Annotated in this window: 43 protein-coding genes (1 of these 43 running past the window's edge); 3 read left to right on the forward strand and 40 right to left on the reverse strand. The window is 64.6% G+C overall.

From position 1 onward, the window contains the following. Positions 1-616 precede the first annotated feature (616 nt). Both ileS and JS541_RS06505 read right to left on the reverse strand, forming a co-directional pair. A complete protein-coding gene (gene ileS, locus JS541_RS06500) occupies positions 617-3946 on the reverse strand; it encodes a mupirocin-resistant isoleucine--tRNA ligase (RefSeq protein ID WP_346428297.1) in 3330 nt (1109 codons plus the stop codon). Between the two features lie 375 nt (positions 3947-4321). Continuing rightward, positions 4322-5614 (reverse strand): citrate synthase, encoded by a 1293-nt coding sequence (locus tag JS541_RS06505; RefSeq protein ID WP_214373653.1) that lies wholly within the window; start codon positions 5612-5614, stop codon positions 4322-4324. 295 nt (positions 5615-5909) lie between these two features. Between JS541_RS06505 and JS541_RS06510 the strand changes: the two genes are divergently transcribed. After that, positions 5910-6317, forward strand: coding sequence for a GNAT family N-acetyltransferase (locus tag JS541_RS06510; protein ID WP_214373654.1), 408 nt, complete (start codon positions 5910-5912; stop codon positions 6315-6317). Positions 6318-6444: 127 nt separating this feature from the next. Here JS541_RS06510 and JS541_RS06515 read toward each other — a convergent pair whose 3' ends face one another. Both JS541_RS06515 and JS541_RS06520 read right to left on the reverse strand, forming a co-directional pair. Continuing rightward, positions 6445-6897, reverse strand: a complete 453-nt coding sequence (locus JS541_RS06515; protein WP_214373655.1) for a hypothetical protein — start codon at positions 6895-6897, stop codon at positions 6445-6447. A gap of 31 nt (positions 6898-6928) precedes the next feature. Beyond that, complete coding sequence (locus tag JS541_RS06520) at positions 6929-7150, reverse strand: helix-turn-helix transcriptional regulator (protein WP_214373656.1); 222 nt, start codon at positions 7148-7150, stop codon at positions 6929-6931. Between the two features lie 289 nt (positions 7151-7439). Here JS541_RS06520 and JS541_RS06525 point away from each other — a divergent pair, with 289 nt between their 5' ends. Then, a complete protein-coding gene (locus JS541_RS06525; protein WP_240539271.1) occupies positions 7440-8492 on the forward strand; it encodes a D-2-hydroxyacid dehydrogenase family protein in 1053 nt (350 codons plus the stop codon). Between the two features lie 214 nt (positions 8493-8706). Here JS541_RS06525 and JS541_RS06530 read toward each other — a convergent pair whose 3' ends face one another. The 15 genes from JS541_RS06530 to JS541_RS06600 all read right to left on the reverse strand — a co-directional run bounded on the left by JS541_RS06530 (position 8707) and on the right by JS541_RS06600 (position 27770). After that, positions 8707-9654 (reverse strand): hypothetical protein, encoded by a 948-nt coding sequence (locus JS541_RS06530; RefSeq protein ID WP_214373657.1) that lies wholly within the window; start codon positions 9652-9654, stop codon positions 8707-8709. Positions 9655-9657: 3 nt separating this feature from the next. Continuing rightward, on the reverse strand, positions 9658-10581 hold the full coding sequence (locus JS541_RS06535) for an ABC transporter ATP-binding protein (protein ID WP_214373658.1): 924 nt from the start codon (positions 10579-10581) through the stop codon (positions 9658-9660). Further along, positions 10578-10946: a GntR family transcriptional regulator gene (locus JS541_RS06540; protein WP_214373659.1), complete on the reverse strand. Its 369-nt coding sequence runs from the start codon at positions 10944-10946 to the stop codon at positions 10578-10580. The genes JS541_RS06535 and JS541_RS06540 overlap by 4 nt, the downstream gene beginning before the upstream one ends. A gap of 141 nt (positions 10947-11087) precedes the next feature. Beyond that, on the reverse strand, positions 11088-11837 hold the full coding sequence (locus JS541_RS06545) for a dipeptide/oligopeptide/nickel ABC transporter ATP-binding protein (protein WP_214373660.1): 750 nt from the start codon (positions 11835-11837) through the stop codon (positions 11088-11090). A 2-nt stretch (positions 11838-11839) separates the two neighbouring features. Next, complete coding sequence (locus tag JS541_RS06550; protein WP_214373661.1) at positions 11840-12613, reverse strand: ABC transporter ATP-binding protein; 774 nt, start codon at positions 12611-12613, stop codon at positions 11840-11842. After that, complete coding sequence (locus JS541_RS06555; RefSeq protein WP_240539272.1) at positions 12610-13470, reverse strand: ABC transporter permease; 861 nt, start codon at positions 13468-13470, stop codon at positions 12610-12612. Before JS541_RS06555 ends, JS541_RS06550 begins: the two co-directional genes overlap by 4 nt. A gap of 106 nt (positions 13471-13576) precedes the next feature. Further along, on the reverse strand, positions 13577-14554 hold the full coding sequence (locus JS541_RS06560; RefSeq protein ID WP_214373662.1) for an ABC transporter permease: 978 nt from the start codon (positions 14552-14554) through the stop codon (positions 13577-13579). Between the two features lie 294 nt (positions 14555-14848). Next, entirely contained in the window at positions 14849-16480 is a 1632-nt protein-coding gene (locus JS541_RS06565; RefSeq protein ID WP_214373663.1) for an ABC transporter substrate-binding protein, read from the reverse strand. A 160-nt stretch (positions 16481-16640) separates the two neighbouring features. Beyond that, positions 16641-17282: an HAD family phosphatase gene (locus tag JS541_RS06570; RefSeq protein WP_214373664.1), complete on the reverse strand. Its 642-nt coding sequence runs from the start codon at positions 17280-17282 to the stop codon at positions 16641-16643. 108 nt (positions 17283-17390) lie between these two features. Then, positions 17391-18293, reverse strand: a complete 903-nt coding sequence (locus tag JS541_RS06575; RefSeq protein WP_214373665.1) for an AraC family transcriptional regulator — start codon at positions 18291-18293, stop codon at positions 17391-17393. A 108-nt stretch (positions 18294-18401) separates the two neighbouring features. After that, positions 18402-20714: a beta-galactosidase gene (locus JS541_RS06580; protein WP_214373666.1), complete on the reverse strand. Its 2313-nt coding sequence runs from the start codon at positions 20712-20714 to the stop codon at positions 18402-18404. 177 nt (positions 20715-20891) lie between these two features. Beyond that, on the reverse strand, positions 20892-21719 hold the full coding sequence (locus JS541_RS06585; protein WP_214373749.1) for a carbohydrate ABC transporter permease: 828 nt from the start codon (positions 21717-21719) through the stop codon (positions 20892-20894). Between the two features lie 50 nt (positions 21720-21769). Further along, positions 21770-22756, reverse strand: a complete 987-nt coding sequence (locus tag JS541_RS06590) for a sugar ABC transporter permease (protein WP_240539273.1) — start codon at positions 22754-22756, stop codon at positions 21770-21772. A gap of 11 nt (positions 22757-22767) precedes the next feature. Beyond that, a complete protein-coding gene (locus JS541_RS06595; protein ID WP_214373667.1) occupies positions 22768-24021 on the reverse strand; it encodes an extracellular solute-binding protein in 1254 nt (417 codons plus the stop codon). A gap of 401 nt (positions 24022-24422) precedes the next feature. After that, complete coding sequence (locus JS541_RS06600; protein WP_240539274.1) at positions 24423-27770, reverse strand: DUF5107 domain-containing protein; 3348 nt, start codon at positions 27768-27770, stop codon at positions 24423-24425. Positions 27771-27988: 218 nt separating this feature from the next. On the opposite strand from JS541_RS06600, the gene JS541_RS06605 reads away from it, so the two are divergent. Beyond that, positions 27989-28852, forward strand: a complete 864-nt coding sequence (locus JS541_RS06605; RefSeq protein ID WP_214373669.1) for an AraC family transcriptional regulator — start codon at positions 27989-27991, stop codon at positions 28850-28852. 140 nt (positions 28853-28992) lie between these two features. Here the strand turns inward: JS541_RS06605 and JS541_RS06610 are convergent, their stop codons facing one another. The 21 genes from JS541_RS06610 to JS541_RS06710 form a co-directional block, all read right to left on the reverse strand. Continuing rightward, on the reverse strand, positions 28993-29646 hold the full coding sequence (locus JS541_RS06610; protein WP_214373670.1) for a peptide deformylase: 654 nt from the start codon (positions 29644-29646) through the stop codon (positions 28993-28995). Between the two features lie 59 nt (positions 29647-29705). Continuing rightward, positions 29706-31091: a phosphoglucosamine mutase gene (gene glmM / locus JS541_RS06615; RefSeq protein WP_214373671.1), complete on the reverse strand. Its 1386-nt coding sequence runs from the start codon at positions 31089-31091 to the stop codon at positions 29706-29708. Between the two features lie 141 nt (positions 31092-31232). Then, entirely contained in the window at positions 31233-32609 is a 1377-nt protein-coding gene (locus JS541_RS06620) for an aminotransferase class III-fold pyridoxal phosphate-dependent enzyme (protein ID WP_214373672.1), read from the reverse strand. A 73-nt stretch (positions 32610-32682) separates the two neighbouring features. Further along, positions 32683-33738: a phosphotransferase gene (locus tag JS541_RS06625; RefSeq protein ID WP_214373673.1), complete on the reverse strand. Its 1056-nt coding sequence runs from the start codon at positions 33736-33738 to the stop codon at positions 32683-32685. 65 nt (positions 33739-33803) lie between these two features. Further along, on the reverse strand, positions 33804-34847 hold the full coding sequence (locus tag JS541_RS06630) for an alcohol dehydrogenase catalytic domain-containing protein (RefSeq protein ID WP_214373674.1): 1044 nt from the start codon (positions 34845-34847) through the stop codon (positions 33804-33806). 102 nt (positions 34848-34949) lie between these two features. Next, the gene (locus JS541_RS06635; protein WP_214373675.1) at positions 34950-36341 is read right to left on the reverse strand and encodes an MFS transporter; all 1392 of its coding nucleotides are present in this window, start codon (positions 36339-36341) and stop codon (positions 34950-34952) included. After that, complete coding sequence (locus JS541_RS06640; RefSeq protein ID WP_214373676.1) at positions 36322-37971, reverse strand: amidohydrolase; 1650 nt, start codon at positions 37969-37971, stop codon at positions 36322-36324. Before JS541_RS06640 ends, JS541_RS06635 begins: the two co-directional genes overlap by 20 nt. Positions 37972-37983: 12 nt before the next feature. After that, positions 37984-40038, reverse strand: coding sequence for an amidase (locus JS541_RS06645; RefSeq protein WP_214373677.1), 2055 nt, complete (start codon positions 40036-40038; stop codon positions 37984-37986). 73 nt (positions 40039-40111) lie between these two features. Continuing rightward, a complete protein-coding gene (locus JS541_RS06650; RefSeq protein WP_214373678.1) occupies positions 40112-41674 on the reverse strand; it encodes an ABC transporter substrate-binding protein in 1563 nt (520 codons plus the stop codon). A 79-nt stretch (positions 41675-41753) separates the two neighbouring features. After that, a complete protein-coding gene (locus tag JS541_RS06655) occupies positions 41754-42581 on the reverse strand; it encodes an ATP-binding cassette domain-containing protein (RefSeq protein ID WP_214373679.1) in 828 nt (275 codons plus the stop codon). Position 42582: 1 nt separating this feature from the next. Continuing rightward, a complete protein-coding gene (locus JS541_RS06660; protein WP_214373680.1) occupies positions 42583-43521 on the reverse strand; it encodes an ABC transporter ATP-binding protein in 939 nt (312 codons plus the stop codon). 2 nt (positions 43522-43523) lie between these two features. Further along, positions 43524-44423, reverse strand: a complete 900-nt coding sequence (locus tag JS541_RS06665; RefSeq protein ID WP_214373681.1) for an ABC transporter permease — start codon at positions 44421-44423, stop codon at positions 43524-43526. A 2-nt stretch (positions 44424-44425) separates the two neighbouring features. Then, positions 44426-45376 carry an ABC transporter permease gene (locus tag JS541_RS06670; protein ID WP_214373682.1) on the reverse strand — a complete coding sequence of 317 codons (951 nt, stop codon included), beginning with the start codon at positions 45374-45376 and terminating at the stop codon, positions 44426-44428. 70 nt (positions 45377-45446) lie between these two features. Beyond that, positions 45447-46745 carry an aspartate aminotransferase family protein gene (locus JS541_RS06675; RefSeq protein ID WP_214373683.1) on the reverse strand — a complete coding sequence of 433 codons (1299 nt, stop codon included), beginning with the start codon at positions 46743-46745 and terminating at the stop codon, positions 45447-45449. 324 nt (positions 46746-47069) lie between these two features. Then, positions 47070-48689 carry a PucR family transcriptional regulator gene (locus JS541_RS06680; RefSeq protein ID WP_214373684.1) on the reverse strand — a complete coding sequence of 540 codons (1620 nt, stop codon included), beginning with the start codon at positions 48687-48689 and terminating at the stop codon, positions 47070-47072. Between the two features lie 215 nt (positions 48690-48904). Continuing rightward, on the reverse strand, positions 48905-51514 hold the full coding sequence (gene pepN, locus JS541_RS06685) for an aminopeptidase N (protein WP_214373685.1): 2610 nt from the start codon (positions 51512-51514) through the stop codon (positions 48905-48907). Positions 51515-51601: 87 nt separating this feature from the next. Further along, on the reverse strand, positions 51602-53563 hold the full coding sequence (locus JS541_RS06690; RefSeq protein ID WP_214373751.1) for a ribonuclease J: 1962 nt from the start codon (positions 53561-53563) through the stop codon (positions 51602-51604). Between the two features lie 208 nt (positions 53564-53771). Beyond that, positions 53772-54674 (reverse strand): 4-hydroxy-tetrahydrodipicolinate synthase, encoded by a 903-nt coding sequence (gene dapA, locus JS541_RS06695; RefSeq protein WP_214373686.1) that lies wholly within the window; start codon positions 54672-54674, stop codon positions 53772-53774. 131 nt (positions 54675-54805) lie between these two features. Next, positions 54806-55558, reverse strand: coding sequence for a 4-hydroxy-tetrahydrodipicolinate reductase (dapB, locus tag JS541_RS06700; RefSeq protein ID WP_214373687.1), 753 nt, complete (start codon positions 55556-55558; stop codon positions 54806-54808). Between the two features lie 166 nt (positions 55559-55724). Then, a complete protein-coding gene (locus JS541_RS06705) occupies positions 55725-56714 on the reverse strand; it encodes a ribokinase (protein WP_214373688.1) in 990 nt (329 codons plus the stop codon). Between the two features lie 52 nt (positions 56715-56766). After that, positions 56767-57671 carry the 3' portion of an MFS transporter gene (locus JS541_RS06710; protein ID WP_338023609.1) on the reverse strand. Its footprint extends 391 nt past the window's final position, so 905 of the gene's 1296 nt are visible here — the last part of the coding sequence; its start codon lies beyond the right edge, outside the window — the gene reads right to left on this strand; the stop codon is at positions 56767-56769.

A 57671-nucleotide genomic window follows, 5' to 3' on the forward strand; every position in this document is an offset into this window, starting at 1 on the left:
ATCCTGAGCCAGAATCGAACCCTCCACAAAAAAACCTCGTGAAGAGAACCATTGAATGACTCTCAAAACATCAATTGACGGAACATCCTATAAGGAAGGACGTCCACACAAAAACCTCACCCCTCATTAACCACTCTCATGGACTCCCCAAACAGGAAGCGAGGAATGAACTGGCAATCATTGACTATAAAGAAGTAGTACAAACACGCTCTTGAGTTCTCAAACCACCACCACGTCAGCGGGCCGAACCTTCAGGAGAAGAACCCGCCGCGCTGAGCGGCAACAGGTGATTAATTTACACACACCTCGGCACATACGCAAATCGAGAATCGAGAGAGTCGCAAAAACCGTTGCGGCATAACGAATCCTTCGGCGTGTCGCAACAGTCATAAAACGGCCGATACACTCAGCATAATCCCCGAAAGCAACCCAAAGATGAACGCCGATCGACCAGTGCACGGCGTGTCTCGTACCAACAGGTAACTCATGCGGACGGCTCATGCGTGCGAGACAATCTCCCGAATACGACAAAGGGTGAACCGAACGCAATCATTCGGTTCACCCTTGAGTGAGACGGATCTCTTTTATGAGATTCGACGCTGACCGGAATCCGGCATCACGCCTTGGCGACCTCGACGGCCAGTTCCTTGGCGTCCGCGTCGGCCACGATCTCGAGGCCGGCTTCGGCGAGCGTCTCATGCGCGATGAGGTCGCGGAACTGCTCGGCCTTCGGCGCATCGGCGGCCGGCACGGTCAGCTTCAGGCTGATGCGGTCGGCGATGTCGAGGCCGGCGTCCTTACGGGCGTCCTGCACGGCGCGGATTGCGTCGCGGGCGTAGCCCTCGGCGATCAGGTCGTCGTTCAGCGCGGTGTCGAGAATCACGAAACCGCCGGTCGGCAGTGCGGCGGAAACGGACGACGCGGCTTCCGCGGCATTCTCCTCCTCCACACGGTTGATCAGCTCGTACTCGCCGTTCTCCAGTGCGACCTCGCCGTTCGGAGTCTCGACCACCGGGGCGCCGGTGGCGGCATCGACGTGCCAGGCACCCGTCTTGGACGCCTTGATCGCGAACTGAACCTGCTTGCCGAGGCGCGGGCCGGCCGCACGGGCGTTCACCTTGAGCTGGTGGACGATCTTCAGGCCCTTCGTGCCGGCGTCCTCCATCGTGCAGAACTCGATGTCCTTCACGTTCAGCTCGGACTTGAGGATCTCGGCGTACGCCTCGACGTCGGCCACGTCCTCGACCACGACGGTGAGCTTGGCGAGCGGCTGGCGCACGCGGATCTGCTCCGCCTTGCGCAGCGACAGCGTGCCCGAAACGACCTCGCGCACCTTCTCCATCGCGTTGACCAGCTTCGGATCGTCGGCCAGCACGCGGCCGAGCTCGGTCGCCTCGCCGGTCTTCTCGTCCGCGAGGAACGGCCAGTCGGCCAGATGCACCGATTCGCCGCCGGTCAGTCCACGCCACACGGATTCGGCTTCCATCGGGGCGAGCGGGGCGAGCACGCGCATGAACACCTCGAGCACGGTGTACAGCGTGTTGAACGCGTTCGCGTCCTCGTTCCAGAAGCGGTCGCGGGTGTTGCGGATGTACCAGTTGGTGAGCACGTCGATGAAGTCGACGGCCGCGTCGCAGGCGTCGGAGATCGCGAACTCGTCAAGCGACTTCTGGACCTTCTCGACCAGTCGGCGGGTGCGGGCCAGCAGGTAGCGGTCCATCTCCGGCAGGTTCGCAACCTCATCGGCGGTGAGCTGACGGGCGTCGAAACCGGCGCCCTTGTTGGCCGCGTTGGCATACAGCGTGAAGAAGTAGTAGGAGCTCCACACCGGCAGCATGACCTGACGAACCGTGTCGCGGATGCCTTCGGCGGTGACGATCAGGTTGCCGCCGCGCAGGATCGGCGAGGACATGAGGAACCAGCGCATCGCGTCGGAACCGTACTTGTCGAACACGCCGTTGACGTCCGGGTAGTTACGCAGGTGCTTCGACATCTTCTGGCCGTCGGAGCCGAGCACGATGCCGTGGCAGATCACGTTCTTGAACGCCGGACGGTCGAACAGGGCAGTCGCCATGACGTGCAGCAGGTAGAACCAGCCACGGGTCTGACCGATGTATTCGACGATGTAGTCAGCCGGGAAGTGCTGTTCGAACTTCTCCTTGTTCTCGAACGGGTAGTGGAACTGCGCGAACGACATCGAACCGGACTCGAACCAGCAGTCGAGCACGTCGGTGATGCGATGCATGTGGCTCTTGCCGGTCGGATCGTCCGGGTTCGGTCGGGTCAGGTTGTCGATCCACGGACGGTGCATGTTGATGTTGCCGTCCTTGTCGCGCGGGTAGTCGCCGAAGTCGTTCTTCAGCTCTTCGAGCGAACCGTACACGTCGACGCGCGGGTACTTCGGGTCGTCGGACACCCACACCGGGATCGGGGAACCCCAGAAGCGGTTGCGGGAGATCGACCAATCGCGCGCGTTGGCGAGCCACTTGCCGAACTGGCCGTCCTTGACGTTCTCCGGGATCCAGTTGATCTGCTGGTTGAGTTCGAGCAGACGCGGCTTGATCTTGGTGACGGAGACGAACCAGGAGCTGACCGGCTTGTAGATCAGCGGCGTGGCACAGCGCCAGCAGTGCGGGTAGGAATGCACGTAGCTCTTCTCCTGGAAGAGGATCGCGCGCTTGTCCTCGTCGATCTGGGCGAGCGGGCCGTCGCCGGCGCGCAGGTTGCGCAGGATCGGCAGGTTCGCGTCGAACACGAACAGGCCCTCGTAGTCCGGGCACTGCGACGTGAAGTTGCAGCCGTTGTCGAGCACGTCGGTGCTCTTGATGCCCTTGGCGTTGAGCGTGTTCATATCGTCTTCGCCGTAAGGGGCCTGATGCACGAGGCCGGTGCCCTCGACGGTGTCGACGTAGTCGGCGGTGAAGATCGTGTAGCCGTTCGGACCGGGAACGTTGCCTTCCATCTCGGCCTTCTCGCCCGCGAAGTATGGGAAGACGGGCCAGTAACGGCGGCCGGCCAGCTCGGAGCCCTTGAGCTCGCGCACGACCGTGTAGTTCTCGCCGAGTTCCTTGGTGTAGTGCGGCAGGAGCGCCTTGCCGAGGTAGAACTTCTTGCCGGCGAACTTGCCTTCAGTCGGCTCGACCTCGACGTAGTCGATGTCCGCGCCGACGACGATCGCGAAGTTGGTCGGGACGGTCCACGGCGTGGTGGTCCAGAACACGGCGTAGGCGTCCTCGTCGCGCATCTTGACGGCGACGGAGACGGTGGTGTCCTGACGGTCCTGGTACACGTCGGCGTCCATGCGCAGCTCGTGCGCGCTCAGCGGCGTCTGGTCCTTCGGGCAGTACGGCAGCACGCGGTAGCCCTGATAGGCAAGACCCTTCTCGTAGAGCTGCTTGAACGCCCACATCACGGACTCCATGTACGGGATGTTCAGCGTCTTGTAGCCGTGCTCGAAGTCGACCCAGCGGGCCTGACGGTGCACGTAGTCCTGCCATTCGCGCGTGTACTTCAAGACGGAGGCGCGGCAGGCGTCGTTGAACTTGTCGATGCCCATTTCCTCGATCTGGGCGACCGAGTCGATGCCGAGTTCCTTCTGCGCCTCAAGTTCGGCGGGCAGGCCGTGCGTGTCCCAGCCGAACACGCGGTTGACCTTGTGACCCTTCATGGTCTGGTAGCGCGGGATGACGTCCTTCGCGTAGCCGGTCAGCAGGTGGCCGTAGTGCGGCAGGCCGTTCGCGAACGGCGGGCCGTCGAAGAACACGAACTCGTTCTGGCTGTGGTCGCCGGAGGGGCGGCGTTCGACCGACTTCTGGAAGGTGTCGTCCTTGTCCCAGTAGTCGAGGACGGTCTCCTCCATGTGCGGGAAGCTCGGGTTCGGCGCGACGGATGCGGTTTCGCCGCCTTCGTTCGCCTTGGGATACACATGATTGGTGGTTTCGCTCACCATGGTTCTCCTCGTCAATGTTTTGCTCTGTCCTACAGGAGCGATTGACGATCACCATGCGCGGGGCCTCGCGGCCGGGCATGACGATCGACTGTCATTCCTGCCTACGAGGACGATGATCGGTTCGGTTTCGGCTCTGTGCCGACCGCCGGTCACCGCGGTACCACCTCGCTTGTCGCGTTCCGTTCGAGGCTATTGCCCTCGCGGAGTGCGACCGCTTGAGTTCGGCTGTGTCGGGCCGATCCCGTCGGGTCTACTGGGCGGCCGGCCGATTAGCCGAACGCCGTTCTTCCGAAGGCTCCCCGCTGATAACGGATCACTGCCTTGACAACGCCGCCATCGTAGCACGGCACGGGGTCAAACCTGCCCGCGATGTCAGCGCTGGTCCAGCGGCACGTAGTCGCGCAGCGTCTCGCCGGTGTAGACCTGACGCGGACGGCCGATCTTCGTGTTCGGGTCGGCGAGCATCTCACGGTACTGCGCAATCCAGCCGGGGATGCGGCCGAGCGCGAACAGCGTGGTGAACATGGCCGGGTCGAAGCCGATGGCACGGTAGATCAGTCCGGTGTAGAAGTCGACGTTCGGGTAGAGGTGGCGGGAGACGAAATACTCGTCAGTCAGCGCGATGTCCTCCAGTTCGGTGGCGACGTCGAACAGCGCACGTTCGTCGGCCGGCAGCTTCGACGTGTCCTCGCGTTCCATGATCTTTTCCAGATACGTCTTGGCGATCGCGGCGCGCGGATCGTACGACTTGTAGACGCGATGGCCGAGGCCGGAGATGCGCTGGCCATTCGCCTTCGCGTCCTCGACGAACTCGCGCACCGACTTGCCGGAGTCGCGGATGGCCTTGAGCTGGCGCAGCACGGCCTCGTTCGCGCCGCCGTGCAACGGGCCGGACAGGGCGTTGACGCCGGCGGCGACCGCGGAATACAGGTTCGCGTGGGCGGACCCGGCGATGCGCACGACCGAGGTGGAGCAGTTCTGCTCATGGTCGGCGTGGATGATGAGCAGTCGGCCGAGCGCGTGCACGTACAGCGGGTCGGATTCGAACGGCTCGTACGGCACGGCGAAGCACATGCGCAGGAAGTCGTCGACATAGCCGCGGGCGTAGTCCGGGTAGAGCATCGGCTCGTCACGGCGGCGGCGGAAGATGTACGACACGATCGTGCGCACCTTGGCCATGATGATGACCGCGGCCTCGTCCAGCTGGTCGGAGTCGGTGATGTCGGTGGTGTCCGGGTAGAAGGTGGCGAGCGCGTTGATGGCGGAAGCGAGCACGCTCATCGGGTGCGCGGTGCGCGGGAACGAGCCCATGAACGTGCGGAAGTCCTCGCCGACCATCGTGCGATGGTTGATGTCGGAAACGAACTTCTCATACTGCTCCTTGCTGGGCAGTTCGCCGTGGCGCAGCAGCCAGGCGACTTCGAGGAAGTCGGACTGGTCGCATAGCTGCTCGATCGGGTAGCCCCGGTAGCGCAGGATCGAGTGCTGGCCGTCGATGTACGTGATCTTCGATTCGCATTGCGCGGTGGTGAGGAATCCGGGGTCGAGCGTGACCCAACCGTCGTTGCGCAGCTTGGAGACCACGATGCCGTCCGGCCCCGCGGTGGCCTTGACGACGGGCAGCGTGTATTTGCTGTCATCCACATTCAGCTGGGCGGTTGCCATGCTTGTACTCCCCTCGATATACGGGCCGTATGGCTCAAAAGTATGGCTCACTATATGGCACGCGTGTTTCGTCGCAAATCGCCGTCTCATTTTTCGCTTCGCCGGTCCTGAAGACATCGCCGGCACGCGTTTCATACCGATTCAATGCGCCATCACGCCAATGCGCCGATTGCCGGAATGCATATCACCTCCTCGCAATAGATCACCACATTGCGGACGCACCCATGGACACGCGAGGCCATCCTTTTAGTATTGGCCGAACACGCCACATGAGTTAACGATAAGGGGATCAACCATGACCATTGCATACACCGAGGAACGCAAGTTCACCAAGGATCAGGTCCAGCAGCTGTTTCGTTCCGTCGGCTGGATGTCCGGCGAATACCCGGATCAGCCGTACAAGGCGCTGATGGGCTCCTCGACCGTGATCTCGGCTTGGGACGGCGACTGTCTGGTCGGTCTGGTGCGCGCATTGGACGACGGCGCGATGCTGGCCTACATGCACTATGTGCTGGTCGACCCCGAATACCAGGGCCACGGCATCGCCGGGCACATGGTGCGCATGATCCAGGAGAAGTACCGCGACTTCTTCTATGTGGAGGTCATGCCGGAGGAAAGCAAGAACGCGTCGTTCTACGAACGGTTCGGGTTCAAGGTCATGACCGACGGCGTGGCCATGCAGACCGTCAATCCGAACTGGTGACGCAAGCCCCGGAGCTGCTGGTTGTGGCCAACCGCAACCACCGCAACCGATCAGAATCAGCGGCAGTCAATCTCCGGCCACCCGGCGCCCTGCGCAAATCGGCGGTATCGGTGGTATCTCGCGGCGGTCAATGCCGGAAATACCACCATGCCAGTCCGATTTGCAACGTCAATGCCGCCCATCCGCACACGATCACCGTCAATCCGATGACGGCAAGAATCATATTGTCCAGCGCGATGCCGACGAACAGCACGACGATCGCGACCGACAGCATCGTTGCCTCCAGCACCTGAAGCGCCTTCGCATTGGCTTTGGTCAGCACCGACCGGTCACGCTCGTCCTCCGGCGGCTTTTCCCCGATGGCAAGGGCCGCCGTCTCGGAATACGCCGCGCACAGCCACATGACGGCACTGGCAAGGAATATGACGAGCGTGATCACCTCCAACGCCCATGACCATGTATACCGTTGCGACGAGGCACGGCCAAACGCTCCCAGCACCATGCCAAGTTGCAGCAGCGAAGCCACAGCCATGCAGATCGCGCCGCGCAACGCCTTGCGGCTTCGTATTCTCGGTTTCATTCCAATCCTCCGATCTTTCCCATCCACGTTCTTATTCGTTATCGCCTTCGATGCGCTCGTTCTCGGCCAGCATGCACAGGTCCTCGATGCTGGTGCCGAACACCTGCGCCAGCCGGTAGGCCAGCATGAGCGAGGGGCTGTATTGTTCCTTTTCGATCGAGATGATCGTACGGGACGACACATGCACCGCATCGGCCAGCTCCTGCTGCGTCATGCCGGCAGCCTTCCGGTATTCACGGACCTTGGTCTTCATCGACCCGCATCACCTCCTTGTCATATCGCCGGCGGCACTGCCTGCAACGCCGCCGGCGATCATCGTTCGACCAAAACTGAAGCACGCTTCATATGAAGTTGACTTCATATTATCCCTAGGCAGAGACTATCCTTCTCCGGCTGTTGATCGTTGGAACTCTTTCACCCCCTCAGTCGGCTACGCCGACAGCTCCCCCTTCAGGGGGAGCAAAGTGCTTGAGGTCCTGCACGCAGCGATCGCCGGTTGACAGCGCTCCAAAGGGAGCAGAGGTGAAACAAGGCCGTTCGATATGTCGCATTACAGTGAAGGCATGAGCGAACAGCAATCCACGCCGCGCATCATCGAGACGCAACCCGACCGCATCGACCTGCCGCTGGCGGTGATGCCGACGGTGTTCGAGGCGATGATCGAACCGTTCACCAAGAACCTTCCCCTGCTGCACGACATCGCACGCGTGCGCATGTACACGGATCGCACTACGGACAAGGAGACGCTGCTTGAGAGGTCCGCCGACGCGGATGCGGTGATGGTGATCGGATTCCACATTCCCGATGCGGCGCTCGACCGCTTCTGCGGCTTCGACGGCGGCTCCGGCCACGTGCGCTGCTTCGCGTTCGGCGGCACGGGCGTGGCGAGCTACATCAATATGGCGAAGACCCGCGAGCGCAATGTGCGCGTGTGCAACATCGTGCATTACGGCGATCATGCGGTGGCGGAGCATACGTTCGCGCTGATATTGGAGCTGGCCCGCGAGACCGGACGGCTGAACGCCGAGGTGCGCTCCGGCGACTGGACCGGTGCGGAAGGCTACGCGCTGCACGGCAAAACGCTGGGATTGGTGGGATTCGGAGGCATCGGTCAGACCGTGGCCCGTATCGCCAACGGGTTTGGGATGCATGTGGCCGTATGGAATTCGCACGTCGACCCGTCCGCGGCAACCGAACTCGGCGTGGAATTGATCGACGATATGGGCGATCTGATGGAACGCGCGGACATCGTGAGTCTTCACCTGCCGTTGCTGGAATCCACGGCCGGCATCATCACGGCCCGTCAGCTCGACCGTATGCGTCCGGGCACGTTGTTCGTCAATACCGCACGCGCCGAGATCATCGAGCCGGGCGCGCTGACCGCACGACTGCTGCGAGGCGACGTCCAAGCCGCGTTGGACGTGTTCGACCATGAGCCGCTGCCGATGGACGATCCGTTGCGCACCTTGCCGGGCATCGTGTTGACCCCGCATGTGGCGTGGCGCAACGACGAGGCATACGTGAGCCTCACCAGGCAGGTCGTGCAGTCGGTCGCCTCGTTCTTCACCGGCGGCGACTTCAACGGGGCGAACTGACCGCCACCGGCGTCCGCCCCTCCTGTCCCACAGGCACGCATATCCAAAGGCCGTAACTCAACATAACCACCATCCCCTTGTTGAGTTACGGCCTCCGCCGGACCGCAAGACGACCTTAGCTCAACATCGTCGTCGTTTTCTTGTTGAGGTACGGTCGTTGTTCGCCTTGGAAACGACCGTACCTCAACAAGAACGAGTCATACGGCAACGCCGGTCAGCCGATCAGATGCCGACGGGACGGCCGGATCTCGCGTCGTGCCGTCATCCGGTCGACGGCGAACGCGCATACCGCGAACAACAGCAGCGAGAACACGAACGGAATCCACGCGACGTACGAGATGACCTGCCAAGTCCCCACGTCACGGATCACACTGCCGGACAGCAGGTTCTTCACCCAGTACAGCGCCCGCGGCAACGCCCCATCATATTGGTCGCCCGCATACCACCACGGATTAAGCACCGTATATACGGCGACCACCGCGATCAGCAGCAGCGAGCCGCCCGCCCAGCGCATCACGCCGCCGTTGAACGCCCATGCAATCAACGCGCCTGCCAGCATGCCCAGCGAGGCGACGATCAGCATCATCGAGAACATCTTCATCGACATATACAGCCAGTCAAACGGCACGGCAACCGGCTCACTGCACACCGCACGGTTCGCCAACGTTCCGACCAGACAATCGGTTCCCGCGAACTGGAACCGCCCGGATCGCTCCCCTTGCAGATACAGCAGTACGCCCAACGGCGAGCGCAACAGATCGTCCTGTTGGGATTCCGTCGCGGATCGCACCGTTCGCGTCAGTAACGCCCCGGCGTACTGCACCGGCATGAGGATGAGCGTCGTCGCGGCGGCGATCGTCACGTTCGCGATCATGCCGACGTTCGCGAACGACCGGCGGGACACGCCGTGGCACAGTTCAACGTCGAAGAATCCGACGAACCAGATCACACCGACCAGGAACAGGTACGGGAACATGCGGGCTTCGGCGTCCACGGGAAATGCGGCAGATTCGGAACCCGACTCCGTGAGCCACACATACACGCGGTAGGCGGAGATGCCGAGCGTCGCCAGAGGAATGGCGAGCATCACCGCATAGAGAATCGCGCAACGTTTCGCCATCGCGACAAACTGGCGGCTGAGATGCGATTGTGGTCTGATCATGGTTCACCGCTCCCCTGCGTTCGTTGTCATTGGTGTCGGGTCGGCCGCGGCATCGCCCGCAACATTGCCCGATTGCCCGGTCGCTGCGATGACGTAATCCTGCAAGCTCAGTCCGCTGGCGATGATGCCTTCGGGCAGGCCGTTCGCGTCGATCTCGCCACGAACGGTCACGCTGGCCAGTCGGCCCATCCGTTCCTTCGCGACGACGCCCAGTCCGGCGTCCGCGATGAAATCGTCCACCGTATTCTCGTCGCCGACCAGCACCGCGGCGCGCGAGCCGACCGCTTCGGCGGCAAATTCGTCCACGACATGGCCTTGGTCGAGGATGGCCGCACGTTCGACGACGTGCGCGATCTCGTCGATGACATGCGTCGAAACGACGATGGTCCGCGGCCGTTCCGCATACGATTCGAGCAGGAACCGGTAGAACAGCTGCCGGTTGGCCGCGTCGAGCCCGAGCACCGGCTCGTCGAGCAGCAGCACGTCGACCGGCACGCACAGCGCGGCGACCAATTGCACGATCTGCCGCTGGCCAAGCGACAAGTTGCCGTACATCACGCCCGGCGCGACACCGAATTCGGCAAGCATGCGCGAACAGAATCCCCAGTCAAAGCCGCCGTAGTAGCGTTCCTCACGACGGAAGATCGCGCTCAGACGCACCGGCCACAGGAACGGGCGGGTTTCGTTGACGAGGTAGATGCGCCCTTGCGCGATTTCGTTGTCGCGAACGTTGGCACCGTCGAGCATGACCATGCCGCCGCTGGGCAGAAGCCGGTTGGCGATGAGGGACAACAGGGTGGATTTGCCGGCGCCGTTGCGTCCGAACAGGCCGTAGATGACCGGCTGCAAGGTGAGATTGACGTGGTCGAGCGCCGGTTTGGCACTGTTGCCATAGGTTTTGACGAGGTTGGTGACGGTGAGGCTCATGACCGGTAGCCTTTCTCGATAATGGCGGCGAGGTCGTCGGCGGTGATGCCGAGCCGTTTGGCTTCAGCGACGAACCGCGGGACCTGCTCGTCGAGGAATTCCTCGCGTTTGGCGGTTTTCGCCCGTCCGGCCGCGCCGGATGCGACGAACATGCCCAGTCCGCGGCGTTTCTCGAGCAGCCCCTGTTCGACGAGCAGGTTCATGCCCTTGAGCACGGTCGCCGGGTTGATGCGGTAGGCCGAGGAGATTTCCGTGGTGCTGGGCACCTGGTCGCCGTCGCGGTAAGTGCCGGCGATGATCGCCTCGTTGAGTTGGTCGGCGACCTGCCGAAACAGCGGGACGCCGTTGGAATCGTCGAAATGCACGGGTTACGGCCACCTCCTTCGGTCAGGACGTGATGATCGTTGTCGTCCCAGCGTCGCATGAACCTCATTGGTTCATTACTTATGTAACTAACCATATAACCAATGGGACGGAACGTCAATAACACACATGATCGTGTCGCGCTACAGCGACGCGGCTTCGATGAGCTGGCGCGTGTAGTCGGATTGCGGATCACCGAGCACTGCAGCGGACGGCCCACATTCCTCGACGCGCCCGCCGTGGAGCACGAGGATGCGGTCGGCGATGTGCTGGACGACGCCGAGATCGTGCGACACCATGATGATCGCTGTTTCACGATGTGTTTCACGGATGACGGCGAAGGCGTCAAGGATCTGGATGCGCGCGGTCACGTCGATCGCGCTCATCGGTTCGTCGGCAAGGATGATCTTCGGCTCGTTGACAATCGCGCGAGCGATGGCGACGCGTTGCGCCTGGCCGCCGGACAGATCGATCGGATAGCGGCGCGCGAACACGGCCGGGTCGAGGCCGACGGTGCGCAACGCCGCGTTGGCACGCGCTTCAATGTCGCCGCGAGACAGATCGCGATGTTGGATCAGCAACGGCTCCGAGACGGACCGCGCGACGCGCCAGCGCGGATCGAGCGAGGAGAACGGGTCCTGGAATACGAGTCCGGATTCGCGACGGATGCCGCCGCCCGCATAGTCGACGGTGCCGGAATCGGCGGATTCAAGGCCAAGCATGATGCGGGTCAGCGTCGATTTGCCTGAACCCGAGCCGCCGATGACGGCGAGGCACTCGCCCGGATACACGTCGGCGGATACGTCGAAGAGCACCTGACGACGGGCGTTGCGACGGCCGAAGGATTTATTGATGTGGCGGGCGGAGAGGAGTGGCTTGTTCATGATGGTCATCCTCATTTGATGCTCAGGGAGAGGGCGCGGGCGGCGGAGACGAGGCGGGCGGATTCGGGAGTGGATGGATGCGCGAGCAGGTCGGCGGTGTCGCCGAAGTCGGCGATCGCACCGCCGGCGAGCACGTAGCAGCGCGTGGTGGCGTGGGCGAGCACGGCGAAATCATGGGTGATGAACAGCATGGATGCGCCGGCGTCGTCGACCAGCGAGACGAGCAGGTCGACGATCTGGCGTTGGACGATCGAATCGAGTGCGGTGGTCGGCTCGTCGGCGATGATGAATCGCGGCGAGGTGATCAGCGCGGTCGCGATGCCGACGCGCTGCTGCTGCCCGCCGGACAGTTCGTGCGGATACTTGCCCATCACGTCAGACGGCAATCCGACCTTACCGAGCATCGCGCGCACGCGATCCTGCCGTTCACTGCGAGTCAGGTCGTAGTGCAGTCGTAGCGGCAACGCGATCTGCTGCTCGACGGTCATCACCGGATTGAGTGAGACGGCCGGATTCTGGAACACCATGCCCATATATCGACCGCGCAGGTCGGCCAACGTCGCATCATCCGTGCCGACGATCTGCTGATCGCCGACCAAAATCGAACCGGACACCGTCGCGTTCGCCGGCAACAGCCCCATGATCGCACGCGAGATCATCGACTTGCCTGACCCTGACGAGCCGACCAATCCGACCCGCTCTCCGTCGGCGATGTCCATGTCCACGTCCCGAACAATGGACTTCCCTCCGATCGCCACGTTCAATCCTCGAACCTCAACGCTCATCGTGCTTCCCTCCCCTCGCCTTCCCGCAATACAAGATTGGTCAACGGGTCGATGGCGTCGCGCAGCACGTCGCCGAAGACGTTGAGCGCGACGACGACCACCGTGACGATCAGGCCGGGCCACAGCACCGTCAGCGGATACACGTTGATGAACTTGACCGACGTGGCGAGCGAATGCCCCCAGCTCGGCACGCCGCTCGGCACGCCGATGCCCAGATATGTGAGCCCGCTTTCGGCCAATACCGCCGTTCCGGCCGACAGGGAGAGCTGCACGAGCAACACTGGCAGCGTGTTCGGCACGATATGCCGCATGAACGTCCACCAGCCGGACGCGCCGTTGGACAACGCGGATTCGACGTACGACGACCGTGCGGCGAGCAGTGCGGCGGGACGGGCGACTCGCGCGAGATTCAGTCCGTACCCGAATCCGCAGGCGACAACGATCACGACGATCGACGCGCCGAGCGGCACGGCGAGGATGAGCGCGAGCAGCACGGTCGGTATGGAAATCAGCGCATCGACCACGACCACGGATGCGGAGGCGAGCGCGGAGACCCTCGCGACCATTGCCGCGACGAGCAGCAGTCCGAGCGCGGCCGCGAACAGCACCGTCAGGATCACGATGAGCAGGTTCGTGCGCGAACCGGCCATCAGCCAGCTCAACACGTCGGCCCCGGTGCCGTCGGTGCCGAGCCAGTGCGCGGCGGACGGCTTCGCCCACACGTGGTAGCCGTCGGTCGCAAGCAACGGCTGCGGCGTCCAGAACAGGGAGACAACGGCGACGAGCAGCCACAGGCCCAGCACGGTCAGCGCGAATTTACCTTCGACGCGTCGCCACATGGAACGGATGACGGTCATGCGATCACCTCACTGCGGAGTGTGGAGATCTCTCCGCTCGCTGCGCTCGGTCGAGATGACAGGAAAGACGAAACGCCAGATCGAGATGACCGAACAAAGATTGCGATCATGCGATCACCTCCGAAATGGTGCCGGCGGCAGCGAGCCGCGGGTCGAGCGCACGATGCAGGAGGTCGACCACGAGGCCGACGGCCAGGAAGAACGCGGCGAGCATGAACAGTTCGCTTTGCACGGCGATCAGATCGCGGTTGCCGACGTCGGTGACGAGTCCGGAACCGATGCCGGGTAGCGCGAACAGGTTCTCGATGACCATGACGCCGGTGATCATCTCCGCGAACGTCAGGCCGATCACCGAGACGAGCTGCGGCGTGGCAAGCCGCAGTCCGACGCGGATCACGGCCTGGCGGCGCGTCATACCGCACGCCATCGCCATGTCGACATGCCCGGAGGCCGCGATATCGCCCAATGCGGAACGCGTGTACCGCATGAGTCCGGCCCCGACGATGATGCCGACCGACAACGCCGGCAGCACGAGCGACCACAGGGCATCCCCCGGCGCACCCCAGCCGTTCATCGGAAACCCCTGCGAAGGAAACAGCCCGATCAGACCGGTGCCGCGCGAGAACAGCAGGATGAGCAGCAGTCCGCCCCACAGGGCCGGAATCGCGCCGCCGATCAGACCGACGACATGGAACATGGTCCGCGCCCACGACGAGCGGGCCAGCGTCGCCGCCACGCCGAGCGGAATGCCGATCAGCATCGCGATCAGCAGACCGAGCACGATCAGCGGAAACGTGATCGCGGCCCGTGCGCCGATCAGCGAGGTCACCGATTGTCCGGTCAGGATCGACGTGCCGAAATCACCGCGCAGCAACCCGCCCATCCAGTCGGCATACTGCACGGTCAGCGGCCGGTTCAGTCCGAACTGTTCACGCAGCGCCTCCACACGCGACGCCGGCGAGTTGAGTCCGGCCATCACCGACGCGACGTCGCCCGGCAGAATCCGCAGCGCCGCAAACACAACGACGGACACGCCGAACAGCGCCGCGACGAACAGCAGCAGTCGTCTGAGAAGAAATCGCATGCGCGGCTCCTTGGTTTTCGATGTGGTCGGATGTACGCTCCCTCAGTCACGACTTCGTCGTGCCAGCTCCCTCAACCGAGGGAGCCGAGGCTCCGCCAGCTTTTAACGGATACGCAACGGAAACAGCTCAACGAGCGTGGGAGCGGGAATGTTCTGTTCACGACCGTAAGACTCGGCCGAGCGGCCCGGAGCGTGTCGAGAATAGAACATTCCCGATCCCGCGCGGTCACCATGCAATCAGGAACGGTTCAATCGATGCGCGGTCACTGCACCGAACTTCCGCGGTGTCAGCTCCTACTTCGTGTAGGTGACGTTGTAGAGGGGCAGGAAGGTCTGGTTGAGGTTGACCGGGAAGCCGGAAACGCCGTTGACCCAAACGGTGGTGACGCGGTAGTTGAACAGCCAGTCGGCCGGCGCATCCTCGGACACGATCTTCGCGGCCTTGGCGAGCAGCTCATCGCGTTCGTCGTCGGAAGTCGCGGCGATCGCCTGCTCGTACAGATCCTGCACGTCCTTGTTGTCGTAGTTGTAGTAGTACGTCGGGTCGGCCCACTGGTAGAAATCGTGGCTTTCGTTGTGGTCGACGAGCGAGATGTCGTAGTCCTTGTTCGTGTACACGTCCTGCAGCCACGTGGAGAACTCGACCACGTTGACCTTCAGATCGATGCCGATCTTGGCGAGCTGCGAGCGCAGCTGGTCGCCGAGTTCGGTGCCGTAGATGTTCGCGTAGGTGAGGGTCAGCGCAAGCGGCTTGGATTCGGTATAGCCGGCTTCGGCCATGAGCGACTTGGCCTTGTCGAGATCGTACGGGTACAGGCCGGTGAGGTCCTCGTAGCCGGGGTCGAGCGACGGAATCGGGCCGCCGAGCGCCTTGTCGGCGCCGCCGCGCGAGGCGATGAGCTCCTCGTGGTTGATGGCGTAGCGGATGGCCTGGCGCACGCGCTTGTCGGACGTGTTCTTGCCCTTCGAGTTGAACGCCATCACGTACTTGTCGGTGTCGTCGCCGGCCTTGACCGTGTAATGTTCGCTGTCGGAGGTGAACGGCGAGGCGAGGTTTTCGGTGATCGGCGCGAGAACCTGCACGGTGCCGGATTTGAGCGCGTTCACGGCCGCATTGTCGTCGGCGAGGTACTTGATGATGACGTTCTCGGTCTTGGCCTTGTGCGCACCCCAGTACTTCGGGTTGGCTGTGAGCGTAATCGAATCGTTGGTGACGAACTTGGCGACGGTATACGGGCCGGAGCCGATCGCCTCGGTTTTCGCGTCGTATTGGGCGTCCTTGTCGAAGACGAGACCGGGGCGGCCGGTGAGCGTCCACAGCAGGTTCGAGTTGGCGGTCTTAAGCGTGATGGTCACGGTGTTTTCGTTGTCGTCGGAGGCGACGGACTTGACCATGCTCAGGCTGTCGACGTCGTGGTACTGGTTCTTGATGAGCTCGTTGATCGACCATGCGACGTCTTCGGCGGTGAGTTTGTCGCCGTTGGAGAACGTCATGTTCTCGTTGAGATGGAACGTGTAGGTCAGGCCGTCCTTGCTTTCATCCCAGCTTTTCGCGATGGACGGCACGACCTGGTTGTTCTCGTCGCGGGCCACGAGTCCTTCGTACACGTTGCCGATGAGGATCTGGTCGAGCGTGGAGCCGGACGTGTTGCGGATGTCGAGGTTGGTGGGGGCGAGTTTGAGGCCGATCGTGACGGTGTCGGCGGCGGAGACGGACGCTGCGTTGCCGGTGCCGATGACGCTCGGATTGGTTGATGACTTCGGTTTGGCGAGATTGACGCCGATAATGATCGCGACCGCGACGATCACGCCGATGATGGCTCCCAGCCACCAGCGGCCGTTCTGCTTGCGCGCTTTGACGCGGCCTTCGAGACTGCTGTCCGTGGTTGCGCCGGTCTGCCCGTGCGCACCGTTGTTGTCTGACATGGTTCTTCCTCTTGAATTATCACAATATATGGCAAAACGGCTGGCCGCCCGTATGGGTCGACCGCCGTTCGTCATTGTATCGCCGGGTCCGGCCGGATATGCGCCGCCGCTTAGGACGTGGCCGGCCCCGGCCTGTCGCCCCCAATCCGGCCGGCCGGCGTCATCGATGCCAGTCCCGCAGCGAATCAAGCACGGGATAGTCGGCGTCGTCCGGCAACGGCACGCGTGCGCATGCGTTGACGCCGATGGCGTGCGCCCCGGCCGCGAGCGCCGAGGCGATGCCGCTGACCGAATCCTCGAACACGAGGCATTCCCGGGGCGGCACTCCGGCGAGCCGCGCGCCGCGCAGGTACGGCGCCGGGTCCGGTTTATGCGCGATGTCGTCGTCGCCGCTGACGATGCCGACGAACGAACCGTGCGGCGCGGCGTCGACGACATGTTCGGCCAATGATCGCGGCGAACCGGTGACCAGCACCGAGGGTATGCCGCATGATCGCAGATCGAGCAACATGTCCCAGGCTCCCGGCGTCCACGGCACATCACTGCCGTACATGGCCGTGACATCGGCCACCAATTCGCCGATGATCGTCGTCTCATCAAGCGATACTCCGGCATCCTGCAACACCGCCGCGCACACCGGCAGTGGCGCGGCCGTCATCTTCAGACTCAATTCCTCGTTCCACGGTACGCCGCACCGTTCGGCGCAATGCCGCTCGGCGGCCACCCACAGCGGGTCCGAATCGACGAGCGTGCCGTCCAGATCCCAGAGCACGGCCTTCGGAGTGAACGAATCATCAATCATGCGCATGGTTTCACTGTATCGGCCGCCGGCACGGCCGTATCGTACGCATCTGCCGAATCATGGGGAAAAATTGCCGTTCCGTTGGACGCACCGCCAACCATCCGCCGGTCATCGCACGTTCCTCGCCCGTCTGCGATATTCGAGCGGCGAGACGCCCATGCGCTTCCTGAACGCCGAGCAGAACACGGACGTGGTGGAGAACCCGCACGCCTCGCAGATCTCCTTGAGACTCGTCTGCGCATTGGCCAGCATGTACGTCGCCGCGTCGAACCGGGCCTGCATCACGTAGGCGTGCGGCGTGTATCCGGTCTGCGCCTTGAACGCCCGGATGAACGTGTACTCGCCCATATACGCGATGGCCGCAAGCTCGCCCACCGACAACGTCTCGTCCAGATGCTGCGGGATATAGGCCATGACACGACGCACCCCGTCACGGTCGACGCCCTCGCCGTCACGATCGGCGGCGCCGAAGTCAGCGTCGTTCTCCGGCGCGAGGATCTCGCACAGCACGTCGGTGATGTATTTGCCGAGCACCGGCTCGCAGAGGCGTTCGCCGTTCTTGAAGATCTCATAGATGCGGGCCAGCTGGTTGAGCGCATACACGGGGTTGCGCAGCGCGAACGCGACGCCGCGGCGTTCGCGGATCGCCTCGTAATACGGCCGTGCCGCCTTGCCGTCGAAATGCATCCAGAGCACGTCGCTGGGCTCCAGCGCCTGATAGTAGTGGTATTCGTAGCAGTCAAGCAGTACGAAGTCACCACCGGACGCGACGGTTTCATGGTCCTTGGTACGGATCAGCATCGATCCGTTGCGCAGCACCATGATCAGAAAGCTGTCGAACCGCGTGCGTTCGGCGAGCAGCCCCTCCTCGTAGTGGAACAGGCCGGTTTGCAGCGGGTAGAGGAACGTGTTGCGGGCGACGAGGCTGGGCGTGTGCACGTAATAGTGGTAGTCGCCTCCCCACACCAGATGGGAGGCGACGTCCGAATGTTCGATCTCGTTGATGTCCATCGACTTCGGCCTCCTCACCATGCGCGTTCACGTCATGCGACACGTTCAGTGTATCGCGGATGACATGATCGCGACGGCGGGGAGACCGGGGTCGTGGGTCAGGATGGGTCAGGACTTGCGCAGCGTGATCTCGTAGACTGGCTGGGCGGCCACGGAGCCGAGTTCGGCGATCTGCTCGTCGGCATGCTCCATGCGGGCGGCCATCGGCGAGTCGACGTTCACGTTCACGCCCTTCTTGAGCGGCGTGATCACGAACACCAGCCGGTTGCCGGCGGCGGCGACCCGGGCCGCGTTCTCCTTCATGCCGATCTCCCAGACGTCGCCGTTGCAGAAGTTGTCGTTGATGAGCTCCGCGTTGGCGAACATCCAGCCGATGTCGCCGGTGTAGCGCACCTGCAGCAGCACGTCCTTGAGGTTCGTCCCGTCCATGAAGCCGTCCGGCAGGGTGATGGCGAACCGCTGCGCGCTGAGCCGTTCGACGGCGGGTTCGATGGTCTTGCGGGCCAGCGTGATCGTCGTCGTGCCGAGTCCGCCGGCCGCCGTCGCACCGCCCTGCGCAACATCCGACCGTGAACCGTCCGCAACCGCAAGATAGCCGGCCGGATAGGTCGACACCGTGATCTCGCTGTCGCGCGATTCGACCTTGAACGTGTCGCCGTCGCGGAACAGCGCGCCCGGGGCGAATGCGAGCGCCTCGCCGTCGATCACGGTCATCTCGTCGGCCTTGGCGCGGCAGACCACCACGATGTCGATCGTCGTGCCGTGCTTGGTCACGGTGAAGGTCTGGAAGTCGGCCGCGTCGCCCACGTCGAGCACGTCGCCATCCGCGAAACGCAGCCATGCCTTGCCCATGCCGTCGGGGCGCATGAATACGAACGTGCGATGGTCGGCGCCGGGCAGTGTGATCGCGGTGACGGGCTGCACGGTGGCCGCTTCGAGCATGACGCCGTCAAGATCCATGTTGAACGGCAGCACGCAGTTCTCTTCGGGAGCGAGGCCGATGCCCTCGAACGTGACGGTCCGGCCGTCCGCCAGCGTGATCGTCAGCGTCTCGTCCCGCTTGGCTTCGGTCGTGTCGTGGTCCTGGAAGTTGTTGAGGAACACGAAGCCGCTCGTGCCGTCGGTACGGATCGCGTAGCGCAGATCGGTGCGGTTGTCCGGCGTGATGCCCTGTTGGTCGGCCGGGATCACCACGTCCATCGGCACGAACCGGTCGGCGAACGTGGAACCGAAGTAGTGCAGCGTCTTCATGCGGCCGTACGATTCGCGCACCTGACCGAACTCGCCGAGACCAGCCTGGTAGTCGTACGACTTCTTCGGCACCTGGCCTTCGTTGAGATAGATGCCGTCGCCGGTCGGGTTGGTGCCGCCGTGGTACATGTAGTAGCCGAGGAAGTTACAGCCGGATCCCATCTTGATATTGGTCATCGCGTCAACGGACTTCATTGGCAGCACGAACCGGTAGTTGTACGAGTTGGTCATGCCGCCGCCCATCTCGCAGCAGGCGTACGGCTTGTCTTCCGGCTGGTAGCTCGGGTCGAACTCGTCGTTGCGCGGGCAGTCGTTGGCGTGGAAGTCGCGGTACAGGTATTCGTCGGTCTTCGGATGGTCGCCGCCGTGCGCGTAGAACAGCCACGGCCGGTAGGCGTAGCCGCCCCACAGCGGCAGCACGTCGTCGGGAACCGGCGCGCCGCCCCAGCCGGTGGCCGTGTAGAACGGCACGTTGATGCCGACCTCGTGGGCGATGCCGCGCAGCGCCTCCAGATAGGCGATGCCGTCGGAGCCGCCGGGCACCCATTCGTCGGAGATGCCGGTGGTCATCTCCCACGGGGCGGACGAATGCATGTACTCGTTGTCGAGCTGCGCGCCGATGATCGGGCCGCCCTGATCGAACAGCAATCCGTCGACCTGCTCGAAGATCTTCGTGTACAGTTCGCGCACTTCGGCGAGCCAGCCGGCGTCGAGCGAACGGGCCTCGTAGTCCTTGCCGTACACCCAGTCGGGCACGCCGCCGTTGCGTACCTCGCCGTGGTCGAACGGGCCCATGCGCAGGATCATGTACATGCCGTGCTTGGCGCACAGTTCGGTGAAGCGGCGCAGGTTCTTCGAGCCGGTGAAGTCCCAATGGCCCTCGCGCTCCTCGTGATGGTTCCAGAACACGTAGTTGGCGATGACGTTCACGCCGCCGGCCGCGCATTTGGCCAGTTCGTCGTCCCAGCGGGACTCGTCCATACGCGAGAAGTGGAATTCGCCGCTGACGCCGAAGAACGGCTTGCCGCCCACGGTCATGTAGTAGTTGGTGAAGTCGATCGCGGTGCCGTCGGGGGCGACGTTGCGCGTGCGGTCGACGATGTCGAACGGACGGATGTCGCGTTTGCGGAACGTGGTCAGGTCGACGACATGCTGGTTGGTGTGGGACATGGGATTGGTACCTTTCGAATGATTGACGTGGACGGCGGGGCGGACTGTTCGCTTAACGGCTCGCCTCCGGCCCTGCAATTACGGACCTCGCTACGCTCGGACTCAATGCTGCCTTCTCTCGCCCGGCTCGCTCAGGCTGATGCTACGGGAAGCCCACCGGGCTTCCCGCTTAACGCGTCAGCCCTTGACCGACCCGGCGACCAGGCCGGCGACGATCCACTTCTGGCAGAAGATGAAGAACAGGAACACGGGGATGAGCGCGATGGTGGTGATGGTCATGAACAGCGGCCAATTGGTGCTGAACTGGCCCATGGCGTTGAACACCTGCAGCACGAGCGTCTGCTTTTCGGTGGAGGAGATGTAGATGTTCGGCGTCATGAAGTCGTTCCAGGTCCACATGGTCTCGAACACCACCACAGTGACGAGGATCGGGCGGATGAGCGGCAGCACGATCTGCCAGAAGATGCGCAACGGTCCCGCGCCGTCCAATCGCGCCGCCTCGAACAGTTCGCCGGGCAGTCCGCGCATGTACTGCACGATCAGGAAGTAGCAGAACGTGGCGCCGCCCAGGTAGAGCACGATCAGGCCGAGCAGCGTGTCCACCAGGCCGAACTGCGCCTCCATCTTGTACTGCGGGATGAGCAGCGTCTGGCCGGGGATGACGAACGAGAGCATGAGGAACGCGCCGATGCCGGCGGTGAGCCTGCTGCGTTTGAGCACCATGCCGTAGGCGGCGAGCGCGACGATGATGACCATGAAGAACACGCCCACGACGGTCACGATCAGCGTGTTGACGGTGGCCCGCACGACCGGCAGGTTCTCCAGAGCGTACGTGTAGTTCTCGAGAGTGGGGTGCACGGGCAGTCCGAACGGGTCGGCGGCCATGTCGCCCGAATTCTTGAAGGTGTTGACCACCACGACGTACAGCGGCACGGCGCAGATCAGAGCGAGGGCGATGACCACGACGGAGCGGACGGCGGAGCGGATGCGTTCGCGCTGGCTCATAGTCAGTCCGCGGGAGGTTCCGTTATGCGATGCGGATGATGTTGCGGCGCTCATGACAGCCTCTTTTCGATACCGTTGGTGACGACCTGCTGCAGGGCCACGAGGATCACGCAGCACAGGAAGAACATGACGCCGAGCGCCGAGCCGACGCCGTATCGGCCGGAGCCGATGCCGGTGACGATGATGGATTGGGTGACGGTGTAGGTCGCGTGGCCGGGGCCGCCCGTGGTGAGGGTGAACGGCAGGTCGTAGACCTTCAGGCCGCCGGTCAGCAGCATGAAGATGGAGACGCCCATCGCGGGCACCATCTGCGGCAGGGTGATGTACGCGAACTGCTGGCCGCGGGATGCGCCGTCCACGGACGCCTGCTCGTACAGGTCGGCGGGGATGGCCTGCAGGTAGGCGAGGTACAGGGTGGCGTGCCAGCCGATCTGTGCCCACACGGCGATGAAGATCACGCAGCCTTTGGCGAGCGTAGGATCGGACAGCCACGGCACCGGCGCGATGCCGAGCTTGCCGAGCAGCGTGTTGACCGCGCCCGTGCCGAGCGGGGAGAAGATGTACTGCCAGACCAGGCCGAGGACGGCCATCGACGGCACGGAGAAGAAGAAGAACAGGGAGCGGGCGAAGTTGCGTCCGAAGAACTTGCGGTTGAGGGTCACGGCAAGCGGCAGGGCGATGGCTGTGATGAGCACGGTGGTGGCGATGGTGTACAGCATCGTGAATCCAAGGCCGGCGAGCAGCGTCTGATCGGCGAAGATCGTCCGGTAGTTGGCCAGTCCGACGAACGAGGCGTTGGCGAAATCGTATCCGTCGTAGTCGGTGAGGCTGAAGACGATGCTCTGCGCGAACGGGATGAGCACGATGATGATGTACACGGCCAGCAGCGGCAGGAGGAACTGCACGGAGGTCAGGTTCTCCATGAGGTTGCGGTGCCGGCGGTCCTTGGCATGCGCGGCTTCGAGGTCCGAGTCCAGGGCCCGGACCGGGGCCGCCGCGCGGTTGGATGCGGCGGCCAGTACGGTTGCGGTTGTCATGCGGATCACCTTCAGGAGAGCGTCTTGAGCTTGGCGTCGAGGTTGACGGCGGCCTGCGCCGGGCTGATGGAGCCGAGCGCCACCTGCTGCAGCTGGGCGAAGGTTTCGGCGCGCAGGGCGCTGCGTCCGGTGGACGGCCAGCCGAGCGTGTTGAGGTAGATGTTGCCGGTCTTCAGGTACAGGTCGTACGGTTCGGAGAACGTCTCGTCGATGTCCGGCGTGTAGTTCTTGGTGGCGGGGATCAGGCCGAGGCTGCTTTGCAGGATCTTGAGGCCGTCCTCGGAGGAGATGAAGTCGAGGAAGGCTTCGGCCGCCTCGAGCTTCTTGCCGTCGATCTTGGCGTTGATGGCGTAGCCCGAGTCGGCCGCGCCGGGCGCGAACGGGGTGTCGCCCTTGTGCAGCATCGGCATCCTGCCGAACGCGAAGTTGAGGCCGGCGTCCTTGAACGTCTTCACATCCCAGTATCCGGACGGCATGACGGCCAGTCGGCCGGCGGCGAATTCGGAGCGCACCTGGTCGTCGGCGAGTCCGGTGACTTCGGAGCCCATCACGCCGGCGTCGAACAGTTTGGCCCATTCCTTGTAGTACTTGGTGTAGCTTTTGGCGAACGTGGAGTCGCCGTCGCCGATCTGCTGGTCGATGCTCTTGGACTGCTTGGAGGAATCGTAGCCGATCCAGCCTTCCACGAGCGCGCCGAGGCCGGCCTTAGGTTCGAGGTACGGCTTGTCGACTCCGGCGTCCTTGAGCTTCTTGAGCATCTCGATGAACTCGTCCCACGTTTCGGGAATCGTGTCGTAGCCGGCCTTGGCCAACAGATCCTTGTTGTAGGCGTAGGCGTTGGACCATGCGGTCACGGACATGCTGTAGACCTTGCCGTCCACGGTGGCCTGGGCCTTGTTCGTGTCTCCGATGCGGTCCATGAACGGCTCGTCGGTCAGGTCCTTGGCGACGTGGTTCTTCACCAGATCGGCGAGCTGCTCGGGCGGGGCCACGTAGACGTCGGCGAGCTTGCCGCCGGAGATGCGCGTCTGCAGCGTCTGCTGGTAGCCGGCCTGCGCGCCGTTGGTGGTGCTGAACTTGATCTTGACGTCCGGATTGGCTTTCTCGAACGCGTCGATCAGCGGCTGGTACAGGTCCTGCGTGTTGTTGGCGAAGAACGACAGTTCCGTCTTGCCGGATGCCGTGCCCGATCCGCAGGCTGCGAGGGATGCGACCATTGCGATTGCGGCACCGGCGCCGATCGCGGTTGTCCATGTGTGCTTCATGATGGCTCCTTTCATCAGAGCATGTGCGCACGGATACCTTGTGCGACCATGCCGAAGGTGTTGGTACAAGCACTGCGACCGTCGAACTGCTTCGTTCGGTTCGTCGCTGTGTTTTGTTGATACCATCCTATGACTGGTTTGGCTTGATATATCACCATAAATTGCCGAGAGATAGAGATTTATTGCTCTCGCTGTGATGTTGATCGATAACGTTCGCCGCACCGGCGGAGACCAGGACGGTCGCAATATCCGTCATCGGCGCGCACAACGGCATGCGGCACCCGCACAACGCAAGTGGCGGTTTTCTCTCTGTCTTACGACAGTGAGAAAACCGCCACGATATCGCGTCCCGCGCAATCAACATAGGTTCGGCGCAGGATCAGCGTGAGCCCACAGCAAGATCAGAGCACGTGCCGGCTGCCGATCTCGTCGGCGAACAGGTTCGCCTGGATGTGGCTCGGATCGAGCGCGAGCGCGTCGCCGAGGAACCGTGCGGCCGCCTCGCGATCGCCGGTGCCGATGTTGGCCAGGCCCATCAGGTACAGGCAGTGGATGCGGTTCATCTTCGTGTAGTCGTTCTCGAAGATGAGGAAGTCGGGCAGCGAGACGGCGAAGTAGTCGATCTTGACCTGGTCGTCGAGGTGCTGCTCGCCGTAGTCGAGCAGCCGGTAGAACCGCGCGTTGGCCGGACCTTCCTCGCCGAGCGCCGCATGGGCGAGCCCTTGGAACAGGATCATCTCGGCCGGCTGGTCGTTGTAGTACATCGCTCCCTTCACCTCGTCGGGGCCGATCGTCGCCTGTCGGAATTCGGCGAGCGCGGCCGTCTCGTCACCAAGGTGACGTTCCGTCACGCCGAGCCAGTAGTGGATGTCGTTGTCCTTCTGCCCTTCGAGCTTGCCTTCGCCGAGATTCTGCGGGTAGGCGAGCGTTTTCACGAGCAGCTCCTTGGCCTTCGCCCAGTCGCCGGCCGCCATCGCGTCCTTGGCGAGCAGGGTGAGCGCGATGCGGTACTGCGCGGTGATCTTGCCTTCGCCGCCTTCCCACGGGTGGAAGCGGCGCCGGCCCATCAGCTCGTACGCCTTCGCGTAGTTGCCGGTGAGGTTGAGCACGGTCAGGTATTCGATGTACAGGTCGTCGCGTTCGGCCACCACGTCGAGATGCTTCTCGAATTCGGCAAGCCGCTGCGCATAGGTCCAGCCGATCTTGCGATGCAGCTGATCGGTTTCGAGGAACACGCGGGCGTCCGACTCGTCAAGCGCGTAGGCCTGTTCGATCTCACGCTGCGCGGCCGTCGCGTCGCCGCGCTTGTTGTAGTAGGCGAGCGCAAGGTTGCGGTGCACGGTCGGGAAGCCCGGATCGAGGTCGCGGCTGGATTCCCACAGGGCGATCGCACGGTCGGCGAGCGTCTTGTCATAGTACAGGCAGCCGAGATAGTACGGTGCCTTGGCGCCGTTCACGGACTTGATCGCGGCTTCCAGCGGCGCGATGTCCTCCAGCTTGTTCGGGAAGCAGTAGTCGCTCGGCGCGGCCTCGGCGGCCTCGAACGCGGCGCGGGATTCCTCGTCGCGGCCGAGCTGCGCGAGATAGTAGCCCTCGTAGTACTTGACCATCGGCTTCGACTGGTCGGCCTCGCCGAGCAGCGCGAGCGCCTCGCCGTAGGCGCCGAACAGCGCGTAGTCGCGGGCGGCCTGCAGGTAGTTCTCGTGGAAGCCACGCATGAGTCCCGCAAGCTCGGCCGGGTCCGCGCCGGCGATCACGCGTTCGTTGCCGGATACGAAGTCGAATTCGTCGATCTTCAGGTTCTCGGCGAGTGCCGCAGCGGCGTCGTCCGCGCGTCCCAGCTTGCGCAGCACGTAGGCGTGCAGGCCGCGTGCCTTGATGTTCATCGTGTTGCGGGTGAGGGCCTGTTCGACGTATTCGAGCGCGTCCGCGAAGTCGCCGCGGCGGGCGGCGATGGCGGCCATGTAGAAGAACGCGCGTTCCTTCTGCGCGTCGTCCCAGGTGGCCTTGAAGAACGCGTCGAACGCCTTGTCGAAGTCGCCCTGGTAGAACAGGTCGAGGCCGAGGTTGTAGTGCGGCTCGCTGTCGTACGGCTGCGTGTTGTGCTTGGTCAGCCGCTTGATGGCGGCGCGGAAGTACCGTTCGGCGCCTGCGAAGTCGCCGCGGCGCAGCAGCAGTCGGCCGTATGCGTTGTTGATGCGCGCGTCGCCCGGGTCGCGCTTCAGGCCTTCGAGATAGTACGGGTCGGGCAGGTAGGTGGCGTGACGGTACTGTTCGAGGTGCGTGCCGGCGAGGAACAGTTCCTCGTTCGTGGCGATCCTGGCCGGTTCGTCGGCGGCCTTGGCCGGTTCGGGCAGCTTGTCGATCTTCTTCGGTTGCGGCGTGTAGTCGATGAGCACGGTGCCGTCGGCGGAGGCGACGGTCGCGGTGATGTCGGTGGGCTTCGCGTCGCCGGTTTCGAATTCGGCGCGCACGATGTCGTTCGGGCTGATCGTGCCGATGTACTCGTACAGCGTCGCGCCGCTGCGGTCGTCGGTGACGGTGACGCGCGCGTGCTCGTACACGCCCGTCGCGTACACGGTGACGCGGCCCTGACCGGCGGCCAGTCCCTGCGCTTCGATGCCTTCGGTCTCGCCGGCCGCGCCGAACGTGTCCTCGGGGCCGATCTCAAGGTTCACGGCCGCGTTGATCGACGCGTTCTTGACCTGTCCCACGCCCTTGTACGGCATGAAATACTGGGTGAACGTCTTGCCTTCGTACGGCTTGAGCCACGTGAAGTCGGGCTGGTTGTCGGTGAACACGCCGGTCATGAGCTCGACGTACGGGCCGTTCTCATCGGTGAGGTTCCTGTCCCATGCGCGGCCGAAATCGCCGTTGCCCCACGTCCACTGCTTCTTGCCGGGGCTGACGTGGTGGTCGGCCACATGCAGAATGCCCGCGCCGACGCCGAAGTCGTAGCCGCCGACGAAGTTGTAGTCGGAGTGTGCGGCCATGTAGCTGGTCGGGACAGGCACGTTCTTGTAGCGGCCGATGTCGACGCCTTCGGAGTAGTCGTGCTTGTAGTAGGTGCCGGTGGCGATCGGGTAGCGCGAGACGTCGCGCTTGCCGTGGTCCATGACGGCGGTCACGTCCGGCGGCATCACGGTTTTGGTGTGCTCGTTGACCGGGACGGCCGGGTTGGCCCACCACAGGAAGGTCTGCGGCAGCGCGGTGCCGTTGTACAGCTGCGCGGTGATCTCGATGTATGCCTTGCCGGGGTGCAGCGCGATCTTGGTGATCACCTGCGTGCCGTACATCTGGTCGGTGTCGTGGCACAGCACGGCCTTGCCGCCGTCGGGCAGGCCCTCGGTCTTGTAGTCGACCGGCAGGTAGGTGGTCGGACGGTGGTGCTGCGGCCAGTTGAATTCGATGCCGCCGGAGATCCACGGGCCGGTCAGGCCCACGAGTGCCGGCTTGATGACGTCGTTGCGGTAGACGAAGTCGTAGCCGTTGGTCTTGTCCTTCGCGTACTGGATGCGGCCGCCGAGTTCGGGCAGCACGGTCACTTCGAGGTATTCGTTCTCGATGATGACGGCCTTGTAGTCCTTGTCGTGCTTGACGTCGCTGATGGTCTCGATGACCGGGTACGGGTAGACGCGGCCCGAGCTGCCCTGGTAGACGCGCTTCTCGATGAACTCCGGGTTCTTGTCCGCCGCGCCGATCTCGTAGGTGGGGATCGTGATGACGGTGTCCTTGACGCTCACTGCCATAGTGTGCTCCTTCATTGGAACTTCGTGGGGAACTGTGCGGCCTTGCGACCATCACATTCGTAATTTATTGATTACTTGCTTACAGACTACGGCTGATTCTTCGGTATATTTAGAGTTTTCTTGCTTGCGGATATGAAAAAATTGCGGTTACTGGAATGGCTGTGAACTGCTATGATGAAACCGTTGCACCGCATCATCGACGACGAAAACGAGCCATCATGAAACCAGCCGAACACGGAATCCGCAACCAGGGATCGGAGTTCTATATCTACACGCCCAGCAAAACGGCGTTGCAGACGTTTCTCTATCCGCTGCGCGTCGGCCTGTTCCGTTACGAGGCCGGCTACCGTCAGGAACGCAGCTCGTTCGACAGTTTCCTGTTGATGGCCATCCGTTCCGGCTCGTTCGACATCACCACAGAGCAGGGCACGCACTACGCGGGCAAGGGCGATTTCGTGCTGCTGGACTGCTACCGGCATCACTCCTATGGCACCGACGAGGACAGCGACGTGCTGTGGCTGCATTTCGACGGCACGATGGCCCGCGCGTATTTCGATCTGATCGACGGCAAGCTCGGCACCGTGTTCTCGCTCAAAGAGCCGACTTATGCGCTGAACCGCCTGACCGCCATCTACGACGTGTTCCATGCCGCGTCGCGCATCAGCGAGCCGAGCATGTCGAAATACATCACCGACATCCTCACCGAATTCGCGGTGGCGGCGGCCGACAGCGCCACGTCCCAGCAGCGTCAGCCGTATGCGATCGAGGATGTGCTCACCTATATCGCCGGCCATCTGAGCGAGCCGCTGCCGATCGACGAACTGGCCGCACGCGCGTACATGAGCGAATACCATTTCATCCGCGTATTCAAAAAGGAGACCGGCTACACGCCGCACGCCTACATCGTGGACGCGCGCATGCACGCCGCGAAATACCTGCTGATCAATTCCGACATGCCGCTCAAACAGCTGTGCGACGAGTGCGGGTTCACCGACACGAGCACGTTCTGCGCGGCGTTCAAACGCAGGAACGGCATGTCGCCCATCGAATTCCGCCGGCAGGGCGAGCTGCGGCAGCTCTGAGACGGCGGCCCTCTCTCTCCTCCATTTCCGGCACTGCTCCCCATTCGGCACCCGGCACGGCTGGCGTGCAAATACGGAAAGGCCGGCGCGGGGGTTGCCCGACGCCGGCCTATCGTACAGCAGTACGGCTTATGGTCGTCTTACAGCTCGAAGCCGAGTTCCTCGGCGGCCTCGGTGGGCACCGGGTCGTCGGCCCACAGGTCCTCGAGGTTTTCGGTGGTGGCCAGCGAGCGGATCTCGGCCTTGTCGATGTACAGCTCGCCGCTCAGGTGGTCGGTCTCATGCTGGAAGATGCGGGCCGGCCAGCCGTGCAGATGCTCCTCATGCTGCTTGCCGTCCTCGTCCTGCCAGCGGGCGGTGATGTCGAGCCAGCGCCTGCGCACGGCCTGGTAACCGTCGAAGCTCAGGCAGCCTTCGTAGAAGCTGCGCGTCTCCTCGCCGATCGGCTCGTAGCTGGGGTTGATGATGACGTGGAACGGGAATTCGCCGATCTCACGCGGGTCGTCCTCGTCGTCGCGGATGTGGTCCTCGACGACGGCGAGCGCGAGGCCGAGGCCGATCTGCGTGGCGGCCAGGCCCACGCCGGGCGCTTCGAGCATGGTCGTGTGCATCGTATCGATGAGCTTGTCGAGCGTCTTGCGGCTCAACTGACCGGCGTAGGCGACGGTCTGCTGGCGCAGGACGGGTTCGCCGGCCTGCACGATCGGCAGGATGCGCTCCTTGCCGCCGGTTTTGATGAGTTGTTCGACGTCGCGGTTGAGGGCGATGTCGACCTTGGCGTTCTTTCCAAACATGTTCGGCTGTTCCTTTGCGCAGGGCTGTACTGGATTGTGCGGGGCGTGGTTTACAGGGTTTACAGTGCGAGTTCCTCGGCGACGACCGCGGCGAGACGGTTGCAGACCTCGTCGGCCTGCTCCTGAGTGGCGGCCTCGGCCATGACGCGCACGAGCGGCTCGGTGCCGGAGGGGCGCAGCAGCACGCGTCCGGTGTCGCCGAGCAGCTTCTCCTCGCGTTCGACGGCGGCCTGCACCTTGGCGTTCGTGGTGGCGGCCATCTTGTCGACGTTCGGCACGTTGACGAGCGTCTGCGGCAGCTGCGGGAAGTCGGCGGCGAGCTGCTTGAGGCTCTTGCCGGAGCGGACGACCTCGTTGCACAGGGTGAGCGCGGTGAGCGTGCCGTCGCCGGTGGTGGCGAATTCGCGGTTGATGACGTGACCGGACTGTTCGCCGCCCAGCGTGTAGCCGCCGCGCAGCATCTCCTCGAGCACGTAGCGGTCGCCGACGGCGGTCTGCACGGTCTTGATGCCCATGTCCTTCAGGGCGAGCTTCAGGCCGAGGTTGCTCATGACGGTCACGACGAGCGTGTTGTCGGCCAGCTTGCCGGCCTCCTTCTTGGCGCGAGCGAGGATGCCCATGATCTGATCGCCGTTGACCATGTTGCCGTCCTCGTCCACCGCGAGGCAGCGGTCGGCGTCGCCGTCGAACGCGACGCCCATCACCGCGTCGGTGGCCTTGACCATCGCCTGCAGCTGCTCGGGGTGCGTGGAGCCGGCGTGCTTGTTGATGTTGTAGCCGTCCGGCGAGGCGTTGATGACCATGACCTCGGCGCCGGCGCGGCGCAGCGCCTCGGGGGCGACCACGGAGGTGGCGCCGTTGGCGCAGTCGGCCACGATCTTCAGGCCCTTGAGCGGCTTGGGCTGGGTCTTGTCGGGGTTGAGCGGCGCGATCGTGGAGACGAGGTGGTCGATGTACAGGTTGGTCGCGGTGACCGGATCATGGCTGATGCGGCCCACGCCGGCGCCGGTCGGACGCTCCCAGTCCTTGCCGAGCACGGCTTCGATCTCGTCCTCCTTGCCGTCGGGCAGCTTGAAGCCGCCGCGGGCGAAGAACTTGATGCCGTTGTCGGGCATCGGGTTGTGGGAGGCGGAGATCACCGCGCCCATCTCGACGTTGAGCACGGAGGTGAGGAACGCGATGCCCGGAGTGGGGATGATGCCCGCGTCGATCACGTCGAATCCGCCGGCGGCCATGCCCGCGGACAGCGCGGCGGCGAGGAAGTCGCCGGAGACGCGCGTGTCGCGGCCGACGAGCGCGCGGCGGCGGCCTTCCGGCTGGTCGTCCTTCGTGCCGGAGTCACCCAGCACACGCACGGCGGCGTCGCCCAGATCGAGCGCCAGCCGTGCCGTCAGGTCCTTGTTCGCCAATCCGCGAACGCCATCGGTTCCGAACATACGTGGCATATCGTTACTTCCTCGCTGTTTCGTTGTCAGTCGTGATACCGTGCACCATCGTACTCAACACGCCCGGCAACGTCACTCCCCCACGCGCAATGCTGCCCGGTTTCCCCGCATTTGCATGTGCGAGGAGCGTGGCAGCACGGCTTAGTCGAAGAATCCGAGGTCGCGCAGTTCCCCGACGGCGTCGAGCAGACGGTCGGCGTCGGCGGTCGTGAAGACCAGCGGCGGGCGCACCTTGAGCGCGCTGCCGTCGGCGCCGGATGCCGAGATCAGGATATTGCGGTCGCGCAGCGCGTCGACAATGGTCTGCGTGCCGGCCGGATCGGGCCGAGAACCGTCATCGGAGCGGATGTCGATGCCAATGAACATGCCGGCGTGGCGGATCTCGCCCAGTTTCGGCCGTCCCGCGAGCAGCGACGCGAACCCGTCGCAGATGTAGTCGCCGACCGTCTTGGCCTGTGCGAGCAGTCCGCGCGATTCGATCTCGTCGAGCACCGCCTCGGCCGCCCGCATGGAGACCGGGTTGCCGCCGAACGTGTTGAAATATCTGGTGCAGGCCGCGAACGCGTCGCCGATCGCCGCCTTGTAGACGACCGCGCCGGTGGGGATGCCGTTGCCCATCGGCTTGCCGATCGTGACCAGGTCCGCGTCCGCATGATGACGCTGGAATCCCCAGAACGCGTCCCCGGTGCGCGCGAATCCCGACTGCACCTCGTCGGCGATGAGCAGACCGCCGGCCCGGTGTGCCATGTCGGCGATGTCCGCGACCCATCCTTGCGCCCCCGGCAACACGCCGTCCGAGGAGAAGATCTGGTCGAGCAGCACGGCGGACACGCCATAGCCGGCGTCGTGCAGCGACCGGAACGCGGCGGCGAACCGTTCGCGCAGCACGGCGCGCGCCTTATCGGCCGGCATGCCGCCGGTCAGTACGTCATGCACCTCGACCGTGGCGAGGAACGGGGCCAGCGGTATGGCCGTGCCGAAGCTCGGCGACACCGACGACACCAGCGCGGTGATGCCATGGTAGGCGTTGGCGGTCACCACCACGCCCTGATGGCCGGTGTAGACGCGGGCCATGCGCAGGGCGAGGTCGTTGGATTCCGAACCGGAGTTGGTAAAGCTCACCCGGTCAAGCCCTTCCGGAAACAGGCTGAGCAGGCGTTCGGCATAGTCGAGCACCTCGTCCTGCAGGTAGCGCGAATGCGTGTCCTGCTTGGCGAGCTGATCACTCACCGCCTCACGCACGTGCGGGTTGGCATGCCCGACGCAGGCCACGTTGTTGTAGCAGTCCAGATAGTCCACGCCATCGGCGTCGAACAGGTGCGCACCGTTGCCGCGCACCACGTGGATGGGACGGTTGTAGAACAGCGGGCCCAATGTGCCGAGCGTGCGTTTGCGCCGTTCGATCAGCGCCACCGTGTCCGGGGAGAGCCCGGCCGTGCCCTTGGAAAAATCGAATCCGTTCGCGAGTCCCTTGCGTCCCGCCACCGGGGCGGGGACGCTCGCGTCGATGTTGCTCATGATATGGTCCTCTCTCTTGATATGACTGATTGGTAGCTGGGGATGCTGCGTTCGCATGCCGGCGGCGGTCCGTTCACACGCCGGTGAACAGATCCCGGGATCCGGCCGACAGCGATTGCAGCAACCGGAGCCGGGCGATTCTGGACTCCGGTCGGAACAGGTAATGTTCCGGCGAGACCCCGGAACGGCGTTCGGCCAGCAGCGGCAGCAGCACGATGAGCGCGGCGCGCGCCTGCATGACGGGCATGAGCAACGGCAGCTGGCCGCGGTCGAAGTCCGGGTTCGCGCGCAGGTATGCGGCCAGCGCGATGCGGCACGGTTCGAGCGGATCGGCGAGCGCGCCGTCAGCCAGATAGCACAATGCGGTGCCCAGATCGCACACGGCCGGCATCAGGTGCATGTCGCCGAAGTCGATGATGCCGGCGATCTCGCCCGGCCGGTCGTCTCGCACCGTGATGTTGCCGGGGTGGAAGTCGCCATGGCACAGCTGCTGCGGCAGCGCGTCGATGCGCCCGGATGCGGATTCGTACGTCGCCACGGCCTGCTCGATCAGCTCGCGGGCTGCCGCGTCGTCGACCATCGGCAGCACGTCCTGCGCGATCGCCGGCAGCAGCCGCACATCCCACAGGATGCGCCCGAGCCGGTCCTCGTATCCGCGCTCGTCAGCCAGTACCTGCTGGATGCGGGCCAGCCGATCGCCGATGTCGGCAAGCAGCGCATGCGACGGACGGCCCGGCGACGACGACACGATATGTCCCGTAACGAACGTGGTCAGCGTGGCCCATCGGGTGGGCCCGCCGGTATCGGACCTCGCGATCATGCCGCCGTCGAGGCAGGGCACCAGTCTGGTCACGGGCACGTTGGCCGCCCGCCGTTCCAGCATGCGCAGCGCGCGGGCGCGCATGAGCACGGTCTCGTAGTCCTCGGCCGGATGCTCGATCTTCAGCAGGTAGCGTGGAGAACGCTCGCCATGCACCGCCACCGCGAACGTGTCGTCGCGCTCGGTGGCGATGCGCTCGAGCCGGACGCCGTCCAGCCCGTAGTCGCGGGCCAGCAGGTCGCCGGCCTTGCGCTCGTCGATCGTCTCGTGCGGCTGCCCGAGCGTACGGTATCCCTCGAAATCATGCATTGCCGGACCTCCTTGCCGTGTTCGTGTCGTTCGGCCATCCGCCCAAGCGGCGCCGAACCATCGGTTCAGCGCACGACGATCATCGGTTTGATCGTGCGGCGATTGTCCATGTCGTCGTAGGCCTGTGCGATGTCCGCGAGCGCGTACCGTTTCGTGTAGACCGGGCCGGGGTCGATGCGGCCGTCGAGCACCGCCGGCAGCACTGTGGCGATGTAATGGTGGGCCGGTGACATGCCGCCGGTGACGGTGATGTTGGAATAGAACAGGTCGCGTACGTCGATGCTCACGCCGTGCGGCAGGCCAACATAGCTGACGGTGCCGCCAGGGGCGACCATATGGATGGCGGTGGCGAAGGACTGCGCCGATCCCACGCATTCGAGCACCTTGTCGGGCTTGTCGCCGCCGGTGATCGATAGCACGTGGTTCACGGCGTCGTCGCCGCGTTCGGTGACGATCTGGTCCGCGCCGAAACGCAGGGCGAGCTCGTTGCGGTCGGCGTGCGTGCTGCCTGCGTTGATCACGCAGTCCGCGCCGAGCAGCTTGGCGGCCATCATGGCGCACAGGCCGACCGCGCCGTCGCCGATCACTGCGACCACGTCGCCGGGCTGTACGTGGGCGCTGACGGCCGCATGGTATCCGGTAGTGAACACGTCGGTCAGCGTGAGCAGGCCGGCGGCCAGCGATTCGTCGGGACGATGGCCGTCGGCGTACGCCTTGACCAGCGTGCCGTCAGCGAAGGGCACGCGCGCGGCCTGGCCTTGGCCGGCGTCCGCGGTTTCGCGTCCCCAGAACCCTCCGTTGACGCAGCTGGTCTCCAGTCCTTGCCGGCAGTATCGGCAGGTGCCGTCGCTGTAGCGGAACGGTACGATCACCCAGTCGCCCGGTTTGACGGAACGCACCTCCGATCCGACCTCGCGTACGGTGCCGACGAACTCGTGGCCGATGCGGTTCGGGGCCGCCGCCCCTTGATCGCGGTATGTCCACAGGTCGGAGCCGCATACGCCGGCGTATTCGATGTCGACGATTGCGTCGGTGGGATGTTCGATGACGGGATCGGGGACCTCGTCGAGGCTGACCGTGTGGTGGCCGTGGTAGACAGTGGCTTTCATGATTGCCGCCTTTCTTGAACTTGGCTGGATGGAATATGGTGTGGGCTGAGAGAAATGCGAACGGAAGGAGCGTTCGGCCGCGGTCGCTTTGCGACGGGCGAATCAGGCCTGCCAGCGTCCGGCGCTGATGTCGGCGTATCGCCGGCGCACCGCGGCGAGCGTGGCCGGCAGCATCAGCGTGAATCCGACAAGTCCGACGATCCATAGCGGATACTGGGCGAGCAGCGCGACGCGCATGGCATGGTCGGTGTACAGCGTGGGACTGGATGCACCCTGCATATCGAGCAGGACGCCGACGCCGAGCATGACAATGGATGCGGAGAAGGAGCCGCCCATGTTCGCGATGCCGGTGGCCAGTCCGAGGTTGCCGGATTCGTTGGAGTCGCGTACATAGTCGAAAGCGACGCCGGCCGCCGGCCAACCGCTGGACACGGCGGCGAGCAATGCGGCCGTCAGCCAGAACGGGTGGGGACCGGAGGTCGTCAAGACGGCCGCCCACAATATCATCTGCGCTCCGGACGATCCATAGACTATCAGCGCGCGGCCGTGGATCGGATGGATTCCGGCAATGCGCCCGAACACCACGGCCCAGACCGCGCACATGACGATGCCGGCCCCCAGATAGGCGCTGGCCTGCTGGCGCGTGTACCGTTCCACGGTCAGCAGGAAGGGCACGCCCCACAGCGAATTCATCATGCTGTTGGAGAACACGTTGGTGAAATGCACCCAGAACCCGCAGACCGTGCCTCGCTGGCGCGCCGCGACGGCGATCGATGGCCAGATGCCGGCCGGATGCGGCGCGATCGCACGCCCGTCGTCGCGGGCCGTCCCCGGACGGTCGGCCAGGAACAGCAGCACGCACACGGCGATCATCGTGCCGATGCCGCCGGCGGCCGCGAACGCCGCGCTCCAGCCGGTCCGGTTCATCAGCCAGACGAACGGGTAGATCGATAGCAGCTGGCCGAAGCTGCCGATCTGGCCTGTCAGCTGGTTCATCAGCGGCAGCCTGCGCACCGGGAACCATGCGGCGACCAATCGGATCGCCGAGATGAAGATCAGCGCGTCGCCGCTGCCGACCACCGCACGGCCGATCACCGCCATCCATGCGGCTGGCGCGAACGCCAGCAGGGTCTGCCCGGCCGACATGAGCAGGCATCCCGCCGAGATCAGACGGCGCGGGCCGTATCGGTCGAGCAGCAGTCCGGCGGGTATCTGCATGACCGCATACACGAACAACTGCAGGTAGACGAACGACGAGAGCACGGTGCTAGTGGTGTGGAAATGATGCGCCGCCTGGATGCCGGTGGCCGACATCGACGAACGGCACGCCATGGCGAACAGGTAGCCGACCATGGCCAGCGCCCACATCAGGTACGCCTTGATGCCACCGCGTTGCGCGTCGCGCCGTTCGGGCACAAACGCAACGGCGCGACGGCCGGACATGCCGCGTTCGTCTCCTGTCTCGCAGGCGAGATCAGCGGCCGGCGGATTCATAGCGCACCTGCCCGCCGATCACCGTCGCCGCGACGCCGATCTCGTGCAGCGAGTCCGGGTCGACCGTGTGCGGGTCAGCGTCGAGCGCGACGAAGTCGGCGTATTTACGGGGGCTCAACGTGCCGAGCACCTGCTCTTTCTTCGACGCGTACGCGCTGCCGTAGGTGTAGGCGCGCAACGCCTCGTCGACGGTGAGCCGTTCGTTTTCGCCGAGCACGAATCCGCCGGCGGTCTTGCGCGTGACCATGCCCTCGATGGAGATCATCGGCGAGACCGGCGCGCACGGCGCGTCCGTGCTGCCGGGGATGATCGCGCCGCGGTGCACGAACGAGCCCATGCGGTAGGCGCGACGGGCGCGCTCCTCGCCGAGCAGGCGCACGTAGGCGTCGCCGTTGTTCTTCATGAAGCTGCCTTGCGGGTTGACGATGATGCCGTCGCGGATGATGCGTTCCACCGTGGCGTCGCTGGACAGGCCGCAGTGTTCGAGACGGTGGCGCACGTCCGTCCTCGGATACAGCTGTTGGGCGTGTTCAATGGCGTCGAGCGCGATATCGATGGCGTGGTCGCCGATCGCGTGAATGGCCATGCGCCAGCCTTCGCGGTGCAGAATGGCGACCTGGCGGGCGAACTCCTGCGGATCCCAGCTGAAGACGCCCTTGTTGTCGGGCATGTTCAGATACGGTTCGTTGAGGTAGGCGGACAGGCTGGAGAACGCGCCGTCGAGGATGATCTTGAACGGTCCGATGTCGAGCAGGCCGCCTTCGAATCCGGTGCGGATGCCGAGGTCGAGTCCGAAGCCGTGCTTGAGGTCGCCGGTCAGCTGGCCGAGGTCGTGCAGCGCTGAGAAGTACGGCATGAGCGTGCCGCGCTGGTGGATGAGCCCGCGGTCGTAGGCCTCCTGGAATAGGCCGATGTCGTCGGGGGTCTGGCCGATGCCCTCCCAGTTGCGGTCGGTGCCGGTGCCGCCGTCGGTGAAACTGGTGATGCCGAGCGAGAGCGTGTAGCGCGCGGCGAGTTCCAGCTGGTGCAGCAGCGTGGCCTCGCTCACCCGGTTCGCCAGTCCGGTGAACATGAAGCACATCTTGTCTTTGACCAGACCGGTGACGTGCCCGTGTTCCTTGATGACCAGATCGGGCTGGTCGATGTCGTCGGGATGCTCGTAGCCAGCTCGGCGGAAGGCCTCGGTGTTGATGACGGCCGCATGGTTCGACAGGTGCAGGATCAGCAGCGGATGGCCGTGCGAGATGCGGTCGAGCACGGCGATGTCGGGGAACGCGCCGAGCGAGAATTGGTCGAAACCCCATCCGAGGACCCATTCGCCGTCGGGCGTGCGTTCGGCGGCCTCCTCGATGCGCCGGTAGACCTCGTCGAGCGTGGACGCGGTCTGCTTGCGCAGGTCGACCTGATTAAGGTTCGCGCCAAGCAGCGAAAAATGCAGGTGCACGTCGTTGAAGCCGGGGCAGACGAACCTGCCTCCCAGATCCACATGATGTCGTGCCGGCACGCCGTCCAGATCGTCGTCGAGCGCGACGATCTTACCGTCGTACACGCCGATGCGGCGGGCTCGGGGATGAGCGGGATCCATCGTATGGATGTCCGCGTTTTCGAAGATCGTGTCGATGGTGAACATGATGGTTCCCTTTCAGATCAGCGAAGTTCCGGCCGGATGCGGGTCGGGGTTGTCGAATACGGCGATATCCGCACCGACGGTGCGGCCGCGTCCGGTGAACAGCGCGACGACCGCGATCTTGCGGGCGTCGAACACGCGGGCCAGCGAGATCGAACCGTCCCAGGCCTGCGTGCCATCCCATTGCTCGATCATCAGGCCGTTGACGAAGATGCGGCAGGCCACGCGATCGTCGGGATCGGCGGCAGTGACCGTGTAACGCAGAAGCCCGTCGCGGATGCCGGCGTCGAGGCGTGCGGCGAAGGTGCGGCCGGCCGGCGCCGAGGAGTCCTGGTCGAACGCGATGCGGCCGAGCGATTCGATGGGCGGGGTGCGCCGCGGCGCGACGCGTCTGCGGCTCGCCTGCTCGTATTCGAGCGCGCATGCGAGCAGCAGACGGTCGCTGCCGGCCGGCCCCATGAACGTCAATCCGGCCGGCACGCCGGTGTCGTCCATCACGCCCATCGTCACGCTGACCGTGGGGATGCCCAGATGGCGGATCATGCGGTTGCCGTTCGAGAACCACGTGCCGTCCTGCCAGGCTTCCGTGTTGTGTACTTCGTCCACGTCGGCGTCCGCATGGGCAATGTTGCTGTTCGTGGGGAAGACCAGCACGTCGAGCCCTCCGGCGCGCATCCACTGTTCGAGATGCCGTTTGCGGATCGCCTCGAGGCCGGCGAGGCCGGCGGCCAGTTCAGGCGTCTTGTCCAACGGCAGCAGCCTGCCGTCGCGCATGTACTGTGCGGCCTGCTGGTAGAAACCGTACTGCCAGCCGGTGCGGCGGGCCATCGAATCGAACGGGTTGGGGAAGATGTCGTTGGGATCGACGTCGAGCAGGCTGTCGATTCCGTCGATGTCGAACCCGCGGATGAATTCCTCGAGCGCCGCGGCGTTGAGCTGCAGCCATTCGTGATCCATCCAGTCATGCGGGATCAGTCCTTCGTCGGCGAACGTCTTCAAGGTGCGCGGCGCGATGTCGTAGGCGTCGCGCAACGGGAACGTCGTCCAGCGCACGTGTGCGCCGAGCGCCTTGAAATCGCCGATCGCGCGCAGCAGCAGCGCGTTGACGCTCGGCCGGGTGTACACGGCGGGCAACGCGTCGCCGATGCGCCCAGCGTAGGCGCCGACCACGCCGATGCGCAGTCCGACGAGCGCGTCCATGTTGTCGATGCCGCCGAATCCTTTGTCGTGCAGGCGTTCGGCGGCTTCGAGCCGCACGTGCTTCTGGCTGCGCCACAGATCGCCTCGGGTGTCCGGATCGTCCGCGGTCAGGGTCGGCAGCAGGGCCAGCAGGTCGCGCACCGTGCGGGTGTGGGGCACCACTTCGTCCTTGGTGGCGTGCAGCACCCAGTTGCCGCGCAGCGAGATCACGCCGCGCGAGGGGGTGTAGGCCACCAGGCCGTTGTTGGCGGCCGGCGAGCGCCCGGAGGAAACTGTCTCCTCGCCCAGTCCGAAGGCCGCGAAGCTGGCGGCGGTCGACACCGCGGAGCCGTTGGACGACCCGGAGTACCATGCCGCGGCCAGATAGTCGCCGTTGTACGGGTTTTCGGCGCGCCCGTAGACGCCGCGCTGCACGCCGCCGGCGGCCATCGGCGGCATGTTGGTGCGTCCGACCAGCACGGCGCCGGCCTTGCGCATCGCGCCCACGGAGAAGCTGTCCTCACCGGCGACGACGTGCGCGAACGCCGGGGATCCGGCGGCCATCGTCATGCCTTTGGCCATGTAGCTGTCCTTGACGCTGTACGGGATGCCGTGCAGGGGGCCGCGCGCCCGTCCCTCGGCCCGTTCCTCGTCGCGGGCCATCGCCTCCTTAAGCACGTCCGGGGCGATGATCGGCGTGGAGTTGAGCCGTATGCCGTTGACGTCGTAGTAGAACAGACGGTTGAGATAGGCCACCGTCAATTCGGTGGAGGTGGTCTCCCCTCGTTCCATCATCTCGGCCATGTCTTCGACGGACAGTTCGATGACGTTCACGTCGCGTTTGTCGCTGTCGGCTCCCATTGCAATCCCCTGCTTTCGTTGCGTTGCCATTGCGTTCCCGCGCGTCTGCGCGAGACGGGCGGGCCGCCCGGACCGAATCCGGGCGGACGGCCCGCCGCCGCGTTCACTGCTTGAGCTCGATGTTGTAGTAGACGGGCCCCTGCATGCCGTCGCCGTAGCTGGTGACCTTCTTGGAGACGGCGCTGATCTGCTGATACTTGCTGATGATGATGTTCGGCACGTAGTCGTAGAACCAGTCCTGCAGCTCGTCGTAGCCGGCCTTCTGGTCGGCCTCGGAGGTGGCCGAGTTAATCTTGTCGGTGATCTCGGCGAACTTCGGGTCGGTGTTCCAGCCCGCGCCGGACGCCTGGAAGAACGAGTAGCAGATCGGGTTCGCGGAGTAGGAGTAGTTGGAGATGATCATGTCCCATGCGTCGGGCTGGAACATCTTCTGCAATACGGTCGCCCAGTCGAGCACCTGCAGGTCGGTCTTGATGCCGACGGCCTTGAGCTCGTTCTGGATCTCGACGCTCTCGTCGTAGATGTACGGGTAGTCCTTGGTGGACAGGAACTTGAGCGTGGAGCCGTCGTATCCGGCCTCCTTGATGAGCTCCTTGGCCTTGTCGAGATCCTGGTGGTTGTACTTGTCGAGGCTGGATTCGGAGCGCAGCGGGTTGCCTTCGGGCATCAGCGCGCCGTCGTTCTTGTACAGGTCGGCATTCTGGTGGCCGGCCTTGGCGATCTTGCCGAGGTCGAGCGCGGCGAGAATGGCCTGGCGCAGCTTCTGGTTGTCCTTGAACGCGCCCTGCTTCTTGTTGAACAGGATCGTGTCGAGGACCTCGTCGGTCTGCATCGTCACGTCCTGGCTGGCCTTGACCTGCGCGTACTGGGAGTCGGCGAGCGAATAGCCGATCTCGTACTGGCCCGACAGCGCGCCGGTCATACGGGTCGTACCGTCGGTCACGAAGTCGAACTCGAGCTTGTCGGCGTGCGCCTCACGCTTGCCGGCGTATCCGCTCGTGTCGCCGTCCGGCGACCGGTAGTCGGCGAACTTCTCGAGCACGATGTTCGTGTCCTTCTTCCACGACGCGTACTTGAACGGACCGGTGCCCACGTATTCGCTCACGCCGGTGTCGGTGGCCTTGTCGATGACCGACTTGGGCATGATGGCGGCGATGCGCGCGGTGTCGGCCATCAGGTACAGGCCGGTGGAGACCGGCTTGGGCGAGGTGATGACCACGGTGTCGGCGTCGGGCGAGCTGACGGTGGAACCGGTGAAGAACGTGCTGCCGATCTGCGAGAGCTTGATCCAGCGCTGCATCGAGGCCACCACGTCCTCGGCCTTCATGGTCTGGCCGTTGTGGAACTTGACGTCGGTGCGCAGTTTGAACGTGAACGTCTTGTAGTCCTTGCTCACCTCGTAGCTCTTGGCGAGCAGCGGCGCGACGCTGCCGTCCTTCTTCAGGGTGACCAGCGTTTCGTAGATGTTGCGCATGGTGTCGCGTGCCACGTACGCGCCGGTGATCATCGGGTCGAGGCTGGTGACGGTCGCGTTGAGCGCGATGTGCACCGTGCCGCCGTCCGTGGGGGTGCCCGACGACGAGCCGCCGCTGCCGCACGCGGCCAGGGAAACGATCGTTGCCGCGGCCGCCGCGAGGGCGACCATCTTCTTGCCTAGCCTGTTCATGATTTCCTCTCTTTCATTGAAACCGGTTGGGACAGTCTGTGATTGGTGATGGATGGGTTTGTGACGTTTGGATTGGCGGCTATCCGGCCAGCTGATGCCGGCTCGGATCCGGCAGCGGGATGCTGTCGAGCAGGTTGCGCGTGTAGTCGGTGCGCGGGTTGGCGAACACCTCGCCGACCGTCCCCTCCTCCACGAGCTCGCCCTTGCGCAGCACGCCGACGCGGTCGGCGATGAAGCGCACCACGCTCAGGTCATGGGTGATGAACAGGTAGCTCAGGGCGAATTCCTCCTTGAGGTCCTGCAGCAGGTTGAGCACCTGCGCCTGGACGGACACGTCGAGCGCGGACACCGATTCGTCGAGGATCAGCAGTTTCGGCTCGACGACCAGCGCGCGGGCGATGTTGATGCGCTGCAACTGGCCGCCCGAGAACTGGTACGGGTAGCGGTTCAGCGCCCACGAGCCGAGTCCGACGCGTTCGAGCATGGATTCGGCCGCATCGAGCCGTTCGCGCTTCGAGTTCCCGACGTTCTGGATCTCCATCGCCTCGAGTAACGCCCCGGCTATGGATTTGCGCGGGTTGAGCGAGGAGAACGGGTCCTGGAACACCATCTGGATGTTGCCGCGGATGTCGCGGCGCAGCTGACGCGGCGAATCGTCGGTGTAGTTGTCGCCGTCGAACACCACGGTGCCGGATGTGGGTTTCTCGAGCGCACTGATGATCTTGGCGGTGGTGCTTTTGCCGCTGCCGGATTCGCCCACCAACGCGTAGGTCTGCCGGTGGTCGACCTCGAACGAGACGTTCCTGAGCGCATGGAAGATGGCCGCCGCGTTGTGGGAGAATCCTCGGGTGACGTAGTCCTTGCACAGGTTGTTCACCTGCAGGATCGGCTGGTGTTGCATTGCCATGTCACGCCTCCTCGTGTTCCTGTTCCTGCTCGCGGTAGGCGGCTTCGATCTCGGCCATCGAATCGGCCACGGTCTTGAGCCGCTTGGGTTCGGGGCCGTCCAACGGCGGCGTGGCCGCCAGCAGCGCCTTGGTGTACGGGTGCCGGGGATCGGCGAACAGCCGTGCCGCCGGCGCGGTCTCCACGATCCGCCCGCGGTACATCACAGCCACGCGGTCGCAGGTCTGCGCCACCACGCCCATGTCGTGCGAAATCAGGATGATGCTCATGCCGAGCTCGTCGCGCAGATGACGCAGCACCTTGAGCAGCTGCATCTGGATGGTCACGTCGAGCGCGGTGGTCGGCTCGTCGGCGATCAGCAGCTTCGGTTCGTTGATCAGCGCCATGCCGATGACCACGCGCTGCAGTTGCCCTCCCGAGAACTGGTACGGGTATTTGCCCATCCATTCCTCCGGGGTGTCGGCGCCCGCCTTGCGCAGCGCCGACAGGCAGCGCTGCTCGATCTCGTCCTTGGACAGGCCCTTGCGGTGCGCCCTGACGGTTTCGCGCAGCTGGCTGCCCACGGTCATCAGCGGATTGAGGCTGGACATCGGGTTCTGGAAGATGAAGCCGATGTCGCCGCCGCGCAGGTCGAGCAGATCATGCTTCGACATGTCGAACACGTTGCGGCCGTCGAAGCGGATGGAGCCGCCGTATTTCGTGGTGCGCTCGTTGTGCAGGCGCAGGATGGAGAAGGAGCTGACGCTTTTGCCGCATCCCGATTCGCCCACGATGCCGAGCACCTCGCCGCGGCCGACCGTGTAGTCGATGCCTTTGACCACGGTGGTCCAGTCCCTGAGGCCCGCCCTGAAGCTGACCGTCAGCCCGTCCACGCTCAGCAGCGGCTGCGCCTGGGCATCCTGCGTCTCGAGGGGTTCGGATGGATCGTTGACCTGGCTCATGGCTACCTCCTCTTCTTCGGGTCGAGTACTTCACGCAGACCGTCGCCGAACATGTTGATGACGAACACGGTCAGGGCGAGCGCCACGCCGGGGAACACGGTCAGCCACCACGCCGAATAGATGTAGGTGCGGCTGTCGTAGAGCATGTTGCCCCAGCTGGGCTGCGGCTGCGGGATGCCGGCGCCGATGAAGCTCATGGCCGCCTCCACCAGGATCGCGTCGGCGAACACGAACGTGACCTCCACGATCCATTCGCCGATGACGTTGAGCGCGATGTTGCGCCACAGGATGCGGTTGCCGCCCGCACCCAGGTTGACGAGCACCTGCACGTAGTTCTCATTCATGTTGGCCAGTGTCGCGGAGCGGACCACGCGGGCGACCATCGGGATGAACACGATGGACAGGGCGAGCACCACGCTGCGGGTGGTCTGGCCGAACGAGCCGACGAACACGATGCCGAACAGGATCGCCGGGAACGCCATCAGACCGTCGCAGATGCGCATGAGCACATAGCCGAGCCGCGGGTAGTAGGCCGAATACAGGCCGACGACCAGGCCGACGATACCGGCGATCAGCGCGGCGCTGAAGCCCACCGTCAGCGACGCCTTGCCGCCGAGCAGCACGCGGGCGAACAGGTCACGGCCGACGTTGTCGGTGCCCATCGGATGCCCTGCGGCGCCGGGCGCGGCCAGCATGGCGGAGGTGTTGGTGGCGTAGGCGTCCATGTGGCCCAGCCACGGCATGAGGAAGCAGGCGAGCGCGATGACGGCGAGCAGTATGCCGCCGGCCAGCGTGGTGGGCGAGGCGAGCAGCGCCTTGAGCCATCGCGGGCCGTTGCCGTCGGCCGCCACGTCCGCGGGGGCGTCTGCCGGAAGAGAAGTTGCACGAGCTGCGGTTGACATGATCAGAACGACCTTTCTCGGATTCTCGGGTCGATGACCGCGTAGAGCACGTCGGTGATGAGATTGACGACGATGAACACCAGCGCCACGAAGATCAGGATGCCCTGCACCATCTGGTAGTCGCGGCGCAGGATCGAGTTGGACACCAGCTGGCCGATGCCCGGCACGTTGAACACGGTCTCCACCACGATCGCGCCGGCGATCAGTTCGCCGAACGACTGGCCGACGATCGTGAGGATCGAGATCGACGAGTTCTTGAACGCGTGCACCCACAGCTGGCGGGCGCGGGTGAGGCCCTTCGCCTCGGCGGTGCGGATGTAGTCGCTGCCCAGCGAGTCGATCATCGAGGAGCGGGTCATGCGGATGATGATCGCGATCTGCAGCGTGGCCACCGACAGCGCCGGCAGGATCAGGTGTGAGAAGTAGCCGCCGATGTCGTCGGCCGGGTAGACGAATCCGCTGGCCGGCAGCAGTTTCATGTTGAGCACGAACACGATCATGAGCAGCAGACCGGCGAGGAAGCTGGGCAGCGAGGTCGTGAGCGTGGCGAACGCCAGCACCGCGCGGTCGGCCGCGCGCCCGTGCTTGTCGGAGGCGAGCACGCCGAGCGGGATCGCGACGATCAGCGAGATCAATTCGCCGAGCACCGCCACCGACAGCGTGGGGAACACGTGCGACAGGATCGTCGGGGTCACGCCCTCCCCCAGCACGTATGAATAGCCGAGATCGCCGTGCAGCAGGTTCGTGAACCACGACCACAGCTGTTCGGGGACCGACTGGTTCAGTCCCATCTGCTGGCGGATCGCCTCGACCTGCGCGTCGGTCGCGTCGTTGCCGGCGATCACGCGCGCCGGGTCACCGCCGCTCATATGAGAGAGCATGAACGCCACGACGCCCACCACGATCAGGACGGGAATCGCCGACAGCAGCCGCTTTCCCAGATACCGAAGCATCGTCCTCTCCTTTCCTTGCATCCTGTATGTCCGAAGACCTCGTCGGACCGCGTCGCGCGGCCGGGCGGGATCAGATGGTGGCCAGCACCTTGTCGAGCACCGCGAGTCCCTCGTCGATCTCGTCGGTGGTGGAGTTGAGCGGGGCGGCGAAGCGCACCGCGTCATGGTCGGCGCCGCAGCCGAGCAGCAGCAGGCCTTCCTTGAGCGCCTCGGCGGATACGGCGTGGAAGATGTCCGCGCCGTTCATGTCGCCCTTGGAGCCGAATTCGATGGCCAGCATCATGCCCACGCCGCGCACGTCCGCGATGAACGGGTACTTGGCCTGCAGTTCGAGCAGACGGGTCTTGAAGTACGCGCCGACCTTCGCCGCGTTGCCGACGATGTCCTTCTCGGCGAATTCGTCGAGCACCGCGAGCCCCGCGGCACCGGCCACCGGGTTGCCGCCGAACGTGCCGCCGTGCATGCCGGGCAGCCAGCGGTTCATGTTCTCGGTGGTCGAGATCACGGCGCTCATCGGGAAACCTCCGGCGATGGCCTTGCCTACGGCCATGATGTCCGGCACCACGCCGGAGTGCATGCCGGCGAACATCTTGCCGGTGCGGCCGTAGCCGGATTGGATCTCGTCGAAGACCAGCATGATGCCGTTGGCCGTGCACATCTCGCGCAATCCTTGCAGGAAGCTCGGGTCGGGCACCACGTAGCCGCCTTCGCCCTGCACCGGCTCGACGTAAATGCAGGCCACCTGGTCGGGGGCCACGCAGTATTTGAACAGACGGCGTACCTCGTCGAGGCACCAGTCGGCACGCTGTTTGGCGTCGTAGCCGGCCGGGCACAAGTCCTTGGACGGGTACGGGGCGAAGTAGACGCCGCCCATGAGCGGCTCGATGCCCTTGCGGTAGAACGAGTTGGAGGCGGTGATGCTGATCGCGCCCATCGTGCGGCCGTGGAACGAGCCCTTGAACGCGATGACCGCCGGACGGCCGGTGAGCACGCGGGCCAGTTTGATGGCCGCGTCGGTGGCCTCCGCGCCGCCGTTGGCGAACAGCATGGAATCGAGGTTTCCGGGCGTGACCTCGGCGATGCGCTTGGCCAGTTTCAGCGTGGACGGGTAGTTGACCACGTTGAAGCTCGCGGTGACGAGCTTGTCGATCTGCGCCTTGGCGGCGGCGATCACGCGCGGGTGCGCGTGGCCGAGCGCGTTCACGGCGATGCCCTGCACCCAGTCGATGTACCGCTTGCCGTTCACGTCGGTCAGGTACATGCCCTTGCCGGATTCCACGACCAGGCTGGTGGCCTTGGACAGGGCCGGGCTGAGGTATTCCTTGTAGTCGGCGAAGACGATATCCGAATCCTTGATTTCCTGTGACATCTGCAACACTTCCTCTGGTTGTCGTTTGCCGTGTGATGATGGGTGATGGTTGAGGAGCGCCGTGCACTTCAAGCGCTGGTACGGTGTATTGTCCGCCGTCCGACAGGCGCGTTCAATGGACGATCCGCCAGCGGCAGGCGGGTGTGCTGGACGGCTCGTCCAACGCGCGCCGGATGTTACCGATTGATGTCGTAGTGTCGACGACGATCGCATAACGTTGCAACGGCGCCGTTTTCGTCTTGGCACGATCCGATGCGGACCCGATACGACGACGCCCCGCGTATCGACGGTGTTACGCGGGGCGTTCTCACTTCGTCATCGAAGTTAACGTAAAGTTGACATGGCGTCGTCTCGCATGAACGAGCATGCGATCCACACCTTCACCCGGTCGGACTCCTTCGAGAAATCCAGTCCGAGCAGCCGTTCGAGCTTGCCGAGACGGTTTTCGACCGTATGACGGTGCACGCCGAGACGCGTGGCCGTCGCACCCACGTTGAACGCGGTGGCCAGCGCGGTGCGCAGCGTGCCGATCAGCGACGCGCGATCGTCGTCCGTCAGCGTGCCGAGCGGCGAGAACAGTTCCTTCGCATACAACTGCGCGATGCCCGGGCTGACCAGTTCGTGCGCGGGCATGTCGACCACGCCGTCGCGCCCTGATGCGCAGCACAGTCTGAGGTTCTGCTGCGCTTCGCGGCATGCCTCGGCAAGCATCGTCATCGACCCGGCCTCGGCCCGTCCGTATTCGCCGTCGCTGAGCTGGTCCGAGACGAACCGTTCCACGTGCAGCGCATACTCATGGCCGGCCACGATCCACATCAGCCCGTCCACCTGACCGTATATCGACTCGTCCGCGATCATCGAATCGAGCAGATCGAGCATCCGACCGTCATCGTGCGCGCATTCGAAACAGTAGACGCAGACCGGGAACCGCAACCGCCAATGCCATAGTTCGCCGACGAACGCCGCCCCCGACTCACCTTGGCCTCCCATGATCTGTTCGATGACGATGGAACGCAGCCGCGAGCGCATCCTGTATTCGTCCATCCTGCGCGGCAGCGCGCACGACAACGCGTCCGCCGCGGCGATGTCCACCGACCGCAGCAACGCCCCGCCCGACTCCGTCCGATCGGCCATCACCACGATCATGCCCAGCAGGGCGCCGTCATGTTCCACCGCGCACACGCAGTACTGGCCTCTGGATTTCGCCGAACCGAACATGGTCTTCTGCCGGGAACCGGACTGGTTGCGGGCACGGATCAGCTGGTGGATCAGGTCGGACGCCTGCCGGTGCATCACCTGATTGGAGATGGCCACGATATCGCCTTCGGGACGGGCGAACGCGGCCCATCCACCGGTGAGTCTGGCACACGCGCCGACCACCGATTCGATCGGTTCGGGCGCATTCGAGGCCTCGAACAGCTCACGCTGAGCGGAATACATGACACGCTGCAGGTTCTCGCTTTCCTCGGCCTGCGCGCGCAGCACGGTTTTGACGATCTGCGAGAAATTGACCTCGACCGGCACTTCGAACAGCACCATATGATGCTGGCGCACCGCATCAATCAGCGCCTGCGGGATCCGATCGTGCTTGATGCCGACACCGAATCCGATGGCCAGCACGCCGGCGCGGCTCAGATCGGCCACATATTGCAGATACAGGCGCGCGTACGCCTCCTGCGGATTCCTGATCGACGGCGGCAGCCCCACTTTGCGCAGATCGCGTTTGAGCAGAGAAAGATCGTTGACGTTGCCCATGCTTTCGAGCGGGAAATTCGTGGAACAGGTAAGCAGTATCTCGCCAGGTTCCGCGTACTGCGCGGCGTTGACCACATCGGTCGGATGCACCCAGATCACACCGTTGTCAAGCGTTTCGCCACCGCCGTCATAGACGGTGGCGAGCTTGAGCTGCGGATCGTCGAGCAGCTGTCGGATGGTGATGGGCATGTTCCCATAGTGCGGCAGAACGCATGTCGGCGGTATTGCCCGCGGATTACCGGGACATGTCGTTCCCGTGATCTCGGTCACGCACGCCTTACGCATGTGGGCATACGAAAAGCGGCAGACTTCCGGATGGGAAGCCTGCCGCTTACGGCACAAGAGCCGCGATCGGCAGGCCGTTCATGACCACCGCCGATCAGCGTGCGCCCCGGTTGCGGGGACTACAGGGCCGCGTTGAAGTCGCGGACCTTGAGGGTGCGCTGCGAGGACTCGACGTTGCTGCGGATAATGCGCTGCAGCGCGTTGTCAGCCGTCTCATGGCTGGCGAGCCACTCGTTGCCGAGCTCGACCAGCGCGGCCGGGTCGGCGTAGCCCGGGTACAGGCCCTCGAGCAGCGCCTCGGCCATGTGGAAGGTCTTGTGCTCCCAGATCCAGTCGACGGTCGCGAAGTACCGCTCGGCGTACGGTTCGGCCAGGTCGGCGCGCGGGGTCGCGGCGAATCCGCGGGCCACGGCCTCGAGCTGCGAGTTGGTCAGCTCGTCGTTGTTGAGCGCCTGATCCCACGCCCACGCCTTCGCCTCAGCCGTGCCACGCACCGCGCGCGCACCGTAGGCGAACTCGCGGTTCTCGGTGGTGTCGCGCTTGGCGAGCTGCGCGTCGATGTCGGCTTCGGCGAACACGTTCACCGAGGCGAGCGCGTTGACGAGCGTCCACGTGAAGTTGTTGTCAATCTCGAGGCCGTCGAGCTTGATGGAACCGTCGAGCAGACCCTTCGCGTTCGCGGCGAACGCCTCGTCGCCCTCCTCGCCGTAGCCGAGGTACGCGGTGGCGAGCTGGAACTGCTGGTCGGAGCCGGCCGGAGCGGCGGTCGCAAGCTTCCACAGTTCAGCGGCGACGTGCTCGATGACGGACGCACGGGCGAGCGGCGCGGTGTAGTGCCAGGCGGCGGTGCTCATGCAGGCGAGCGCGTAGCGGAACGTGGTCGACTCGGTTTCGGTGGCGAGCAGACGCAGCGTCGTGTCGACGAACTCGGTCGCCGCCAGTTCGCCGTCGCGGGTCATGTCCCACAGGGCGAGCCAGATCACGGCGCGGGCGAGCGCGTCGTCGAAGCGGTGCAGGTTCTCGATCGCGAACGTGAGCGACGCGTCGTCGAAGCGCAGCTTGGTGTAGGTCAGGTCGTCGTCGTTCACGAGAATCAGCGACGGACGGGCTTTGCCAGTAGCCTCGGCGACGACGGTCGTCTCGCCGTTCACGTCAAGTTCGAACCGGTCGGTGCGCACGATCTTGCCGGTTTCCGGATCCTCGTTGTAGAAGCCGACGGCGAGACGGTGCGAACGCAGCACCGGATGCTCGATCGGGGCGCTCTGCTTGAGCGTAAGCTGCTCGATCGTGCCGTCCGCGGCGGTCTTGACTTGCGTGGTGATCGTGTTGATGCCGGACTGTTCGAGCCACTGCGCGCTCCACGCCTTGAGATCGCGGCCGGAGGTCAGCTCCAGTTCGCCCAGCAGGTCGGCGAGCGTCGCGTTGGAATACGCATGCTTGTTGAGGTACGCGTTGATGCCCTGGAAGAACTTGTCGCGGCCCACGTAGAACGCGAGCTGCTTCAAAACGGAAGCGCCCTTGGCGTAGGTGATGCCGTCGAAGTTGACGTACGTGTCGTTGAGGTCGTTGATGGGAGCCACAATCGGGTGCGTGGTCGACAGCTGGTCCTGGCGCAGCGCCCAGCTCTTCTCGCCGGAGCAGAACGTAGCCCACGCGTCATGCCATTCGGTCGCCTCGGCGGTGGCGAGCGTGGACGTGAACTCGGCGAAGGACTCGTTGAGCCACAGGTCGTTCCACCACTTCATGGTCACGTAGTCACCGAACCACATGTGGGCAAGCTCGTGCAGCACGGTGACGACGCGGCGCTCGGCCAGTGCGTCGGTCACCTTGGATTCGAACACGTAGGAGTCGCGGATGGTGACCATACCGATGTTCTCCATCGCGCCTGCGTTGTATTCGGGCACGTAGATCTGGTCGAACTTGGCGTACGGGTACGGCACGCCCCACGTCTTGGCGTAGAACGCGAAGCCCTTCTTGGTGATGTCGAACAGGTAGTCGACGTCCTTGGCGAACGCTTCGGCGAGCGACTGGCGGCAGTACTGGGCCATCGGCACGACGCGGCCGTCCTCGTTGCGGTAGGCGGTGTGCCATTCGGCGTACGGGCCGGCGCAGATCGCGGTCAGGTAGGAGCTCATGGTCGGCGTGGTCTCGAACACCCACTGCTTGGCGGTTTCGGGAGCGTGATCGCCGAGCGTGCCCTCCGCGGTGACGCGGTCGGTGGCGGTGACGGACTTGACCGGCATGTTCGAGGTGACGATCCAGCTCGAGGCGGCGAGGACGGAGAAGTCGAACGTGGCCTTGAGGTCGGGCTGGTCGAACACGGCGTAGACGCGGCGGGCGTCCGGCACTTCGAACTGGGAGTACAGGTAGATGTTGCCGTCGGACGGGTCGACGGAACGGTGCAGGCCTTCGCCGGTGTTCGAGTAGCGGCACAGGGCGGTGACGGTGACCGTGTTGTGTTCGGCGAGGTTCGGCAGTTCGATGCGGCTGTCGGCGTAGGCCGTGGCCGGGTCGAGGGACTGGCCGTTGAGCGTGATGGCGCTCACTTCGTCGGCGATGAGGTCGAGGAAGCTGGTGGAGCCCGGCTTCGCGTCGAACTCGATGGTGGCAGTCGAACCGAAGTTCTTCGCGCCGACGGTCAGATCGAGCGCGACGGTGTAGTGGATCGGCTTGAGGATGAGTTCTGCTCGCTCCTCGGCCTCGATGCGGGTGAGATTTGCTCCTGGCATGTCACTCCTTGTCAACGTGAGGCGGCGTGACCGGTTGTGTCGGTCACGCCGCCTCGATTATGTGCAAAATTACTTGCGGATCGCCGGCTACCGTTCGATCACGTCGGTGGCGATGTCCGCCACGACCGGCACGATCATCGGCTTGCGGTGCAGCTGACGGGCGACCCATCCGCCGAGCGTGCGGCGCATGATCTGCTGCAGCTTGTACGTGTCGCGGGTGCCGCTCATCATCGCGTCGTTCAACTGTTCGACGATCTGGTGGCGCACCTTGTCGAATTCGCTTTCGTCCTCGGCCACGGCGTTGAGGAAGATCTTCGGACCGGAGACGACTTCGCGGTTGTCGGTATCGACCACCACGAAGCTCGACACGAAGCCCTCGGTGCCGAGGATGCGGCGCTTCTCGAGCTCCTCGTCGGTCAGTTCGCCGATCGAGTCGCCGTCGACGTACACGTAGCCGCACGGCACGGAGCCGACGACCGCGGCCTTGCCGTGGTACAGGTCGACCACGTCGCCGTCCTCGGCGAGCACGACGTTGTCCGGATCCACGCCGGTCTTGACGGCGATCAGGCCGTTGGCGACCAGGTGGCGGTTCTCGCCGTGGATCGGCATCGCGCACTTGGGCTTGACGATGTTGTACATGTACAGCAGCTCGCCCTCGTTGCAGTGGCCGGAGACGTGCACGGCCGCGTTGTCGCGGTTGACGACGCGCGCGCCGAGCTGGACGAGCTTGTTGATGACCTTGTACACCTCGTGCTCGTTGCCCGGAATGAGGGAGCTAGCGAGGATGACCGTGTCGAACTCGTTGATGGTGATGTCGCGGTGGTTGCCGTCGGCGATGCGTCCCAGCGCGGCCATCGGCTCGCCCTGCGAGCCGGTGCACATGTAGACGATCTTGTCGTCCTGCACGTCGTGCGCCTGCTTGAGGTCGATGACGGTGTCCTCCGGCAGGTGCAGGTAGCCAAGATCGGCGGCGATGGACATGTTGCGCACCATCGAACGGCCGACGAAGACGACCTTGCGGCCGTACTTGTGCGCGGCGTCCACGACCTGCTGCACGCGGTGCACATGGCTGGAGAAGCTGGCGACGATGATCTTGCGGCTGGCCTGCGCGAACGCCTGGTCGAGCGCCGGGCCGATCGAGGTCTCCGGCTTGACGAAGCCCGGCACCTCGGCGTTGGTGGAGTCCATCATCAAGAGGTCGACGCCCTGCTCGCCGATCTTGCCGAACTCGACGAGATCGGTGATCTTGTGGTCGAGCGGCAGCTGGTCGAGCTTGATGTCGCCCGTGTCGATGAGCGTGCCAGCCGGGGTCTTCACGTACACGGCGAGCGCGTCCGGGATCGAGTGCGTCACGGTGATGAACTCGAGGTTGAACGGGCCGACCTTCATCTTGTCGCGGCCGGCGACCGGCACCATCGTCGGGTGCTGGTTGTGCTCCTTGCACTTGGCCTCCACGAACGCAAGGGTGAGCTTGGAGCCGATGAGCGGGATATCCGGGCGGAGCTTCAGCAGGTACGGTACGCCGCCGATGTGGTCTTCGTGGCCGTGGGTGAGCACGAGCGCCTCGACCTTGTCGAGACGGTCCTTGATGTAGTCGAAGTCCGGCAGGATCAGGTCGACGCCCGGCTGCTCCTCTTCGGGGAAGAGCACGCCGCAGTCGATGAGCAGCAGGTGACCGTTGTATTCGATCACGTTCATGTTGCGGCCGATTTCGCCGAGACCGCCGAGCGGCACGATGCGCAGGGAACCCTTGCGGTACTTCGGGGGCGCGATGAGCACGGCGTCCTGCTGGGGCGCGGTGGCCTGGCCGGTGCGCGAGACGCGGCGGCCGCCGGCGGCGCCGGAACGGGAGCCGCCACGGCTGGAGGATCGGGATGAACGGGAACGGCCGGAAGTCTTTTCCGGCTGGTCGCCGCGTTCCGCACGATCCTCACGGTCGGCGGACTTGGCCGACTTCGTGGACTTGCGGGTGCGGGTGGACTTGGCGGCCTTGCGGTCGTCGGAACCGAGGTTGTCGAGCAGGTCGACGGCGGCCTGGGCGGCGGCCATCTGCTCGGATTCGCTCACGGTCTGGGTTGCGCCGGAGCGCTTGGTGGTGCGCTTGCGCGCGGTATGCTGTGTTGTTTCTTGTTCTGTGACCATTTCCTAGTTGGTTTTCTGTTGCTTGGTGTTCCCGCCTGTGCTGGGAACGACGTAGAAAGATGAGGCGTCAAAGGCCAGTCGGGCTGAATGTTCCGACTGGCCTGACTCTGCTGGCTTACAGCAGACCGGATGCCTTCATGCCGTTTTCGGCGCGGCAGAGCTCTTCGGGGCCGGGGCCGACGTTCGGAAGCCTCATGGTGGTGTCGTCGAGGACGCCGCGCACCTTGAGCGCGGCCTTGGCCATGACGGCCTGGAAGCCGTTGCCGTTCATCGCCTCGACGAGCGGCGCGAGCTGCACGGCGATGCGCTGCGCCTCGTGGATGTCACCGCGGTCGAACGCGTCGGCGAGGTCTCGCATGGGGCCGGCAGCCGCGTGGGCGATGACGGAGATGATGCCGACCGCGCCGACCGACAGGAACGGCAGGAAGAGGCCGTCGTCGCCGGAGTACCAGGTCAGGCCGGTTTCCATGCGCTTGCGTACCGCGCCGGCAATGTCGCCGGTGGCGTCCTTGACGGCCGTGACATGGTCGAGTTCGGCCATGCGACGGTAGGTCTCGAGCTGGATGTGCAGACCGGTGCGGCCGGGCACGTCGTAGATGATGATCGGCTTGTCGGCCGACTCGTTGACGGCCTTGTAGTGCTGGAAGACACCTTCCTGGGACGGGCGCGAGTAGTACGGCGCGACGACGAGCACCGCGTCGGCTCCGGCCTCCTGGGTCTGCTCGACCATGCGCACGGTGTGTGCGGTGTCGTTGGAGCCGGCTCCGGAGATGATCGGCACGTTCACGACCTCGCGCACGGCCTTGACGAGCTCCACCTTCTCGTCCATGTGCGTGGTGGGCGACTCGCCGGTGGTGCCGTTGACGACGATGCCGTCCGCACCGTCCGAGACCAGCTGCTTGGCCAGTTTCTGCGCAGCGTCGAAGTCGACGGAGCCATCGGATTTCATCGGGGTGACCATGGCCGGCAGAATGCGCCCGAACGGGGCCGGATCAAGAAGATGCATCGTCTCACTCATATGATTTACGGTACTTCTCGGTCGGGACGCGCAAGACCGGCCCGTCTCAGGACATGAAACGGCCGCGTTACCGCGCGAGCAGGTTCGTGCGGCAACGCGGCCGATCCGTATCCGCTGGCCGGTTTGCCGGCTTACAGGTCGAGGAAGTGGTCGAGGCCGACGGTGAGTCCCGGGTATGCGCCGGAGGCGACCTTGCGCACGGCGAGGAGCACGCCGGGCATGAAGCTGATGCGGTCGAAGCTGTCGGCGCGGATGACCAGCTGCTCGCCGGCGTTGCCGAAGAGCACCTCCTCGTGGGCGTTGAGGCCCCGCAGACGCACGGCGTGCACATGCACGCCGTCGATTACCTGACCGCGCGAGCCACCGTCGGTCTGGGTGGCGTCGGGCATCTCGCCGAGCCCTGCCGCGCGGCGGGCCTCGCCGATGGCCTTGGCGGTGTGGATGGCGGTGCCGGAGGGAGCGTCCACCTTGGTCGGGTGATGCAGTTCGATGACCTCGGCGGACTCGAAGTACGGGGCGGCGACCTTGGCGAAGTGATCGGCGAGCACGGCGGAGATCGCGAAGTTCGGCGCGATGAACACGCTCTGGTGCTCGCGCGGGGATTCGGCGAGCGCGGCCTTGACCTGCGCGAGCTTGTCGTCGGTCCAGCCGGTGGTGCCGACGACGACGTTCACGCCCTGTTTGACGAGTGCGAGCACGTTGTCGAGCGACACGCTCGGCACGGTGAATTCGACCACCACGTCGGTGTTGCCGGGGGTGACTGCGGTCAGGTCGTCGCCCGCATCGAGCGCGAGCGCGAGTTCGGTGTCGTCGGCGCCATTGACCGCCTCGACCACGTGGGATCCCATGCGCCCTTTGGCTCCGACCACGGAAACTCGAATCATGATGCGTGTCCTTTCATTGCTGTTCTCGGTACGTCCAAGTACCTGTCGTCATCATGCCGGGCGAGTCGTCTCACGCGCTCGTCTGCGGCCGTTCTTGTCTTGCGAGGGTAGCATTTCGCGTCCGCCGATTTGGCTTCCGTTTCATACAGAGGACTCAGGAGAGGACTCAGACCGTCCGTCCGGCGAACCGTTCGCGGATCCGCGCCGCGGTGCCGTATGACGCTTGAGCGCCGTATCCGGTGGCCGCGTATGCGGACACGTACGAGGCCAGTCGTGCGGCGTCGTCCAAGCCGAATCCCGAAGCGAGTCCGGCGAGCACGGTGCCCATGAACGCGTCGCCGCAGCCCGTCGTGTCGACCGCGTCCACGATCACCGGGGCGATGCGGGTGAACGGTTCGGCACCGACGGTCGAGTCCAGAATCACGGAGCCGTCCGCGCCGAGCGTGACGATCGTCCGGTCGAATCCAAGCTCCAGCAGACGCGAACGCGCGTCGTCCCAATCAAAATCGTCCCATCGTCCGCAGTCCGGCTCATCCATGCTGATGAGCTGGGCCATCTCATGTTCGTTGACGAGCAGAATGTCCGCGGCCTCGATCAGTTCGCGCGGCAACGTCGGCATGAACGGGGAGTCGTTGAGCAGCACCGTCACCCCAGATTCATGGCAGATGCGCGCGGCCGCGGTGACCGTTTCGATCGGGCTTTCCAGGCACAGTCCCAGCACGGCGGATTCACGCAGTGCCCGACTTGCCTCCTTGACATACTCGACGGTGACGCGGGCGTTCGAACCGGCCGAATACACGATGGTGTTCTCCCCCGATTCGTCCACCGTGATGACGGTGGTGCCACTTGGCCCGTCGACGTGCAGCACGTTCGTTGTGTCCACGCCCGCCTTGGCGAGTGTGCCGAGCAGGAAATCGGCGTTGCCGTCGGACCCGACCGCGCCGAACATGCGCACATCGGCGCCGAGCAGCGCGGCGGATGCGGCCTGGTTGCCGGATTTACCGCCCGGCAGTATGCGCATGGGCCCACCGACGACCGTCTCTCCCGGCCGGGGCAGCCGTCTGGTCGTGACGGTGTAGTCAGCGTTCATCGATCCGACGACGCCGACCGTACCGTGGATACGGTCGAGCAGTCCCAATACGGCGTCAGCAGTCATGATCGCACCTTTCCGTCGGGTTCCGCACGCGGAACCGTGCCGAGACGAACGCTCAGCCGCGTTTGCGGGCCAGCGCCCATCCGAGCAAGGCGAGCGGCACCGAGCACGCGACAGCGATCCACGGGATCATCATACTCACGTGCGTGCCGGCCGCATCGAGCACAGCGCCCGCGAACGTGGAGCCGAACGACGTGCCCACCGAACCGGCGGTGGTCAGCCACGACAGTCCCTCGGTCAGCGAGCGCGCGGGAACCGCATCCTTGACGATAAGGTTGCCGGTGGCGAACAGCGGCGAGACGCACAGGCCGGTGAGCACTTCGAGCACGCCGAGCACGATGAAGTCGTCCATCATGATGCGGAACAGCACAAAGCCGACCGTGAGCAGGGTCAGGAACATGACCATGTGCCGCCAGTGGGAGCCTTTCATCTCGTGCGAGCCGAAGATCACCGCGCCGATGCACGAGCCGACGGCGAACATGGCGAGCTGCAGGCCGAGCCATTGTTCGACGCCGGCGGCCTTCATCGACGCGGTGACCGACACGTCAAACGCGGTGAAGCTCATGTTGAACACGAGGAAGACGACGAGGATCGGCAGGACGCCCGGGTAGCGCAGGGCGCTTTTCGCTTTCGGGGCGCCGGTGCGCAGCTGTCGCATGGTCAGCCCGTCCGCCTGCGAGCCGACCTGCGCTCTGACCGGCGCGACGTTCACCTGTTCGAGCGCCGGCGGCTGGGTGCGTTTGAGCGAGAAGAAGACCGCGCCGCCGATGCCGCAAGCAAGTGTGGGCACGAACAGTTGGGACACCGGATGCACCGACGTGGCGAGGAACGCGGCGAGAATCGGCCCGACGATGAACACGATCTCGTCGATCGCGGATTCCATCGCGTACGCGGTGTTCAGCAGCGATTCGTTGCCAGTGTCGCGCAGCGCGTACGCCCATCGGGTACGCACCAGAGCAC

This window comes from Bifidobacterium sp. SO1 (assembly GCF_018555335.1).
In the GTDB taxonomy this organism is placed as follows: domain Bacteria; phylum Actinomycetota; class Actinomycetes; order Actinomycetales; family Bifidobacteriaceae; genus Bifidobacterium; species Bifidobacterium simiiventris.

Coding starts and splice junctions, on each gene's coding strand:
- JS541_RS06505 (WP_214373653.1), bottom strand. CDS start 5,614: ATGGCAACCGCCCAGCTGAATGTGGATGACAGCAAATACACGCTGCCC.
- JS541_RS06510 (WP_214373654.1), top strand. CDS start 5,910: ATGACCATTGCATACACCGAGGAACGCAAGTTCACCAAGGATCAGGTC.
- JS541_RS06515 (WP_214373655.1), bottom strand. CDS start 6,897: ATGAAACCGAGAATACGAAGCCGCAAGGCGTTGCGCGGCGCGATCTGC.
- JS541_RS06520 (WP_214373656.1), bottom strand. CDS start 7,150: ATGAAGACCAAGGTCCGTGAATACCGGAAGGCTGCCGGCATGACGCAG.
- JS541_RS06525 (WP_240539271.1), top strand. CDS start 7,440: ATGTCGCATTACAGTGAAGGCATGAGCGAACAGCAATCCACGCCGCGC.
- JS541_RS06530 (WP_214373657.1), bottom strand. CDS start 9,654: ATGATCAGACCACAATCGCATCTCAGCCGCCAGTTTGTCGCGATGGCG.
- JS541_RS06535 (WP_214373658.1), bottom strand. CDS start 10,581: ATGAGCCTCACCGTCACCAACCTCGTCAAAACCTATGGCAACAGTGCC.
- JS541_RS06545 (WP_214373660.1), bottom strand. CDS start 11,837: ATGACCATCATGAACAAGCCACTCCTCTCCGCCCGCCACATCAATAAA.
- JS541_RS06550 (WP_214373661.1), bottom strand. CDS start 12,613: ATGAGCGTTGAGGTTCGAGGATTGAACGTGGCGATCGGAGGGAAGTCC.
- JS541_RS06555 (WP_240539272.1), bottom strand. CDS start 13,470: ATGACCGTCATCCGTTCCATGTGGCGACGCGTCGAAGGTAAATTCGCG.
- JS541_RS06560 (WP_214373662.1), bottom strand. CDS start 14,554: ATGCGATTTCTTCTCAGACGACTGCTGCTGTTCGTCGCGGCGCTGTTC.
- JS541_RS06565 (WP_214373663.1), bottom strand. CDS start 16,480: ATGTCAGACAACAACGGTGCGCACGGGCAGACCGGCGCAACCACGGAC.
- JS541_RS06570 (WP_214373664.1), bottom strand. CDS start 17,282: ATGATTGATGATTCGTTCACTCCGAAGGCCGTGCTCTGGGATCTGGAC.
- JS541_RS06575 (WP_214373665.1), bottom strand. CDS start 18,293: ATGGACATCAACGAGATCGAACATTCGGACGTCGCCTCCCATCTGGTG.
- JS541_RS06580 (WP_214373666.1), bottom strand. CDS start 20,714: ATGTCCCACACCAACCAGCATGTCGTCGACCTGACCACGTTCCGCAAA.
- JS541_RS06585 (WP_214373749.1), bottom strand. CDS start 21,719: ATGAGCCAGCGCGAACGCATCCGCTCCGCCGTCCGCTCCGTCGTGGTC.
- JS541_RS06590 (WP_240539273.1), bottom strand. CDS start 22,756: ATGACAACCGCAACCGTACTGGCCGCCGCATCCAACCGCGCGGCGGCC.
- JS541_RS06595 (WP_214373667.1), bottom strand. CDS start 24,021: ATGAAGCACACATGGACAACCGCGATCGGCGCCGGTGCCGCAATCGCA.
- JS541_RS06600 (WP_240539274.1), bottom strand. CDS start 27,770: ATGGCAGTGAGCGTCAAGGACACCGTCATCACGATCCCCACCTACGAG.
- JS541_RS06605 (WP_214373669.1), top strand. CDS start 27,989: ATGAAACCAGCCGAACACGGAATCCGCAACCAGGGATCGGAGTTCTAT.
- JS541_RS06610 (WP_214373670.1), bottom strand. CDS start 29,646: ATGTTTGGAAAGAACGCCAAGGTCGACATCGCCCTCAACCGCGACGTC.
- glmM (WP_214373671.1), bottom strand. CDS start 31,091: ATGCCACGTATGTTCGGAACCGATGGCGTTCGCGGATTGGCGAACAAG.
- JS541_RS06620 (WP_214373672.1), bottom strand. CDS start 32,609: ATGAGCAACATCGACGCGAGCGTCCCCGCCCCGGTGGCGGGACGCAAG.
- JS541_RS06625 (WP_214373673.1), bottom strand. CDS start 33,738: ATGCATGATTTCGAGGGATACCGTACGCTCGGGCAGCCGCACGAGACG.
- JS541_RS06630 (WP_214373674.1), bottom strand. CDS start 34,847: ATGAAAGCCACTGTCTACCACGGCCACCACACGGTCAGCCTCGACGAG.
- JS541_RS06635 (WP_214373675.1), bottom strand. CDS start 36,341: ATGAATCCGCCGGCCGCTGATCTCGCCTGCGAGACAGGAGACGAACGC.
- JS541_RS06640 (WP_214373676.1), bottom strand. CDS start 37,971: ATGTTCACCATCGACACGATCTTCGAAAACGCGGACATCCATACGATG.
- JS541_RS06645 (WP_214373677.1), bottom strand. CDS start 40,038: ATGGCAACGCAACGAAAGCAGGGGATTGCAATGGGAGCCGACAGCGAC.
- JS541_RS06650 (WP_214373678.1), bottom strand. CDS start 41,674: ATGAACAGGCTAGGCAAGAAGATGGTCGCCCTCGCGGCGGCCGCGGCA.
- JS541_RS06655 (WP_214373679.1), bottom strand. CDS start 42,581: ATGGCAATGCAACACCAGCCGATCCTGCAGGTGAACAACCTGTGCAAG.
- JS541_RS06660 (WP_214373680.1), bottom strand. CDS start 43,521: ATGAGCCAGGTCAACGATCCATCCGAACCCCTCGAGACGCAGGATGCC.
- JS541_RS06665 (WP_214373681.1), bottom strand. CDS start 44,423: ATGTCAACCGCAGCTCGTGCAACTTCTCTTCCGGCAGACGCCCCCGCG.
- JS541_RS06670 (WP_214373682.1), bottom strand. CDS start 45,376: ATGCTTCGGTATCTGGGAAAGCGGCTGCTGTCGGCGATTCCCGTCCTG.
- JS541_RS06675 (WP_214373683.1), bottom strand. CDS start 46,745: ATGTCACAGGAAATCAAGGATTCGGATATCGTCTTCGCCGACTACAAG.
- JS541_RS06680 (WP_214373684.1), bottom strand. CDS start 48,689: ATGCCCATCACCATCCGACAGCTGCTCGACGATCCGCAGCTCAAGCTC.
- pepN (WP_214373685.1), bottom strand. CDS start 51,514: ATGCCAGGAGCAAATCTCACCCGCATCGAGGCCGAGGAGCGAGCAGAA.
- JS541_RS06690 (WP_214373751.1), bottom strand. CDS start 53,563: ATGGCCGCCGCCCAGGCCGCCGTCGACCTGCTCGACAACCTCGGTTCC.
- dapA (WP_214373686.1), bottom strand. CDS start 54,674: ATGAGTGAGACGATGCATCTTCTTGATCCGGCCCCGTTCGGGCGCATT.
- dapB (WP_214373687.1), bottom strand. CDS start 55,558: ATGATTCGAGTTTCCGTGGTCGGAGCCAAAGGGCGCATGGGATCCCAC.
- JS541_RS06705 (WP_214373688.1), bottom strand. CDS start 56,714: ATGACTGCTGACGCCGTATTGGGACTGCTCGACCGTATCCACGGTACG.